This window comes from Pseudonocardia terrae (assembly GCF_021343995.1).
In the GTDB taxonomy this organism is placed as follows: Bacteria; Actinomycetota; Actinomycetes; order Mycobacteriales; family Pseudonocardiaceae; genus Pseudonocardia; species Pseudonocardia terrae.
Map to the genome: position 1 here is coordinate 57,094 of NZ_JAJTTE010000027.1, position 42,366 is coordinate 99,459.

The 42,366-nt window shown below is 72.2% G+C and carries 41 protein-coding genes and 2 tRNA genes (1 of these 43 only partly in view); 23 read left to right on the top strand and 20 right to left on the bottom strand.

Features of this window, described 5'->3' with window-relative positions; translation table 11 throughout:
• The 5 genes from sigM to LWC33_RS19070 all read left to right on the top strand — a co-directional run.
• Positions 1–221, top strand: the end of a protein-coding gene (gene sigM, locus LWC33_RS19050) for an RNA polymerase sigma factor SigM (RefSeq protein WP_233305758.1). Its footprint begins 334 nt before the window's first position; the window shows 221 of its 555 coding nt (coding positions 335–555); the start codon falls outside the window, past its left edge; it ends in the stop codon at positions 219–221.
• Positions 218–874 carry an RsmA family anti-sigma factor gene (locus LWC33_RS19055; RefSeq protein ID WP_233305759.1) on the top strand — a complete coding sequence of 219 codons (657 nt, stop codon included), beginning with the start codon at positions 218–220 and terminating at the stop codon, positions 872–874. The genes sigM and LWC33_RS19055 overlap by 4 nt, the downstream gene beginning before the upstream one ends.
• Positions 875–975: 101 nt before the next feature.
• On the top strand, positions 976–1,977 hold the full coding sequence (gene trxB, locus LWC33_RS19060) for a thioredoxin-disulfide reductase (protein WP_233305760.1): 1,002 nt from the start codon (positions 976–978) through the stop codon (positions 1,975–1,977).
• A gap of 62 nt (positions 1,978–2,039) precedes the next feature.
• On the top strand, positions 2,040–2,366 hold the full coding sequence (gene trxA, locus LWC33_RS19065) for a thioredoxin (RefSeq protein ID WP_233305761.1): 327 nt from the start codon (positions 2,040–2,042) through the stop codon (positions 2,364–2,366).
• A gap of 284 nt (positions 2,367–2,650) precedes the next feature.
• Entirely contained in the window at positions 2,651–3,808 is a 1,158-nt protein-coding gene (locus LWC33_RS19070) for an N-acetylmuramoyl-L-alanine amidase (RefSeq protein WP_233305762.1), read from the top strand.
• 106 nt (positions 3,809–3,914) lie between these two features.
• Here LWC33_RS19070 and LWC33_RS19075 read toward each other — a convergent pair whose 3' ends face one another.
• Positions 3,915–4,592: a GNAT family N-acetyltransferase gene (locus tag LWC33_RS19075; RefSeq protein ID WP_233305793.1), complete on the bottom strand. Its 678-nt coding sequence runs from the start codon at positions 4,590–4,592 to the stop codon at positions 3,915–3,917.
• Positions 4,593–4,874: 282 nt separating this feature from the next.
• Between LWC33_RS19075 and LWC33_RS19080 the strand changes: the two genes are divergently transcribed.
• Both LWC33_RS19080 and LWC33_RS19085 read left to right on the top strand, forming a co-directional pair.
• Positions 4,875–6,218: an aminotransferase-like domain-containing protein gene (locus LWC33_RS19080; protein ID WP_233305763.1), complete on the top strand. Its 1,344-nt coding sequence runs from the start codon at positions 4,875–4,877 to the stop codon at positions 6,216–6,218.
• 1,420 nt (positions 6,219–7,638) lie between these two features.
• Positions 7,639–8,586, top strand: coding sequence for a D-alanine--D-alanine ligase family protein (locus LWC33_RS19085; protein ID WP_233305764.1), 948 nt, complete (start codon positions 7,639–7,641; stop codon positions 8,584–8,586).
• 44 nt (positions 8,587–8,630) lie between these two features.
• On the opposite strand, the gene LWC33_RS19090 is transcribed toward LWC33_RS19085, so the two are convergent.
• The 8 genes from LWC33_RS19090 to rpmH form a co-directional block, all read right to left on the bottom strand.
• Complete coding sequence (locus LWC33_RS19090; protein WP_233305765.1) at positions 8,631–9,614, bottom strand: ParB/RepB/Spo0J family partition protein; 984 nt, start codon at positions 9,612–9,614, stop codon at positions 8,631–8,633.
• Entirely contained in the window at positions 9,615–10,511 is an 897-nt protein-coding gene (locus tag LWC33_RS19095; RefSeq protein WP_233305766.1) for a ParA family protein, read from the bottom strand. It lies immediately after the preceding gene.
• A 43-nt stretch (positions 10,512–10,554) separates the two neighbouring features.
• Positions 10,555–11,217, bottom strand: coding sequence for a 16S rRNA (guanine(527)-N(7))-methyltransferase RsmG (rsmG, locus tag LWC33_RS19100; RefSeq protein ID WP_233305767.1), 663 nt, complete (start codon positions 11,215–11,217; stop codon positions 10,555–10,557).
• Between the two features lie 111 nt (positions 11,218–11,328).
• Entirely contained in the window at positions 11,329–11,820 is a 492-nt protein-coding gene (locus LWC33_RS19105) for a Jag family protein (RefSeq protein ID WP_233305768.1), read from the bottom strand.
• Between the two features lie 136 nt (positions 11,821–11,956).
• Positions 11,957–13,087 (bottom strand): membrane protein insertase YidC, encoded by a 1,131-nt coding sequence (gene yidC / locus LWC33_RS19110; protein WP_233305769.1) that lies wholly within the window; start codon positions 13,085–13,087, stop codon positions 11,957–11,959.
• Positions 13,081–13,413 carry a membrane protein insertion efficiency factor YidD gene (gene yidD / locus LWC33_RS19115; protein ID WP_233305770.1) on the bottom strand — a complete coding sequence of 111 codons (333 nt, stop codon included), beginning with the start codon at positions 13,411–13,413 and terminating at the stop codon, positions 13,081–13,083. Before yidD ends, yidC begins: the two co-directional genes overlap by 7 nt.
• Positions 13,410–13,787 (bottom strand): ribonuclease P protein component, encoded by a 378-nt coding sequence (gene rnpA, locus LWC33_RS19120; protein ID WP_233305771.1) that lies wholly within the window; start codon positions 13,785–13,787, stop codon positions 13,410–13,412. The genes yidD and rnpA overlap by 4 nt, the downstream gene beginning before the upstream one ends.
• Before the next feature lie 16 nt (positions 13,788–13,803).
• Positions 13,804–13,941, bottom strand: a complete 138-nt coding sequence (gene rpmH / locus LWC33_RS19125) for a 50S ribosomal protein L34 (protein WP_037042106.1) — start codon at positions 13,939–13,941, stop codon at positions 13,804–13,806.
• Positions 13,942–14,544: 603 nt separating this feature from the next.
• Here rpmH and dnaA point away from each other — a divergent pair.
• The 13 genes from dnaA (at position 14,545) to LWC33_RS19190 (ending at position 30,150) form a co-directional block, all read left to right on the top strand.
• A complete protein-coding gene (dnaA, locus tag LWC33_RS19130; RefSeq protein ID WP_372476638.1) occupies positions 14,545–16,203 on the top strand; it encodes a chromosomal replication initiator protein DnaA in 1,659 nt (552 codons plus the stop codon).
• Between the two features lie 1,277 nt (positions 16,204–17,480).
• Positions 17,481–18,635 carry a DNA polymerase III subunit beta gene (dnaN, locus tag LWC33_RS19135; RefSeq protein ID WP_233305772.1) on the top strand — a complete coding sequence of 385 codons (1,155 nt, stop codon included), beginning with the start codon at positions 17,481–17,483 and terminating at the stop codon, positions 18,633–18,635.
• 129 nt (positions 18,636–18,764) lie between these two features.
• Complete coding sequence (gene gnd, locus LWC33_RS19140) at positions 18,765–19,712, top strand: phosphogluconate dehydrogenase (NAD(+)-dependent, decarboxylating) (RefSeq protein WP_372476639.1); 948 nt, start codon at positions 18,765–18,767, stop codon at positions 19,710–19,712.
• A 14-nt stretch (positions 19,713–19,726) separates the two neighbouring features.
• Entirely contained in the window at positions 19,727–20,896 is a 1,170-nt protein-coding gene (gene recF, locus LWC33_RS19145; RefSeq protein ID WP_233305773.1) for a DNA replication/repair protein RecF, read from the top strand.
• Between the two features lie 60 nt (positions 20,897–20,956).
• A complete protein-coding gene (locus tag LWC33_RS36130; RefSeq protein ID WP_308190966.1) occupies positions 20,957–21,640 on the top strand; it encodes a DciA family protein in 684 nt (227 codons plus the stop codon).
• A 456-nt stretch (positions 21,641–22,096) separates the two neighbouring features.
• A complete protein-coding gene (gene gyrB / locus LWC33_RS19155; RefSeq protein ID WP_233305774.1) occupies positions 22,097–24,079 on the top strand; it encodes a DNA topoisomerase (ATP-hydrolyzing) subunit B in 1,983 nt (660 codons plus the stop codon).
• Positions 24,080–24,130: 51 nt separating this feature from the next.
• Complete coding sequence (gyrA, locus tag LWC33_RS19160; RefSeq protein ID WP_233305775.1) at positions 24,131–26,653, top strand: DNA gyrase subunit A; 2,523 nt, start codon at positions 24,131–24,133, stop codon at positions 26,651–26,653.
• A gap of 328 nt (positions 26,654–26,981) precedes the next feature.
• Complete coding sequence (locus tag LWC33_RS19165; protein ID WP_443719816.1) at positions 26,982–27,716, top strand: DUF3566 domain-containing protein; 735 nt, start codon at positions 26,982–26,984, stop codon at positions 27,714–27,716.
• A gap of 119 nt (positions 27,717–27,835) precedes the next feature.
• A tRNA-Ile gene (locus LWC33_RS19170) sits at positions 27,836–27,909 on the top strand.
• A 33-nt stretch (positions 27,910–27,942) separates the two neighbouring features.
• On the top strand, positions 27,943–28,050 hold the full coding sequence (locus LWC33_RS36135) for a DLW-39 family protein (RefSeq protein WP_233305776.1): 108 nt from the start codon (positions 27,943–27,945) through the stop codon (positions 28,048–28,050).
• A gap of 41 nt (positions 28,051–28,091) precedes the next feature.
• Positions 28,092–28,167, top strand: a tRNA-Ala gene (locus tag LWC33_RS19180).
• 82 nt (positions 28,168–28,249) lie between these two features.
• Positions 28,250–28,453: a hypothetical protein gene (locus LWC33_RS19185; protein ID WP_233305777.1), complete on the top strand. Its 204-nt coding sequence runs from the start codon at positions 28,250–28,252 to the stop codon at positions 28,451–28,453.
• A 566-nt stretch (positions 28,454–29,019) separates the two neighbouring features.
• On the top strand, positions 29,020–30,150 hold the full coding sequence (locus LWC33_RS19190; protein WP_233305778.1) for a tellurite resistance/C4-dicarboxylate transporter family protein: 1,131 nt from the start codon (positions 29,020–29,022) through the stop codon (positions 30,148–30,150).
• A 414-nt stretch (positions 30,151–30,564) separates the two neighbouring features.
• Here the strand turns inward: LWC33_RS19190 and LWC33_RS19195 are convergent, their stop codons facing one another.
• From LWC33_RS19195 to LWC33_RS19210, 6 genes are all read right to left on the bottom strand, one after another.
• Positions 30,565–31,923, bottom strand: coding sequence for a dipeptidase (locus tag LWC33_RS19195; protein WP_308190967.1), 1,359 nt, complete (start codon positions 31,921–31,923; stop codon positions 30,565–30,567).
• A gap of 9 nt (positions 31,924–31,932) precedes the next feature.
• Entirely contained in the window at positions 31,933–32,058 is a 126-nt protein-coding gene (locus tag LWC33_RS35270) for a hypothetical protein (RefSeq protein ID WP_255692235.1), read from the bottom strand.
• Positions 32,055–33,068, bottom strand: a complete 1,014-nt coding sequence (locus tag LWC33_RS19200; protein WP_255692274.1) for an APC family permease — start codon at positions 33,066–33,068, stop codon at positions 32,055–32,057. Before LWC33_RS19200 ends, LWC33_RS35270 begins: the two co-directional genes overlap by 4 nt.
• Positions 32,987–33,412 carry an amino acid permease gene (locus LWC33_RS35275; protein WP_255692236.1) on the bottom strand — a complete coding sequence of 142 codons (426 nt, stop codon included), beginning with the start codon at positions 33,410–33,412 and terminating at the stop codon, positions 32,987–32,989. The genes LWC33_RS19200 and LWC33_RS35275 overlap by 82 nt, the downstream gene beginning before the upstream one ends.
• A 98-nt stretch (positions 33,413–33,510) precedes the next feature.
• Positions 33,511–34,527 carry an FUSC family protein gene (locus LWC33_RS19205; protein ID WP_233305779.1) on the bottom strand — a complete coding sequence of 339 codons (1,017 nt, stop codon included), beginning with the start codon at positions 34,525–34,527 and terminating at the stop codon, positions 33,511–33,513.
• A gap of 78 nt (positions 34,528–34,605) precedes the next feature.
• Positions 34,606–35,052 carry a hypothetical protein gene (locus LWC33_RS19210; RefSeq protein ID WP_233305780.1) on the bottom strand — a complete coding sequence of 149 codons (447 nt, stop codon included), beginning with the start codon at positions 35,050–35,052 and terminating at the stop codon, positions 34,606–34,608.
• Positions 35,053–35,165: 113 nt separating this feature from the next.
• On the opposite strand from LWC33_RS19210, the gene LWC33_RS19215 reads away from it, so the two are divergent.
• On the top strand, positions 35,166–35,822 hold the full coding sequence (locus LWC33_RS19215) for a winged helix-turn-helix domain-containing protein (RefSeq protein ID WP_233305781.1): 657 nt from the start codon (positions 35,166–35,168) through the stop codon (positions 35,820–35,822).
• Between the two features lie 146 nt (positions 35,823–35,968).
• On the opposite strand, the gene LWC33_RS19220 is transcribed toward LWC33_RS19215, so the two are convergent.
• The 4 genes from LWC33_RS19220 to LWC33_RS19235 form a co-directional block, all read right to left on the bottom strand.
• Positions 35,969–36,274 (bottom strand): DUF8691 family protein, encoded by a 306-nt coding sequence (locus LWC33_RS19220; RefSeq protein ID WP_504937543.1) that lies wholly within the window; start codon positions 36,272–36,274, stop codon positions 35,969–35,971.
• Positions 36,275–36,723: 449 nt separating this feature from the next.
• On the bottom strand, positions 36,724–38,958 hold the full coding sequence (gene katG, locus LWC33_RS19225) for a catalase/peroxidase HPI (protein ID WP_233305783.1): 2,235 nt from the start codon (positions 38,956–38,958) through the stop codon (positions 36,724–36,726).
• Between the two features lie 80 nt (positions 38,959–39,038).
• Positions 39,039–39,473 (bottom strand): Fur family transcriptional regulator, encoded by a 435-nt coding sequence (locus LWC33_RS19230; protein WP_233305784.1) that lies wholly within the window; start codon positions 39,471–39,473, stop codon positions 39,039–39,041.
• Positions 39,474–39,612: 139 nt separating this feature from the next.
• Positions 39,613–40,896 carry a serine hydrolase domain-containing protein gene (locus LWC33_RS19235; RefSeq protein ID WP_233305785.1) on the bottom strand — a complete coding sequence of 428 codons (1,284 nt, stop codon included), beginning with the start codon at positions 40,894–40,896 and terminating at the stop codon, positions 39,613–39,615.
• A 221-nt stretch (positions 40,897–41,117) separates the two neighbouring features.
• On the opposite strand from LWC33_RS19235, the gene LWC33_RS19240 reads away from it, so the two are divergent.
• A complete protein-coding gene (locus LWC33_RS19240) occupies positions 41,118–41,351 on the top strand; it encodes a hypothetical protein (protein ID WP_233305786.1) in 234 nt (77 codons plus the stop codon).
• A gap of 4 nt (positions 41,352–41,355) precedes the next feature.
• Here LWC33_RS19240 and LWC33_RS19245 read toward each other — a convergent pair whose 3' ends face one another.
• Complete coding sequence (locus LWC33_RS19245) at positions 41,356–42,018, bottom strand: maleylpyruvate isomerase family mycothiol-dependent enzyme (RefSeq protein WP_233305787.1); 663 nt, start codon at positions 42,016–42,018, stop codon at positions 41,356–41,358.
• 103 nt (positions 42,019–42,121) lie between these two features.
• Here LWC33_RS19245 and LWC33_RS19250 point away from each other — a divergent pair.
• The coding region (locus tag LWC33_RS19250) for a maleylpyruvate isomerase N-terminal domain-containing protein (RefSeq protein WP_233305788.1) at positions 42,122–42,366 on the top strand (245 nt) is incomplete at its 3' end.

Genomic DNA, 42,366 nt, shown 5'->3' on the forward strand with positions numbered 1-42,366 from the left:
CCGCCGAGGGGGCCACCACACGGCTCGCCGTGCTCGACGCACTGGCGAATGTGCCGGTCGACCAGCGCGTCCCCGTTGTTCTCGTCGATGTGATGGGATATCCCGTGGCCGAGGCCGCGGCCATCCTGCAGGTGCCGGTGGGCACCGTGAAGAGCCGGTGCGCCCGCGGCCGGGTCCGGCTCGCCGGGCTGCTCGGGCACCTGCGCGAGGAGGGCGCATGAACGGCCCGGGGGAGTACGCGGGCAGCGGGGGCTGGCTCACACGCCTCGCGGAGGCCGACGCCGGTCTGCCCGACGAGGAGGCGGCCGCCCGGGTCGTCGCGGCGGCCGGACCGGGGACCGGACGGGTACTGGCCGCGCTCGTGGCGACCCGGGCCGAGCTCGCGGCCGTCGCGCCGGTCCGGATGCCGACCGCCGTCGCGGCACGGCTGGCCGCGGGGTTCGACGCGATCGATCGCGAGAACGAGCCGGTTAATCGTCAGCCCAACGATACTGATGACCTGCACGTTCGGCGACGCCGGCGGCCTCTGCTGCTGACCGCCGCCGCGGCTGCGCTGGTCGCGGCGGCCTTCGTCGGGCCGTCGACGGGGCCGGCCGGGGACGCGGTCGACCCCGCCTCCGCCGCCGCTCGGGTGCTCGCGGAGGGCACCCTCGACGTCGGAGAGCTGCGGGAGCCGGGGACGCTCGCCGCGTGTCTGGCGCAGGCCGGCGCCGCCCCCGCCCACGGCCCGCTCCTCGCGGGGCGCCCGGTCGTCGTCGCGGGACGGCGAGGGACGTTGCTCGTGCTGGGCACGGGCGCGCTCGGCCGGGTCCGGTCGGTCGTCCCCGCCGAGGGTTGCGACGCCGTGCTGGCCGACCTCACCACTGGCGGGTGACCGGAGCCACAGCACCACCCCGCGCTGCTCCGCAGGGGGAATGCCCGCTCCTAGGATCGTGTTGACGGGGTCGAGCCAGTCGAGCGGGAAGAGAGGCATCGGTGAGCACCGAGCAGAAGATCCACGAGCTGATCGTCGTCGGCTCCGGACCGGCCGGGTACACCGCGGCGGTCTACGCCGCGCGCGCCCAGCTCGCGCCCCTGGTGTTCGAGGGAACCCAGTTCGGCGGCGCCCTGATGACCACGACCGAGGTCGAGAACTTCCCCGGCTTCACCGACGGCATCATGGGCCCGGAGCTGATGGAGCAGATGCGCGGCCAGGCCAAGCGCTTCGGCGCCGACCTGCGGGCCGAGGACGTCGAGTCCGTGAAGCTCGAGGGCCCGGTGAAGGAGGTCACCGCCAACGGCGTGACCTACCGCTCGCGCGCGGTCATCCTCGCCATGGGGGCCGCGGCCCGCTACCTCGGCGTGCCCGGCGAGCAGGAGCTGCTCGGCCGCGGCGTGTCGGCCTGTGCCACCTGTGACGGGTTCTTCTTCCGGGACAAGCCGATCGCCGTCATCGGCGGCGGGGACTCCGCGATGGAGGAGGCCACCTTCCTGACCCGCTTCGGATCGAGCGTGACGGTCGTGCACCGCCGCGACGAGTTCCGCGCCTCGAAGATCATGCTGGAGCGCGCGCAGAACGACCCGAAGATGCGGTGGGAGCTGAACAAGGCCGTCACCGAGGTCGTCGGCGAGAACGGCGTGTCCGCGCTCAGGCTCAAGGACACGGTGACCGGCGAGGAGTCCACCCTCGAGGTCAGCGGCATGTTCGTGGCGATCGGGCACGACCCGCGCAGCGAGCTGGTCCGGGGCCAGGTGGAGCTCGACGACGAGGGCTACGTCAAGACGAAGGCCCCGTCGACCTACACCGACATCCCGGGCGTGTTCGCCTGCGGTGACCTGGTCGACCACACCTACCGGCAGGCCATCACCGCCGCCGGGTCGGGCTGCTCCGCGGCCATCGACGCCGAGCGCTGGCTGGCCGAGGAGCCGATCGACCCCGAGATGGCCGGCAGCGGCTACGGCAGCGACTCCGAGGACGTCGCGGCCGCGGTCCACTGATCGTCCCTCCCTTTCCTGGCACCCTTCCACCTGGCGCAGTACCGAACGAGGAGAGCATCGCGATGGGCAACAACACCGTGGACGTCACCGACGCCACGTTCGAGCAGGACGTCCTCAAGAGCGGCAAGACCGTGCTGGTCGACTTCTGGGCGACCTGGTGCGGGCCGTGCAAGATGGTCGCCCCGGTGCTCGACGAGATCGCCGGTGAGCACAAGGACAACCTGACCGTCGCGAAGCTCGACATCGACGCGAACGGCAAGACGGCGCAGCAGTACCAGGTCATGTCGATCCCGACCATGATCCTGTTCAAGGACGGCCAGCCGGTGAAGACCATCGTCGGCGCCAAGCCGAAGGCCGCCCTGCTGAGCGACCTGTCCGACTACCTGTAGGGCGCTCCGCAACCGATCCGATACGGCCTGTCGCCGATCGCCCGGTACGTCCGGCGATCGGCCGACGGGCCGTTCGGCCGTTCAGCGCCTTTCCCGCCCGCTGACTGCGTGGACACGCCCGTGCACGCCCCGCTGTCCCCCGGACGTGGCGGCGCAGGGCAGAATGGTCGACGGCCGAGAACCGGGCCGGACATGCCGGAGAGCGCCGTGAGCCGGCGTGCGGGCCCGGACCATCGAGACGCGCGCGCCGTCGGTCGGCGCGACGGAGATCGAGCGAGGGGTGCATGCAGCTGCTCCGCCGCGGGGACCGCGGCCCGGCGGTCGTCGAGATCAGGACCACGCTGCGGCGGTTCGGTCTCCTGGCCGCCGCCCCGGGCCCCGATTCGGACGACGTCTTCGACGTGGCCGTCGAGCGGGCCGTCCAGGCGTTCCAGCAGCGCCGGGGGCTGATCACCGACGGGATCGTCGGTCCGGACACCTACCGCGCGCTGCGTGAGGCCGGCTGGAAGCTCGGCGACCGGATGCTGGCGCTGATGGTGTCGGCGCCCATGAGCGGCGACGACGTCGGGCAGCTGCAGACCCGCCTCCTCGAGCTCGGCTACGACCCCGGCCGCCCCTCCGGCGTGTTCGACGAGCGCACCGAGCAGGCCCTCCGCGGCTTCCAGCGCGACTACGGGCTCGCCGCCGACGGCGTGTGCGGCCCCGGCACCCTGCGTGCGCTGCGTCAGCTCGGCCGCAAGGTCGTCGGCGGGCGCCCCGGCCTGCTTCGCGAGCAGGAGCTGCTCCGCCGCGCGGGTCCGCGGATGCGCGGTAAGCGGATCGTCATCGACCCCGGCCACGGCGGCCTCGACCGCGGTGTCCAGGTCGCGGGGGTGTGCGAGGCCGACCTGATGTGGGACCTCGCCCGCCGGCTCGTGGGCCGGATGTCCGCGACCGGCATGGAGGCGCTGCTCTCCCGCCGCGAAGACACCTGCCCCGCCGAGGCCGAGCGCGCCGCGTTCGCCAACGAGGCGAACGCCGACCTCGTCCTGTCCCTCCACGCCGACGCGAACCGCAGCATGTACGCCCAGGGCCTCGCCACGTTCCACTTCGGCAACGGCTCGGGCGTCACCTCCACGGTGGGGGAGGCGCTCGCCGGGCTCATCCAGCGCGAGCTGCTCACCCGCACCGCGATGCTCGACTGCGGCAGCCAGGCCCGCACGTGGGAGATGCTGCGGCTGACCCGGATGCCGGCCGTCCGCGTGGAGCTCGGGTACCTCACGCACATCGGCGACCGCACCAAGCTGCTCGACCCCGGCTTCCGCGACGTGGTGGCCGAGGGGATCCTCGTGGCCGTCAAGCGGCTGTACCTGCTCGGTCAGAACGACCAGCCGACCGGCACGTTCACGTTCTCCGACGTGCTGGCCCACGAGATCAACCGGAACCAGGCCCAGGCCATCTGAGGCCGGGAGAATCGATCTGAGGGCCGGGAACGGCCGAATTGCGGTTCCCCGGTCCCTGAGTCACACCGATGTCATTCGCCCGCTCAGCGGCCCGTACAGCGCGCCCTCAGATCGCGCGTACGCCCGCGCCGGCCGGAGTGGGTACCCGGTACCCGGGCTGCCCGACGGGCGCCGCGGCCTGCATCGGGATCGTGACCGTGCCGAGGAGTTGCTCGAGCGCGTGCTCGACGTCCTCCTTCCACGTGATCCCCGAGCGGAGTTCCATCCGCAGCCGGGGCCAGCGCGGGTGCGGCCGGACCGTCTTGAAGCCGACGCTGCGCAGGAAGTCGGCCGGGATGATGCAGCCGGGCTCGGAACCGGGCCGCGCCTCGCCGAAGGCCTCGACGGCCTTCACCCCGCGGCGGGTGAGGTCCTTGACCACGGACTGGGCCAGCATCCGCCCGAGGCCCTCGCCGGCGTACTCCGGCATCACCTGGAGGGTCGTGAGGAGCACGGCGTCGGCGCTCACCGGGCCGGTCGGCATCTCGGTGGCGCGGGGGACCGCGGAGGGCGGTGCGTACATGACGTAGCCGGCAGGCGCCCCGCGGACGTAGACGATCTTCCCGCACGAGCCCCACTCGAGCAGGATCTCCGAGACCCAGGCCTCCTTCTCGAGCTCGGTGGTGCCGAACTCCTCGGCCTGCTTGGCGAGGTGCGGTGCGAGCTCCCAGAAGACGCAGGAGCGACAACGCTTGGGGAGGTCCCCCAGGTTGTCGAGGTTGACCGCGGCGACGTGCCAGGACAACGTGCTACCTCCGGCGGCCGACCCGATCGGGTTCCGCGTGGTCGAGAACCCCCGTGTGATCACGAAGGCCGTTCGATGGTAGGTCGGTCGGGGCCCCTGCGACACCCCGGCTGCTGCGACCGGTGTCTCAGCCTCGCCGAAGGGCAGACCGTACACCCGTCCCGGTTACACTCAGGTGCCACTTTCGCTCCCCGAGGCTGCGCGCGCGTGGCCGCCGGGCGGCGATCGGCGCCGATGTTCGCTCCGCGAGCTCCGCTCATCCGTCGACCTGGAGGATCCACCGTGACGATCCCGCCGTCCCCGCAGCAGCCCGACGTCTCCGTCGAGCGGGCGGCGGCAGCCGCGCCGGCCCCTCCCACCGAGCGGTTCGCAGCACGCACCTCCGGCATGGTCGCCTCCGAGATCCGGGCGCTCTTCGCCGTCGCCAGCCGGCCCGAGGTCGTCTCGCTCGCCGGCGGCATGCCCAACCTCGCCGCGCTGCCGCTCGAGGAGCTGTCCGCCGAGATCGGCGACCTCGTGGCCCGCGAGGGGCAGGTCGCACTGCAGTACGGCTCCGCCCAGGGCGTGCCCGCGCTGCGTGCGCAGATCTGCGACGTCATGCGGGAGGAGGGGATCGAGGCCGACCCGAACGACGTCGTCGTGACCGTCGGTTCGCAGATGGCCCTCGACCTCGTCACCCGGCTGTTCTGCGACCCGGGCGACGTGGTGCTCGCCGAGGGGCCGTCCTACGTCGGCGCGCTGGGCAGCTTCGCCGCGTACCAGGCCCGCGTGATCCACGTGGCGATGGACGAGCACGGGCTCGTCCCGGAGCTGCTGGAGGAGGCGCTGCGCACGCTCGCGGCCCGGGGCGTCACCCCGAAGTTCCTCTACACGATCCCGAACTTCCACAACCCCGGCGGCGTGACCCTGGCCGTTGAGCGCCGGCAGCGGGTACTGGACCTCTGCGCGGAGCACGGCGTGGGCGTCGTCGAGGACAACCCGTACGGGCTGCTGGGCTTCAGCGGCACCCGCTACCCGGCGCTGCGCTCGCTGGACCGCTCGGTCATCTACCTCGGTTCGTTCTCCAAGACCTTCGCCTCTGGTCTGCGGGTCGGGTGGGCGCTCGTGCCACCGGCGGTGCGGGACCGGCTGGTGCTGGCCGCCGAGTCCGCCACGCTGTGCCCGCCGAGCTTCACGCAGATGATCGTGTCGCGGTACCTGGAGAAGCACGACTGGCGGGCCCAGGTGAAGGCCTACACGGAGCAGTACCGCGAGCGGCGGGACGCGATGCTGGCCGCGCTGGAGACCTACCTGCCCGAAGGCTGCACCTGGACCGTGCCCGACGGCGGCTTCTACGTGTGGGTCACCCTGCCCGAGGGCGTCGACGCGAAGGCGATGCTGCCGCGTGCCGTCACGGCCCGGGTGGCGTACGCGTCGGGCACCGGGTTCTACGCCGACGGCCTCGGCAGCCGGCAGCTGCGTCTCTCGTACTGCTACCCGACGCCGGAGCGCATCACGGAGGGCGTCCGCCGGCTCGCCGGGGTCATCGAGACCGAGCTCGAGGTGCGCCGCACCTTCGGCCTCCCCGCCGCGCCCGCGCCCGAGCTGCGCCGGGGCGCCCACACCCCGAGCCCTGACACGGCCTGAGTCCTCCGGTCGAACGCCCCGCGGATCTGCTCCGCGGGGCGTTCGTCGTTCGGCGCTGTTTCACGTGAAACGTGGCCTGCGCGAGTTCAGGAGTCCCTGCCTGAGGCCCACATTCGCTGCTGCGGCGCGTCCAGATGAGGGGCGAGTGGCCGGAGTCCGGCCTCGGCCATCGAGCCGCTCGTGATAGCCACGTCTGGACCGGGCGGGTCGGAACCCGGCCGGTGGCGTCCACCATCAGCGACCGCGACGATGGCCGGCCGACCGGTCATGATGATCGCCGTCCGGGGACTCTTCCGGCCGCCACCGGGCGAGTGGGGCCGAAGCGGTGAGCGCCGTCCGCAGACACCCGTCGGTGACGGCGCTGTGCCGGAAGCACCGCCCATCTCCGGCCCGGCTGTAGTCCGCGGTTCGCGGCCCGCAGCGTCGATCACTGCCGCCGGCCGGGCACGGTCGAGATGGCTGCCCGCAGCGTCGACCATGTCCTCGGCCCAGGTATGGCCGGAGCCGCTGCCCGCGGTACCGATCGCTGCCGCCGACCAGGCATGGCCCGGGCCGCCGCCCACAGGGTCGGTCGTTGTCGCGAGCCAGGCATGGCGCGAGCCGGGGCAGGCTGGGCTCACAGCCGCATGCCCGTCGCTCTCCATAGTCCAGCCGGTCGTGATCATCGTTCGTGGACAGGAGCGGCCGGAAACCGACCGTCGTCGTCCACGACCAGGGATCTCCGTCATGGTCTTACCCCTGCGTCAGGAGTGATCGCCGAGTGGGACATGCTGCGGCCTTCCATGACCGAGACGGGCCGAAGTGGTGCTCTCGGACAGCTGAAGCGGGCAGTGCTGTGCCGGCCTTCGCGGATCCTCGGCTCCGGCGTCCCGGCCGTCGCCACGCCGGAGCTGGGGCGGTCATCCGAGCAGCATCTCCCAGAGCGTGCTGGAGCGCCTCGACCCGGTCGTGGTCGGGGCTCCGCCAGGCTCACGCCCAGCTGCACTCACCACCCACCCCACCACCGTCCGCAGCCCGGCCGTTCGTGATCAGTGACGGTGGGCAAAGACGGTCGAGAACCGACCCTCGCCGGCTCTGCTCGGCGATCTCCGCATGAGCGGCCATGAGGCGATCTGGGGCGATCCCGCCCTGGACGCCGCTCAGGCCGCTGACCGGCACCCAGAAGGGCGATGAGGCGTGCGCCGGGCCGTAGGCCGGCCGACACACCACCGCGACGGCGGACCGGTTGCTGGCGAGAGTTCGTCTCTCGTCCAGCGCCGTGGAGACACTCCGGATCAGCGCCGGTACCCACTCCCCTCGGGAAGAGTCAGAGTCGGCGCGGAGATGAAGCCGAGGGGCTGCGACCCGCTCCCGCCCGTTTCACGTGAATCAGGACGGGTCGGACGCCGGGCCGGAGAGCGCCGTGGCGCAGAATGCCCCGGTGAGCGATCGAAGCGTGGCCGTGCTGGCGGGTGGGTTGTCCCACGAGCGTGAGGTGTCCCTGCGATCCGGGCGCCGACTGGCGGGCGCGCTGCGCGCCAGCGGGCTGGAGGTCCGCGAGTGGGACGCCGACGCCTCTCTGATCGAGCGGCTGCGCACCGAGCGCCCCGAGGCCGCGATCGTCGCGCTGCACGGGGGAGAGGGCGAGAACGGCGCGGTGCAGGCCGTCCTGGAGTTGCTCGGCGTGCCCTTCGTCGGCACGGTGTCGTCCGCGTGCCGGCGTGCCTGGGACAAGCCGACCGCCAAGGCCGAGCTCGCCCGCTCCGGTCTGGACACCCCGGACTGGGTGGCGCTCCCGCACACGACGTTCCGCGAGCTGGGCGCCCAGGCGGTGCTCGACGCCATGGTGGAGCGGTTGGGTCTGCCGCTCATGCTCAAGCCCGATCAGGGCGGCTCGGCCCTCGGCGCCCAGGTGGTGCGCTCCGCGGCCGAGCTGCCCTCGGCGATGGTCAGCTGCCTCGCCTACGCCGACACCGTCCTCGCCGAACGCTTCGTCACCGGCACCGAGGTCGCCGTCTCGGTGGTGCACGACGGCGCCGAGCCGCGGGCGCTGCCGCCGGTGGAGGTCGACGTGCCGGGCGGCGTCTACGACTACACCGCCCGCTACACGCAGGGCGCCGCGAGCTTCCATTGCCCGGCCCGGCTGCCCGAGGACGTCCTGGACCGCCTCCGCGAGACCGCGCTGCAGGCGCACGCGCTGCTCGGGCTCCGGGACATCTCCCGCATGGACGCGGTCGTCGACGAGGAGGGGCGCGTCCAGATCCTCGAGGTGAACGTGTCGCCCGGGCTGACCGACACCTCGCTCCTGCCGACCGCCGTCGCAGCCGAGGGGAGCGACCTCGGCGCGGTCTTCGCCGCCCTCGTGGAGCGCGCCGTCGAGCGGAGCTGACGTTTCACGTGGAACGCCGTGGAGCGCGCTCCACGTGAAACCCCTCAGCTGCGCTCGATCAGCCCGGCGATCCGCTCCAGGTCCTCCGCCGACCCGAACTCCACGACGAGCCTGCCCTTCCGGGCGCCCATCTCCACCTTGACCGTGGTGTCGAAGCGGTCGGAGAGGCGGGTGGCCAGCTCGCTCATGCCCGGCGTCGGGGTGGGGCGGGAGCGCGCCTGGCGCTGCTTGCCCGGCTTCTCGTTGCGCGCGAGCACGACCGCCTCCTCGGTCGCGCGCACCGACAAGCCCTCGGCGACGATGCGCGCGGCGAGCTCCTCCTGGGCCTCGGCATCGTCGAGCCCGAGGAGTGCCCGGGCGTGCCCCGCGGACAGCACACCGGCCGCGACCCGGCGCTGCACGGCCACAGGGAGGCGCAGCAGCCGGATCATGTTGGTGACGACGGGGCGGCTGCGGCCGATGCGGTCCGCCAGCTCCGTCTGGGTCACGCCGAACTCCGCGAGCAGCTGCTCGTACGCGGCCGCCTCCTCGAGCGGGTTCAGCTGGACGCGGTGGATGTTCTCCAGCAGCGCGTCGCGCAGCATCTCGTCGTTGCCGGTCCGGCGCACGATCGCCGGCAGCACCTCGAGGCCGGCCTGCTGCGACGCCCGCCAGCGCCGCTCGCCCATGACGAGCTCGTAGACACCCGGGCCCGTCTCGCGCACCACGATGGGCTGCAGGAGCCCGAACTCGCGGATCGAGTGGGCCAGCTCGGCGAGGTGCTCCTCGTCGAACTGGCTGCGCGGCTGCTTCGGGTTGGGCCGGATCGCGGCGACCGGGACCTCGCGGTAGACCGCGCCGGCCTCGGCGACCGACCCGACGGCCGAGCCGTGCTGTGCGACCGCGTCCGTCGGGTCGCCACGCTCCCACGCCTCCGGCACCCGCGACGACGGCGTCGGGGGAGAGGGGCGGGTCGGCTGCTCGCCCGGAGGCGCCGTGGGGATCAGCGCGGCCAGGCCGCGGCCCAGCCCGCCCTTGCGCTCGGCCATCTACGCCCCGTTCGTCTCCGGCCCGCCCATTCGCGAGCCGTACAGCGCGATCTCCCGGGCCGCGTCGACGTAGCTCATCGCGCCGCGCGAACCGGGGTCGTAGGCGAGCACCGTCTGGCTGTAGCCCGGGGCCTCGGAGACCTTCACGCTCCGCGGGATGACCGTCCGCAGCACGGTGCCGCCGAAGTGCTGGCGTACCTCCGAGGTGACCTGGTCGGCGAGCTTGGTGCGGCCGTCGTACATGGTCAGCAGGATCGTCGAGACGTGCAGCGCGGTGTTGAGGTGCGACCGCACGAGGTCGATGTTGCTCAGCAGCTGGCCGAGCCCCTCCAGCGCGTAGTACTCGCACTGGATCGGGATCAGCACCTCGGCGGCCGCGACGAGTGCGTTGACCGTGAGGAGGCCCAGCGAGGGCGGGCAGTCGATCAGCACGTAGTCGACGGCGAGTTCCTCGAGCACCTCGTCGGACAGCGCCTGCCGCAGCCGGGACTCGCGGGCCACCATGCTGACCAGCTCGATCTCGGCACCCGCCAGGTCGATCGTGGCCGGCACGCACAGCAGGTTGTCCGACGCCGTGCTCACCGCCGCGGCCTCGACGATCCCGATCTCGCCCAGCAGGGCCTCGTAGATCGACGGCGTGCCGGCTCGGTGCTCGACGCCGAGCGCCGTGCTCGCGTTGCCCTGCGGGTCGAGGTCCACGACGAGCACCCGCAAGCCGTGCATCGCCAGCGCGGCCGCGATGTTGACGGTGCTCGTGGTCTTCCCGACGCCGCCCTTCTGGTTGGCGACGGTGAGGATCCGCCGGTGCGCCGGCTTCGGCATCGAGTGCCGGTCGGGATGCCGCAGGCGGGCGGCACGTTCCGCCTCCTCGGCGATGGGGGTCCAGCCGATGCTCATCGTGCGGGGCCTTCCTGACGACGTGTCACGTGCGACGGCGGGATCACGAGCGCCTCCTCCGTGGCCTGCCGGTGGGCCGGCTCTCCCGTTCCACCGAGACGACGGTGCTCGGCGGATCGACGACGCCGACGCCGCACCGCTCGATCGTCGGCGGACCACCGCCGAGCCTGCGGACCTCCGCGACGTCCCGGCTGATCTCGTCCGGCGCCGACGCGCCCTTGACGGCGAGCAACCTGCCGCCGATCCGCAGCAGGGGGAGTGACCAGCCGGCGAGCCGGGCGAGCGGCGCGACGGCGCGAGCGGTCACCACGTCCGCCCCCTCCCATCGACGCCGGATCGCATTCTCCTCGGCCCGCCCGCGCTCCACGGTGAGCGACAGGCCCAGATCGTCGATGATCTCGCCGAGCCACTCCACCCGCCGGGCGAGCGGCTCCACGAGCACGATCCGAAGATCCGGGCGAGCCAACGCCAACGGTATCCCGGGAAGGCCCGCTCCCGAACCCACGTCCACGACCTTCGCGCCGTCCGGCACGAGTTCCGCGACGACGGCACAGTTCAGGACGTGCCGATCCCAGAGGCGATCGGTCTCGCGCGGGCCGATGAGGCCACGGTCGACACCGGACGTCGCGAGGTGGTCGACGTACCGGGCGGCGCGGTCGAGGCGGTCGCCGAAGACCTTCTCCGCCACGGCGGGGGGATGTTCCACGTGAAACCGTCCAGATCTTCCAGGGGGCCGGACACGGCCGCGCCCTCCGGTCCGATGCGGACACGGAGGGCGCGGGCGGGTGCTGGGGTGGGGGTCCCGGGGGACCCGGCCTCACTTGTCGCGGAAGACGACGACCTGCCGGCGCGGCTCCTCGCCCTCGCTCTCGCTGGAGACGCCCTTCACCGCGGCGACGGCGTCGTGCACGACCTTGCGCTCGAAGGGGGTCATCGGACGCAGCCGCACCGACTGGCCCGACTCCTTGACCTCCTTCGCGGTGCGGGTGCCGAGCTCGGTCAGCTCGTCCCGACGGCTCTGCCGCCACCCGGCGATGTCGAGCATCAGCCGGCTGCGGTTGCCCGACGCCTGCTGCACGGCGAGCCGGGTCAGCTCCTGCAGCGACTCCAGCGCCTGGCCCCGGTCGCCGACGAGCTTCTCGAGGTCCTCACCGCCGTCGATGCTGACGATCGCGCGGCCGGCCTCGACGTCGAGGTCGATGTCGCCGTCGTAGTCGAGGATGTCGAGCAGGCGCTCGAGGTAGTCGCCCGCGATGTCGCCCTCTTTGATCAGCTGGTCCTCGGACCCGCTCTCCGCGGTCTTCGGCACGTGTGTCTCCTCTCCACGTTGCGCTCGTCCGGTCCGCCGGGGCGGGTCGGACGAGGTGAGCGGGCGGCGTCGCCCGGCCGCCCGCTCGAAGGTCCATCGAGGTCGGTGGCGCGTCGCAGCGCCCACCGACCTGGTGTCACCGCCGCTTCTTGCCCTTCCGGGCCTGCGTGCGGTTGCCGCCGCCACCGGGGCGCCCGCCCTGGCCGGCCGGCCGGTTCGCCGGCTTGCCGCCCACGGGCTTCGCTCCCGGCTTCGGCTTGTTGACGGGCTTCGCCCCCGGCTTCTTCGCGGGCGCGGACGGGCTCTCCCCGTCGACGCTGCCGTTGGAGTCGGCGTCGACCTCGTCGGCCGGCGCGGAGCCGTTGGTGGTCCCGTCGGTGAGGCCGTTCGTGGAGCCGCGGACGTCGCGCTGCGGCTTCTGGCCCGGCTTCGGGGCCAGCGAGTTGCGCTGCGCGGTCGCCTGCTCCTTCTTCTCGGCCTCCTCGGCGTCGATCTTCTTGTAGACGATGTACTGCTGGCCCAGCGTCCACAGGTTGTTCGACACCCAGTAGAAGAGGATCGCCAGCGGCAGGAACGGGCCACCGACGACGACGCCGATCGGGAACACGTAGAGCATCAGCTTCTGCATGATCGCGGTCTGCGAGTTCGCCATCGTGGCCGGGTTCGCGGCCTGCCGGGCGACCGAGTGCCGCGCGGTGATGTGCGTGAAGATGCCCGCGAGGATCATCAGCGGGATCATCACGATCAGCTGGCTGGTGAGGTTGCCGCCCAGGTCCGCGAGGCTCGTCGTGGAGTACTGGGTGTTGACCACCGAGGCGCCGAGCTTGGCGCCGAAGAAGTCGGAGTCGACGAACGAGCGGACCTCGTCCGCGCCGAAGAAGTAGTTCTCGGTCTGGCCCGGCTTGAACTCGCGCAGGACGTGGAACAGGCCGATGAAGACCGGGACCTGCACCAGCACGGGGAGACAGCCGCCGAGCGGGTTGGCCCCGTTCTCCGACTGGAGCTTCTGCATCTCCTGCGAGAGCTTCTGCTTGTCGTTGGCGTACTTCTTCCGGAGCTTCTGCATCTCCGGCGCCATCTCCTGCATCTTCCGCATGGAGCGGACCTGCCCGACGAAGGGCTTGTACAGGATGGCGCGCAGGGTGAAGACCAGGAAGATCACCGCGAGGACCCAGGAGATGCCCGAGTTCGCGCCGAACACGAAGCCGAACGCCTGGTGCCAGACCCACATGATGAACGACACGGGGTAGTAGATGAAGTTCAGCACGGCGCTTGCTCCTCGCACTTCTCAGTGCAGTCGGCGGCTCGACGGTCGTCGGGGCGGGCGGGGCGATCGGGTTCCGGAGTTCCCGCGGGCTCCGGGTCCCGGGGTGGGACCGGATCCACCCCGCCAGGGTGCCACGGGTGGCAGCGCAGCAGCCGTCGCACGGCCAGCCACGTGCCGCGCGCCGCGCCGTGCACCTGCACGGCCTCGAGCGCGTAGGCACTGCAGCTCGGGTAGAAGCGGCAGGTCGGGGGCAGCGCGGGGGAGATCCAGCGCTGGTAGACGCGCACCGCGCCGATCAGCACGCGGGCGACGGGGGAGGGGCTCACCGGGCGGGCTCCCGCCCGCGCAGTTTCCTCGACGCGGAGCGCAGCGCGGAGTCCAGGTCCGCGCCGAGCTCGGCGGAGGTCGCCGCGGCTGCCGGTGGGAGCGCCCGCACGACGAGGAACGACCCGGTCGGCAGGGTGCCGATCCGGGCCGCGACGAGATGACGCAGCCGCCGGGCGACCCGGTGGCGGACCACCGCGTTCCCGACGGCCTTGCTCACGACGAACCCGGCCCGCGGCGAAGCCTGCGAGGCCGGGTCGGTGGTGGACGCCATGTCCAGGTGCACGACGAGCCGGGAGCGGCCCGCACGGCGACCGTGGCGGATCGTCGAGGCGAAATCGTCCCGACGGGTCAGCCGGGCGCCGGCGGGCAGCACTCCGACGGCGCGGCGGTCAGGCCGAGAGCTGCGAGCGGCCCTTGCGGCGGCGCGCAGAGATGATCGCGCGCCCGGCGCGCGTGCGCATCCGAAGCCGGAAACCGTGCGTCTTGGCCCGGCGGCGGTTGTTCGGCTGAAAGGTGCGCTTGCTCACGGTCGACTCTCCCGGTCGACGGCGCCGCGGGGTGCCGGGCCGTCGGTAGCTTCTGATCTCGGTCGTGCGCGGCGGCAGCATCTGCTGTGTCGGGGCACGCGGACGTGCCGGCGACGGGACCGCGCCTGCAGACCAGGGTACGCAGCCGCTTCCGAGCGGTGCAAACCACCCCCGCGACGCACCGGGCGGCGTCGCCGCACCGTGTCGACCCGCCGCTGCGCGGTGACGGCCCGGTGCCGGCCGAGTGGCCACGCAGTGACGACGAGTGTGCGCAGCGTCATCCTCGCAGGCCACACCCGTGCCCTCGGACGAGCCCGTACAGGCTCGCGACCTGCGCGTCTTGTGACCTCGGGCCGGTCGTTGTTAGCGTGCGGGCTTCGCAGTTCCATCCGGGGGGATCGGGGCTTCTCCGACTGTCACCACGACGGACGCTGCGGGCGCGCGCCCGACGGGAGGGTGGTCGCGGCCCGCCGTGCTCCGCTGCGTACGGTCTACGCACATGTGTGGATAAGTCTGGGGATGCCCGGCCCACGCCGACGAGACGACGAACGAGGTCGTGCCCACCGCTCCCCAGCAGGTCGGCACGCGGAGAGGGGCCGAGCGGTGGCCGAACCCGGTGACCTCGCCCAGGTATGGAGCCTGGTCATCGCCGACCTCGCCGGACCCGCGACGGATCCGGGTTCGCCCGGGCTGTCCGCGCAGCAGCGCGCCTTCCTGCGGCTGACCCGTCCGCTCGGGCTCCTCGACGGCACGGCGCTGCTCGCCGCGCCGAGCGAGTTCGCGAAGGACGCGATCGAGCGCATCCTCCGGCGGCCGATCAGCGATGCCATCGGCCGCCACATGGGCGTGCAGGTGAACCTGGCGGTGGTGGTCGACGCCAACGCCGCGTCCGGCGGGACGGACGTCCCGGACCCGCCTTCGCGCGTGCGGCCCGGTGCCCCGTCCCTCGGTGAGATCGCCGACGGCCGCGGCCCGGTCGCCCCGGCGCCCCTGCCCGGCCTCGTGCCTCCGCCGCCGAACGGGTCCGAGGACGTCGTGCACGACGCGCCCACCCCGCCGTCGGGCATCCCGGTGGACCCCACCGCGGCCGCGGCCCTGCCCGAGCCCGCCGGCGTCGACGGTGCCGGTCCGCCGGCCCCCGGCGAGGCCGGGCCGCTCACCGGCCGCCCCGAGGTGTGGCCGACCTACTCGGCCCCGCAGGCGGGCGACCCGGTGGCGCCGCGCTCGCAGACGCGGCTGAACGAGAAGTACACCTTCGACACCTTCGTCATCGGGGCGTCGAACCGCTTCTCGCACGCGGCGGCCGTCGCGGTGGCCGAGGCGCCGGCGCGCGCGTACAACCCGCTCTTCATCTGGGGCGAGTCCGGGCTGGGCAAGACCCACCTGCTGCACGCGGTGGGGCACTACGCCCAGCGGCTCTTCCCCGGGATGCGGGTGCGGTACGTGAGCACCGAGGAGTTCACGAACGACTTCATCAACTCGCTGCGCGACGACCGCAAGGTCGCCTTCCAGCGTCGCTACCGGGACGTCGACGTGCTGCTGGTCGACGACATCCAGTTCCTGGAGGGGAAGGAAGGGACCCAGGAGGAGTTCTTCCACACCTTCAACACCCTCCACAACGCGAACAAGCAGATCGTCGTCTCCTCGGACCGCCCGCCGAAGCGCCTCGAGACCCTCGAGGACCGCATGCGCACGCGGTTCGAATGGGGCCTGATCACGGACATCCAGCCGCCCGAGCTGGAGACGCGGATCGCGATCCTCCGGAAGAAGGCCGCGCAGGACCGGCTCGCCGTGCCCGGCGACGTCCTGGAGTTCATCGCCGAGCGCATCGAGCGCAACATCCGCGAGCTCGAGGGCGCGCTGATCCGCGTGACGGCGTTCGCGTCGCTCAACCGGCAGCCGGTGGACACGCAGCTCGCCGAGATCGTGCTGCGCGACCTCATTCCCGACTCGGCCGCCTCCGAGATCACCGCGCCGACGATCATGGCGGTCACCGCCGAGTTCTTCGACGTGACGATGGAGGAGCTCTGCGGGCCGGGGAAGACGAAGGCGCTCGCCCAGGCCCGCCAGATCTCCATGTATCTGTGCCGCGAGCTCACCGACCTCTCGCTGCCGCGCATCGGGCAGACCTTCGGCGGCCGCGACCACACCACGGTCATGCACGCGGACAAGAAGATCCGCAACGAGATCTCGCTGCGTCGTAAGACCTTCGAGCAGGTGCAGGAGCTCACCGCCCGCATCAAGCAGCGCGCCCGGCACTGAGGGCGCCCGCCTCGCCGTCGGGAGCGCCGTCTCGGACGGTCCGAGGCTCGCCGGCGCGGCTCCGGGGCACCCGCTGGGACGGTGCCGGCGGCGGTGATCGCCGTCCGGGACCGCTCGACGCCACGGCCGGCCGATCTCCGTCCCAGCCGACGATCACGGCCATCACGCCGCCACATCTCCCGACTCGCGGCGCCGGAACTCCCGACTCGCGGCGTCGGAGATCTCGGCTTCCGGAGGGCCCGGAGCAGCGAAGATCGCGAGTTGTCCCCAGCCATCCCCAGGCTCCACAGCCCGGAAGACCGGTCGACGGGCCGGGACGCGCGGTCTCGTACCGTCACCGCCGGCACCGGACCACCTGCACCCACACGGCTCATCGCGCACGGCCCTCAGCGGCCGCCTCAGCGCCTCTCCGCAGCACGCGCAGTGACCACGACGGAGATCCACTTGAGGTCCGCGGACGGATCCGCGTCCCGAATGCGATCTCCATCCGGTAGAGATCGGAATCGCCCGCGTGTCGCTGCCGGCTTCACCGCTCGTCGTCCGCTAGTGGGCGTTCAGCGCACAGTCGGCCCACAGCCGGCTTCACATCGTCACGGAAACGGTCACGGTCCGTTGCGGAGCGTGTGCAGGGCGGGATTTCCGAGGGTGCCGCCCGTCGCCACCGGGTTGCCGCGACGACGCCGACCGGTCGCACAGCGTGGACGCACGGCCACGCTTCACCCACATCTGGGGACAACTCTGTGGATTGTCGTGCCGGAGCCCGTGGACGGACGGCCCGAGAACAGTGGACAACTCCGCACCGGGACGGGGATGGGCGTCGGACAACCCCGCGAGAACGCCGGCCATCCACGGCCCGCCGGATCCGTCCCGACTCGGTCCCGAGGCTCGGTCCCCAGGACGCCGCACCGAGTGACCTGCGGCGACGGCGTCTATCCACACTGTGCACAGCACCTGTCTCTGCTTCTGGAGTTCTCTGTTCGACGAACTACAAGAGAAAGAAGGGGGTGGATGGCGCACACGGACGGGGCACACCGCGGTCCCCGCTCACCGCTCGCCGGACGGCGACCGGGCGACGTGACACCCGGACGCGGGAGGCTCTACGGTGGGTCGGCCGATCCCGGACCGCCGGGCCGTCGGCGGGATCCCCGGGGGAGCCGTCCGCGGCAGAACCGACGGGACCCGTCGGGGACCCTCTTCGTCCGGGCTCCCCACAGCCCGTCCCGTGTGCCCGCCTCCCGGTCACACCCAGTGACCACAGGTGAAAGGTCTCCCTCGCCATGAAGTTCCGGGTCGAACGCGACGTCCTCGCCGACGCTGCCGCCTGGGTGGCACGTAGCCTGCCCGCGCGGCCGCCGGTTCCGGTCCTGGGCGGTGTCCTGATCGACGCCGTCTCGGGGGAGGGCGGCGACCGGCTGACGGTCTCCGGGTTCGACTACGAGACCTCGGCCCGCGTGGAGCTCGACGCGACGATCGGCGACCCGGGCCAGGTGCTCGTCTCCGGCCGGCTGCTCGCGGACATCACCCGCGCGCTGCCCAACAAGCCGGTCGACCTCGTGGTCGACGGCGCCCGCGCCACGATCAACTGCGGGAACAGCCGGTTCTCGCTGCCGATCATGCCGGTCGAGGACTACCCGCAGCTGCCGGCGATGCCGCAGCGTGCCGGCACGGTCGACGCCGCGGAGCTGGCCGGTGCGGTCGCCCAGGTCGCCGTGGCGGCGGGCCGGGACGACACGCTGCCGATGCTCACCGGCGTCCGGCTGGAGATCGAGGGCTCGCGGCTGACCCTCGCCGCGACGGACCGGTTCCGCCTCGCGGTCCGCGAGCTCGACTGGCAGCCCGAGGACGCCGGCGTGTCCACCGCCGTGCTGATCCCGGCGAAGACCCTCTCGGACGTGGCGAAGACGCTGGCCGGCGCCGGCACCGTCGAGATCGCGCTCTCCGCGGGCGACGGCATGCTCGGCATGACCGGGGGCGGCCGCCGCGCCACCACCCGCCTGCTCGACGCCGAGTTCCCGCGGTTCCGCCAGCTCATCCCGGCCGAGCACACCACGGCGGCCGAGCTCGGCGTCGCCGCGCTGGTCGAGGCGATCAAGCGCGTCTCCCTGGTCGCGGACCGCGTCGCGCAGATCCGGCTGGAGTTCGGCGAGGAGGGGCTGCGGCTCGCGGCGGGCGGCGAGGACGTCGGGAGCGCCGAGGAGGAGCTGCCCTGCGCGCTCGACGGCTCCGCGCTGACCATCGCGTTCAACCCCGGCTACCTGCTCGACGCGCTGGGTGCGCTGCACACGGAGAAGGCGCAGCTCACGTTCACCACGCCGAACCGGCCCGCCCTGGTGCGTCCCGTCGTCCCGCCGGCCGACGGTGAGGACGCGGGGGATGCGCCCGCCGACCCCGGGTACCTCCACCTGCTGATGCCGGTCCGGCTGCCCGGCTGAGCGGAGCTCGCGGGTCGAGTTCAGCGCCGATCACTGCGCTCCGACTGATCGTCACGCCGCCGGATGCGGCACGATGGGGCCGGCGCCGGCCGGCGCGAGGACCCACGAGCGAGCTGTAGGGAGCGGGACGTGCAACTCGGACTGATCGGCCTGGGCCGCATGGGCGGGAACATGCGGGACCGGGTGCGCGCGGCGGGCCACGAGGTCGTCGGGTACGACCCGCGGCCCGAGGTGACCGACGTGCCCACGCTCGAGGACCTCGCGAAGGCGCTGGCCGCGCCGCGCGTCGTCTGGGTGATGGTGCCCTCCGGCGAGCCGACCCGCTCCACGGTCCGCGCGCTGGCCGACATCCTCGAGCCCGGCGACCTGGTGATCGACGGCGGCAACTCCCGCTACACCGACGACGCCCCGAACGCAGAGCTGTTGCACGCCAAGGGGATCGGCTACGTCGACTGCGGCGTGTCCGGCGGCATCTGGGGCAAGGACAACGGCTACGGCCTGATGGCGGGCGGCGCGAAGGAGCACATCGAGCTCGCCCTGCCGATCTTCGACGCGCTGCGCCCGGAGGGCCCGCGCGAGGAGGGCTTCGCGCACGCGGGCCCGGTCGGTGCCGGGCACTTCGCGAAGATGGTGCACAACGGCATCGAGTACGGCCTGATGCAGGCCTACGCCGAGGGCTTCGAGCTGATGGAGGCCTCGCCGCTGGTCGAGGACGTGCCCGGGGTGATCCAGGCGTGGTCGCGCGGCACCGTCGTGCGCTCCTGGCTGCTGGACCTGCTGGTCAACGCGCTGCGCGAGGACCCGCACCTGGCGGGGCTCGAGGGCTACGTCGACGACTCCGGTGAGGGCCGGTGGACGATCGAGGAGGCCATCCAGCACGCCGTGCCGCTGCCGGTGATCTCCGCGGCGCTGTTCGCACGCTTCGCCTCCCGCCAGGACGAGTCGCCTGCGATGAAGGCGGTCGCGGCGCTGCGCAACCAGTTCGGCGGGCACGCGGTGAAGAAGGCCGCCGGCCCGGCCGGCGCGCCCGGCGACGTCGCCGGCCCCAGCTCGGGCACCGGCTCCACCCACGGTTGAGGTAGACCTACGAGGTGCATCTCCGTCGGCTCGCCGTCGAGGACTTCCGCTCCTGGGAACGCGCGGAGCTCCTCCTGGAACCGGGCGTCACGGTCCTGGTCGGGTCGAACGGCGTCGGCAAGACCAACCTCGTCGAGGCGATCGGGTACCTGGCCACGCTCGGCTCGCACCGGGTCGCCACGGACGCGCCGCTGATCCGTCGCGGCGCCCAGCGCGCGATCGTCCGCGGCCAGGTCGTGCACCAGGGCCGCGAGCTGAACGTCGAGCTGGAGATCACCGCGGGCAAGGCCAACCGGGCGCGGGTCAACCGCGCGCCGGTGGCCCGCCCGCGCGAGATCCTCGGCATCCTGCGCAGCGTCCTGTTCGCGCCGGAGGACCTCGCCCTGGTCCGCGGCGACCCGGGGGAGCGCCGGCGGTTCCTCGACGAACTGCTCGTGGCCCGCTTCCCGCGCTACGCGGGCGTGCGCAGCGACTACGAGCGGGTGCTGCGGCAGCGGTCCGCGCTGCTCAAGACCGCGCGGAACCGCCAGGCCGACCTCTCCACCCTCGAGGTCTGGGACGGTCACCTGGCCCGGCACGGCGCGGCGCTGCTCGCCGGCCGGCTCGACCTGGTCGAGGGCATCGCACCGCACGCCGAGAAGGCGTTCGCCGAGGTGGCGCCGTCGTCGGACCCGTTGACGCTGGTCTACCGGTGCTCGATCCCGGGCGAGTTGCCGGGGACCGCGGCATCGACGGTCGGCTCCGCAGGCTCCGCCTCCGCAGAGCTCGAGGCGCTCCTGCTCGACGAGCTCGCCCGGGTCCGCCGGCAGGAGATCGAGCGCGGGGTGTGCCTGGTCGGCCCGCACCGCGACGACCTGCTGCTCAACCTCGGCGAGGGCCCGGCCAAGGGCTACGCGAGCCACGGCGAGTCCTGGGCGATCGCGCTCGCGCTGCGGCTCGCCTCCTACCGCCTGCTCAAGGCCGACGACGTCGAGCCCGTCCTCATCCTCGACGACGTGTTCGCCGAGCTGGACGCGCAGCGGCGGCGTGCGTTGTCCGCGGTCGCCGCAGAAGCGGAACAGGTCGTCGTCACCGCGGCGGTCGAGGAGGACGTTCCACCGGAGCTGCTGGGGACACGCTATGCGGTGGGCGGTGGATCGGCGGTCCGGGTCGAACCGGACACACGATCACCGAACACCACCTGACGTGCGACGGAACGGAAGGCGTCGAGCGTCCCCTGGACGGGCGCTCCTGGGGACAAGGTTGTGGATACTGTGGATAACTCCCGCTCCTCTCGTGACTCCAGTCACAACACACCGCCCGCCGCGGCCGATCGACCGTCGATCACGCCGGTAGCCCACAACCCTGTCCACACCCCTGGGGACGAGACCGCTCGTACCGCTCGTCGTGACGGAGAGGAACCGGTCGGCGACGGTGGGCGGCGCGGGGCCGACCTCGCCCGCGACGCGCTCGCCGCCGCCCGGGAGGCCAACGCCCAGAAGCGGAAGGAGCGGCAGGCGGAGCAGCGCGGCGCGCGCCCGAAGGGCTACGGCCGCGGACGCCGCCGGCGCTGGTCGGGGCCGGGGCCGGACAACCGGGACCCGCAGCCGTTCGGCCGGGTGGTGTCGCGGGTGGCGATGGACCGTGGCTGGTCCTCGCGGCTGACCGACGCGACGGTGCTGGGGCGCTGGCCCACGCTCGTCGGGCCGGACATCGCCGACCACTGCACGCCCGTCTCGCTGCGGGACGGCGAACTGACCCTCCAGGCCGAGTCGACCGCCTGGGCCACGCAGCTGCGCACGCTGCAGCGTCAGTTGCTGCAGCGGCTCGCCGGGGCGGTGGGGCCGGACGTCGTGCGCCGGATCCGCGTCGTCGGCCCGAGCGGGCCGAGCTGGCGACACGGGCCTCGCCACGTCCGCGGCCGGGGCCCCCGGGACACGTACGGCTGACACCGCCGGGGCTGTCGGACCTGGACGGCCGTCCGGGCGTCGGGGGCGGAACCCCCGACTGTCGGCACCCCTACGGTTGAACCGTCCCGGCGCACCGTCGCGGCCTGCGCGAACGCCGCACCGGTTCGCCAGGATGGAGACGAGGTGCCGTGCGGACGTCCCGGCGGTGACGGGCGGGGTGCGACCGTTCGCGTCCGCCAGGGGCCCGCTCAGCGCCACATGACGCCGCGGGAGGGCCGTCCGACCCCCGTTTCCGCGGTCCGGACCCGATTCGGCTCACGATCGTGCCGCTGTGACGATCCTGGACGTGTCCTAGCCGCATTCCTGTCGGCCCGGACCGGTAGAATCATCAGTAGTGCCGAGCGGGCCCCCCGTACCCCGCCCGGTCCTCGCCGGTACCGGCGCGCGTCCCGCGTGTCCCCGGGCCGGCTCTCGTGGCGAGGAGACCAACAGCCCGTGGCGGAGAAGAAGAGCGGCTACAGCGCGTCGTCGATCACGGTCCTCGAGGGCCTGGAGGCCGTCCGCAAACGCCCCGGCATGTACATCGGCTCCACCGGCGAGCGCGGTCTGCACCACCTCATCTGGGAGGTCGTGGACAACGCGGTCGACGAGGCGATGGCCGGGTACGCGACGCGCGTCGAGGTGACCCTGACCGCCGACGGCGGCGTCCGCGTCGTGGACGACGGCCGCGGCATCCCGGTCGACATGCACCCGGTGGAGAAGAAGCCGGCCGTCGAGGTCGTGCTCACCGTGCTGCACGCGGGCGGCAAGTTCGACGGGAAGTCCTACGCGGTGTCCGGCGGCCTGCACGGCGTCGGCGTCTCCGTCGTGAACGCGCTGTCGAGCCGGCTGGACGTCGAGATCAACGTCGACGGCCACGTCTGGACCCAGCGCTACGACCACTCCGTGCCCGGCGTCCTGCACAAGGGCGAGGCCACCAGGCGCACGGGCACGTCGATCACCTTCTGGGCCGACCCGACGATCTTCGAGACCACGACCTACAACCTCGAGACCATCCAGCGCCGGCTGCAGGAGATGGCGTTCCTCAACAAGGGGCTGACCATCGTCCTGCGCGACGAGCGCAACGGCGACGGGGAGGACGGCGCCGAGGAGCCCGACGCCGAGGGCTTCGTGGCCAAGGTCAAGGAGCAGACCTTCCACTACCCGGGCGGGCTCGAGGACTTCGTCGCCCACCTCAACCGGAGCAAGGACCCGATCCACCGCAAGGTCATCGGGTACACCGGCGAGGGCCCGGGGCACCAGGTCGAGGTCGCGATGCAGTGGAACTCGGGCTACTCCGAGTCCGTCTACACCTTCGCGAACACGATCAATACGCACGAGGGCGGCACCCACGAGGAGGGCTTCCGCTCGGCGCTGACCACCACGGTCAACCGCTACGCGCGCGACAAGAAGCTGCTCAAGGAGAAGGACCCGGCGCTGTCCGGGGACGACATCCGCGAGGGCCTGGCCGCGATCGTCTCGGTGAAGGTCGCCGAGCCGCAGTTCGAGGGCCAGACCAAGACGAAGCTCGGCAACACCGAGGTCAAGTCGTTCGTCCAGAAGATCAGCAACGAGTGGCTGACGGACTGGTTCGAGCGCAACCCGGCCGAGGCCAAGATCATCGTCAACAAGGCCGTCTCGTCGGCGCAGGCGCGGCTGGCCGCCCGTCGGGCGCGCGAGCTGGTCCGGCGCAAGAGCGCGGGCGACATCGGCGGGCTGCCGGGCAAGCTGGCGGACTGCCGCTCCACGGACCCGACCAAGTCCGAGGTCTACATCGTGGAGGGAGACTCGGCGGGCGGCTCGGCCAAGTCCGGCCGCGACTCGATGTACCAGGCGATCCTGCCGATCCGAGGCAAGATCATCAACGTCGAGAAGGCCCGGATCGACCGCGTCCTCAAGAACACCGAGGTCCAGTCCATCATCACGGCGCTGGGCACCGGCATCCACGAGGAGTTCGACCTCGCGAAGCTGCGCTACCACAAGATCGTGCTGATGGCCGACGCGGACGTCGACGGCCAGCACATCCGCACGCTGCTGCTCACGCTGCTGTTCCGGTTCATGCGGCCGCTCGTCGAGGCCGGCCACGTGTTCCTCGCGAACCCCCCGCTCTACAAGATCAAGTGGGGTGGCCGCGGGGCCGAGCCCGAGTTCGCCTACTCCGACGCGGAGCGCGACGGGCTGATCGCGGCCGGCCGCGAGGCGGGCAAGAAGCTGCCCAAGGACGAGGGCGTGCAGCGCTACAAGGGCCTCGGCGAGATGAACGCCAAGGAGCTGTGGGAGACGACGATGGACCCGGCCCACCGCATGCTCTCGCGCGTCACGCTCGACGACGCCGCCACGGCCGACGAGCTGTTCTCCGTCCTGATGGGCGAGGACGTGGAGTCCCGGCGCTCCTTCATCACCCGCAACGCGAAGGACGTGCGCTTCCTGGACGTCTAGATCACACGTTTGTTCTGGACGTCCGTACACGACGCACGTGAGAGAAGGACGATGACCGACACCCTGGACCCCACGCTCCCACCCACCGGGCCCGCCGAGGGCGGCGCGGGCGGTGGCGACCGGATCGAACCGGTCGACATCCAGCAGGAGATGCAGCGCTCCTACATCGACTACGCGATGAGCGTCATCGTCGGGCGCGCGCTGCCGCTCGTCGAGGACGGCCTCAAGCCGGTGCACCGGCGCGTCCTGTACTCGATGGGGGAGAACGGCTTCCGGCCGGAACGCTCCTACGTCAAGTGCGCCCGCGTCGTCGGCGAGGTGATGGGTAACTACCACCCGCACGGCGACTCGGCGATCTACGACGCGCTCGTCCGGCTCGCCCAGCCGTGGTCCATGCGCTACCCGCTGATCGACGGGCAGGGCAACTTCGGCTCCCGGGGCAACGACCCCGCCGCCGCCATGCGGTACACGGAGTGCCGGCTCACCCCGCTCGCCATGGCGATGCTCCAGGACATCGAGGAAGACACCGTCGACTTCCTCGACAACTACGACGGGAAGACGCAGGAGCCCGTCGTCCTGCCGTCGCGGGTGCCCAACCTGCTGATCAACGGTTCGGTCGGCATCGCCGTCGGGATGGCCACCAACATCCCACCGCACAACCTGCGCGAGGTCGGCGAGGGCGTCATCTGGGCGCTGGACCACCACGAGGCCTCGGACGAGGAGCTCCTCGACGCGCTCATGGAGCGCATCAAGGGCCCGGACTTCCCGACCGCCGGCCTCATCGTCGGGCGGGACGGCATCGAGTCGGCCTACCGCACCGGCCGCGGCTCGGTGCGGATGCGCTCGGTCGTCGAGGTGGAGGAGGACGCCAAGGGGCGGACCATCCTCGTCGTCACGGAGCTGCCGTACCAGGTCAACCCGGACAACCTCGTCGAGTCCATCGCGAGCATGATCCGCGACGGCAAGATGACCGGGATCTCCGAGATCAACGACGAGTCCTCGGACCGCGTCGGCATGCGGATCGTGTTCACGCTCAAGCGCGACGCCGTGGCCAAGGTCGTGCTGAACAACCTCTACAAGCACAGCCAGCTGCAGACCGGCTTCGGCGTGAACATGCTGGCCATCGTCGACGGGGTGCCGCGCACGCTGCGGCTGGACCAGGTCATCCGGAACTACATCCGGCATCAGATCGAGGTCATCGTCCGGCGCACCCGCTACCGGCTGCGCAAGGCCGAGGAGCGGGCCCACATCCTGCGTGGTCTGGTCAAGGCGCTCGACGCGCTCGACGAGGTCATCGCGCTGATCCGGGCGTCGGAGACGGTCGACGTCGCGCGGCAGGGCCTCATCGAGCTGCTCGAGATCGACGAGATCCAGGCCCAGGCCATCCTCGACATGCAGCTCCGCCGGCTGGCCGCGCTCGAGCGCCAGAAGATCATCGACGAGCTGGCCGAGATCGAGGAGACCATCCGCGACCTGCAGGACATCCTCGACCGGCCCGAGCGGCAGCGGCAGATCGTCAAGGACGAGCTGACCGAGATCGTCGAGAAGCACGGCGACGAGCGGCGCACCCGGCTCGTCGCCGACGACGGCGACGTCACCAACGAGGACCTCATCGCCGTCGAGGACGTGGTCGTCACGATCACCGAGACCGGCTACGCGAAGCGCACCAAGACCGACCTGTACCGGGCGCAGAAGCGCGGCGGCAAGGGCGTGCAGGGCGCCACGCTGAAGCAGGACGACATCGTCGCCCACTTCTTCGTGTGCTCCACGCACGACTGGATGCTGTTCTTCACGAACAAGGGCCGCGTGTACCGGCTCAAGGCCTACGAGCTGCCCGAGGCGAACCGCAACGCCCGCGGCCAGCACGTCGCCAACCTGCTGGCCTTCCAGCCGGACGAGCACATCGCCCAGGTCATGCAGATCAAGGACTACCAGGCCGCGCCGTACCTCGTCCTCGCGACGCGGAACGGCCTGGTCAAGAAGTCCCGGCTCGAGGACTTCGACTCGAACCGCTCCGGCGGCCTGATCGGCATCAACCTGCGGGACGAGGACGAGCTGATCGGCGCGGTGCTCTGCGCCGCGGACGACGACCTGCTGCTCGTCTCGGCGGAGGGCCAGTCGATCCGGTTCACCGCCAGCGACGAGGTGCTGCGCCCGATGGGCCGGGCCACCTCCGGCGTGCTGGGCATGCGCTTCAACGACGGGGACCGGCTGCTGTCGATCGGCGTCGTCCAGCCCGACCGCTTCGTCCTGGTCGCCACCGCGGGCGGGTACGCGAAGCGCACCCCGATCGAGGACTACCCGGTCCAGGGTCGTGGCGGCAAGGGAGTGTTGACCCTCCAGTACGACCGCAGGCGTGGCACGCTGGTCGGCGCACTCATCGTCGGGATCGACGACGAGCTGTACGCGATCACGTCGACCGGCGGCGTCATCCGGACCTCGGCCCGCGAGGTGCGGAAGGCCGGCCGGCAGACGAAGGGGGTCCGCCTCATGAACCTCGGCGAGAACGCCACGCTGCTGGCGGTCGCGCGCAACGCGGAGGACGATGCGGACGCCCCCGAGGTGACCGGCTGAGGCCGGCCCACCCGGTGACGCCGCTGACCGGCAGGTTGTCCTGCACGCCGACCGACGAGGAGTGCTCCACCTCGTGAGCGAGAACGAAGAGCCGGCAACGCCGCCGGGCGCCAAGGACGAGGGGCGCGTGGCCACGGACAGCCCCGACTCGCCCCAGCTGCCCGCCGACGGCGCCGCGACGCCGGCCGAGACCCACACGGCCGAGGACCGGACCACGCCCGCGGCCGCCGAGGCGGGGTCGGGGAACGGGTCCGTGTCGCCCGTGTCATCGACGACGTCCGTGACCTCGGTCAACGGGTCGGCCAACGGGTCCGCGGGGTCCGTGTCGGTGGGGACCGACGGTGCGTCGGCCCGGCCGGTGCCGAGCCCGCGGCCCGAGGGTGCATCGAGCCCGGCGGGGTCGGAGGGCGCGGAGGCGGGGGAGACCCATGAGGTCCACCCCGGCACCGTGCCCACGCCTCCGCCGTGGCGGCGTGCGCAGGGCGAGGAGGGCGCCGAGCCGGTGCGAACGCCCCGCCCGGCGGCGCAGCGCTCACCGGCGGTGGACTCGCTGCTCAGCGAGGCACCCACGGCCTACATCGACCGGAGCCGCTCCCCGGGCGCAGACGCGACCGCGGACGCCTCGGCCGGGACCGCGAATCTTCCGGGCGGTACCCGGGCCGAGGTCCACGCCGAGGTGCCGAACGTCGCCGGTCGCGCCCCGCGGCAGGCGTTGCTGCAGGTCAAGCGGTTCGACCCGTGGTCGGTGCTCAAGCTGGCGCTGGTCCTGGCCGTGGTGCTGTTCTTCATCTGGCTCGTCGCCGTCGGCGTGCTCTACGGCGTGCTCGACGGGATGGGCGTCTGGGACCGGCTCAACGGCACCTACGCCGACCTGGTCTCCGGCGGCGGCCAGAGCGGCGGCGGCTCGCTCATCAGCGCCGGCAGCGTCTTCGGCTTCGCCGCGATCATCGGCGCGATCAACAGCCTGCTGTTCGCGGTGGCCCTCACCGTGGGTGCGTTCGTCTACAACGTCTCCGCCGACCTCGTCGGTGGGATCGAGGTCACGCTCTCCGAGCGCGACTGAGATCCGTGCCGTGGCGCCCCGTCGACGGGCCGCCGACCTGCGGATTCACCTCCCGCCCCGGTTCGAGGGGCCGGTGCGGGAGGCCTGCAGGGGGTCATGTATCGTCGTTCCTGCCGCAGGGGCCTATAGCTCAGTTGGTTAGAGCGCATCGCTGATAACGATGAGGTCGCTGGTTCAAATCCAGCTAGGCCCACTCCTCCCGGCACCGGCACCGAAGGTGATCGACGTGAAGAAGATCCTCGCTCTCCTCGCCGCAGCCGGCGCCGCGATCCTGGTCCTCCTCAAGGTCAAGAACCGTCCCGGCGAGGACCCCTGGCACGAAGCCACGAAGTGAACGCCTGCACCTCGGGCCGCGCGCGGTAGCGTGGGCCCCACGGGGACGTAGCTCAATTGGCAGAGCACCGCCTTTGCAAGGCGGGGGTTAGGGGTTCGATTCCCCTCGTCTCCACCACCTCTGACCAGCGCTAACGCTGGTCGCAAGATCGCTCGACCACTGTGATGGCAATGACAGTGGCAATGGCTACCGTCGCTGGGTGGCCAAGAACCCGCCGAAGCCCCGCACCGAGGGGATGATCCGGCGCCGCGGCAACTCCTTCCAGGCGATCCTCTTCGCGGAGCACCGGATGGACGGGCCACACGAGTGCTGGGAGGTCCGGCAGGTCACCTGGTGTGCTTCGTGGGCGCATCGGGAGTCGGTGTCGGGAGCCGGGAGTCGCGGGATGTCTGCGCCGGCCTGACGCCTTGTTCACCGACGCCGCGGTCATGCGCTCCCCGCCTCTGGGCTCGACCGGAGACAACGCCGAGTCGCTCAGCTCGTCCGAGTCATCCGAGAAGGCGTTTGGCTGCGCGTGCCACGCGCGGCACCTGGCTGCTGAGCAGGACACCAGCCACGGCGAAGTCGGTGGGCGGGTAGGAATGAAATCGAACGTTCACCGCCTCGGGTTCGGCCGTCGGTCAACGCTTCCGCTATCCGGGCACGATGCTCACCCGGGATCTGAGGGCACGTGACGCGCAGGTACGGCACGACGACCTCCTTCCACCTTGGGGCGCATCAGGACCGCCCCGCGGCGCCGCCGACCCGCGTACTACGCCTGAGCTCGCCGCCGCGGCGGTGACCAGTCGATGATAGGCGTGGTAGATCCTCGCGATCGCGAGAGCGCCACGACCGAAGACGAGCGCGGCGAGCCCGGTAAGGACTGCGGTGTCCAGCACGACCGGGGCCGGCGCTGCCACTGCCTGCCCCCCGTACGGTCCAACTCGTGACGACAGCGATGGTCGCCGACGCGCGCAGGAGGCAAGTGACATGAACACGACCTCTGGGCGGCGCGTCTGTGCCCGGCGCAAGGCGGCCTCGTTGGCCTCGTTCTTCCCGGGCTACTTCGCCCTGGTGATGGCGACCGGGATCATCGCGATCGGCTGCCGGCTCGTCGGGATCCCCGTGCTCGACCTGCTGCTCTACGCCATCGCAGGCGTCGGCTACGTCGTCATTGCCGGCTGCACCCTTGCCCGCCTGTTCGGCTACCCGCGGCTGCTCCTGGCCGATCTGACCGACCATGCCAAGGGCTTCGCCTTCACCACCGCGGTCGCCGCCAGCGAAGTTCTCGGCTCGGCGAGCGCGATCCTGCTCGGCTGGTGGACTCCGGCGCTCGTGCTGTGGTGGATCGGCCTTGCGCTGTGGGCCGTGCTGCTCTATACGACGTTGATCGCGGTCGTGCTGCGGGTGGACAAGCCCGATTTCGGAGCCGGCATCAACGGGACCTGGTTCCTGCTCACCGTCGCCACCGAATCCCTGGTGGTGCTGGGGGCGCTGCTGCTGCCCCGCCTGGGTGGCGAGCCGCTGGCGTTCGCCTGCCTGGCGTTCTTCTGCCTCGGCATCGTGCTCTACCTGATCGTCATGACGATGGTGTTCCTGCGCTGGACCTTCGCCCGGATCGGCCCGAACGAGGAGGACCCACCCACCTGGATCGCTGCCGGCGCGGTGGCGATCATCGTGCTCGCCGGGTCGAACCTGCTGCTGGCGCGCACGGCCGACCCGCGAATCGACCGGCTGGCTCCGGTCCTCGAGCTGCTCGTCGTGCTCGCCTGGGCCACCGCCACCTTCTGGTTCCCGCTCATGGTCGCCATCGGCGTGTGGCGCCACGTCGTCAACAGGATCCCGCTGCGCTACCACCCCTCGTACTGGGCGCTGGTGTTCCCGCTGGGCATGTACGCCGTCGCCACCTTCCGCATGCGGCTGGCGATCGGGCTCGACCTGCTCGGCTGGCTGCCCGCCGTCGTGCTCACGCTCGCCCTGGTCGGCTGGGCTGCGACGTTCACCGGCCTCACTCACCGCGGCGTGCTACTGATCGTCCACGTCTTCACGGGTGGTGAGGCAGGCCACGGTGAGGATGAGGATCCAGACAGGAAGCTGGGCCCGGGGAGCCCTGGGGACTGAGGAATTTCGCGCCGCCGAGCGACATGGATCAGGCCGGGCGGAGAGCGCTTCTCGGTGAGATGTGATCGGCCCAGCGGCCGACGTCAGGCCGTTGGATATCAGGTCTCGGGGGGCGTGGACGCAAGGTGGGTGAAGCGCTCCGCCAGGGCCATGCGAGCCGCCAGGGCGGCTGTCGCCAGCAACCATGTCACCTGCAGCCAGGTCGGCCCCCATAGCACCAGCGCGCCCGAGGCCATGATCGCGAGTCGGAAAGAGGCCCGCTGTGTGTCCTCGCCCATCCAGCCACCGTGCCAGCACGACGCGGCGGGCGCGATCCGCCACGTCGCGGAACGACCCCCTGCGGTCGGCGCCTCTCGAGCCCGCGACCATGGGTCGTGGCCCTCGATCATCGACTCGGCAGGGGACGCGCGGGCGCTACGTCCTCGGGGTTCTCCGGGCGTATTCCTGCATGAACGTGGCTTCGACCCGGGCCATGTTCTCGATCTCGGAGGGGTCGACGCTTCCGGTCGGGGCGTGGATGAGGCAGCGGGGTTCCTCGACGCCGATGAGCATGATCTCGGCGTCGGGGAAGGTGTCCTGGAAGACGTTGCAGAGCGGGATGGAGCCGCCCTGGCCCTGGTAGGTGACGTCGCGGCCGTAGACGTCCTTCATCGCGGCGGTCATGGCGTCGAAGCCGGGGCCGGTGAGGGAGCCGGTGAAGGGCTGGCCCTCGGCCTCGGGCCGCACCTCGATCCGGACGTTCCACGGCGCGACGTCGTGGAGATGCCGGGTGAGCGCGTCGCGTGCCTCGACCGCGTCCGTCCCGGGCGGGACGCGCAGGTTGAGCCGGGCCCGGGCGGAGGGTTGGATCGCCGCGGAGGAGCCGACGACCCGCGGGCAGTCGATGCCGAGGACGGTGACGGCGGGGCGGGCCCAGACGAGGTCGGACACGCGGCCGTCGCCGAGGAGGTCGACCCCGTCGAGGACGGTGGCGTCGGTGCGGAACCGGTCGGCGGGATAGTCGGCGCCCTGCCAGGTCTGGGTGGCGTCCAGCCCCCGGACGGTGGTGTTGCCGTGCTCGTCGCGGAGCGTGGCGAGGATGTGGACGAGCGCGGCGAGGGCGTCGGGTGCCGCGCCGCCGAACATGCCGGAGTGCATGGAACTGGCCAGGGTCTGCACCTCGACGACGACGTTGGCGAGGCCGCGCAGGCTGGTGGTGAGGCTGGGGACGCCGACGGCGAAGTTCCCCGCGTCGCAGACGAGGATGGTGTCGGGGCGCAACAGGTCGGCGTTGTCGGGCACGAACGCCTCGAGGCCTCCGGTGCCCTGCTCCTCGGAGTCCTCGCCGACGATCTTCAGGTTGACCGGGTAGTCGCCGTTGAACGCGCGCAGCGCCGTGAGGTGCATGGCGATGTTGCCCTTGCAGTCGGCGGCGCCGCGGCCGTACCAGCGGCCGTCGACCTCGGTGAGCTGCCAGACCGGGGTGCGCCAGGCGGCGTCGTCGAGGGGCGGTTGGACGTCGTGGTGGAAGTAGAGCAGCACGGTCGGAGCGCCGGGCGGACCGTCGGCGTGGCCGCAGACGGCCTTGCTGCCGTCCGGGGTCGGGTGGGTGGCCACGTCGCGGAAACCGAGTTCGCGGAACGCCTGGGCGGTCCACTCGGCCATGCGCTCGCACTCCTCCGGCGGGAACTGGGCGGCGTCGTGCACGGAGCGGAAGGCCACCATCTCGGCGAGGTCGTCGTGGGCGCGCGGCATCAGGGCGCGGATGGCCGACTGCAGGGCGGTGTCGGGCACGGCGGACTCCTACCGGGTGTCGGGTGCGGATGTGCTGGTGGTGGTCGGGGTGGCGGCGCGGGCGTGGCGGGGCCAGAGCAGCGCGACGAGTCCGCAGACGACCAGGACGAGGACGGCGAGCACCACCATGGTCACGGCGAGGCCGCGGGTGAAGGCGGCGACGGCGGCGTGGGTGACGACGTCGGCGAGGCCGGCAGGGAGGGAGGCGATCGCCTGCTCGAAGGAGGAGGAGTTGACCAGGGCCTGGTGGGCGCGGTCGATCTGCTCGGGAGAGAGCCCCGAGGCGGCGAAGGCGTCGGCGGCCTCCGCGGTGGTGCGTCCGCGCGTGATCGCGGAGAGGACGGCGACGCCGAGCGCGCCGCCGACCATGCTGGACATCTTGAACACCCCGGCGGCGGTGCCCGCGAGGTCCGCCGGCACCTCGCCCACGGCGGTGTCGGAGATCGGCGTGGACGGCAGGCCTTGTTGGTCTTCTGGAAGTACGGGGGCAGGTAGCCGCCGTCCTTCGCGACCAGCAGCAGGCTCCGCGACGGCCCGGACAGCCAGGTCATGAACCCGGCGAGGGAGGCGACGACGATGGCGAGGCCGACGATCGGGACCAGCCAGCCGAGGCCGAAATTGGAGAACACGGCTTCGAAGGCCTGCATGACGCCGGCGGTGAGGCTGATCTGGTCGGCCGGGACCACCCAGGAGATCGTCAGCGGCGGCAGGATCAGCACGACGAGCACGAGCGCGACCGCCAGGAACATCGCCTTCGGGAACTGCTTGGCCGGTTTCTCCAGCTCGTTGACGTGCACGGCGTTCATCTCCATGCCGGAGTAGGCGCCGAAGTTGCTGACGATCAGCACGATGCTGGCGATGCCGGTCCAGGCGGGCAGCAGGTTGTCCGCGGCCATGGGCGCGGCCGACGGGTTGCCCTGGGCCAGGTAGACGATGCCGCGGACGACCAGCAGCGCCCCGGGGATCAGTGTTCCGACGAGGACGCCGCTGGAGGCGAGCTTGGCGATCACGCCGATGCCGCCGCGCAGCGCGAGGAGCACTCCGAGCCAGTACACCGCGATGATCACCACCGCGGTGAAGACCCCGCTGGAGGCGAGATCGGGGTCGATGACGTAGGCGAGCGTGCTGGCGACGAACGAGAGCAGGGCGGGTTATAGAAGATCGTCATGGCGAACTGGTGCCAGGCGGCGGCGAAGCCCATGTTCGGGGACATCCCTTCGGTCACCCACCGATAGACGCCGCCCGACCAGCCGGACGCGAGCTCGGCGGAGACCAGCGCGGTCGGGATCAGGAACACGATCGCCGGGAGCACGTAGAGGAACACACAGGCCAGCCCGTAGACGGCCATGGTCGGCGCCGGGCGCAGGCTGGCCACCGAGGACACGGTCATCAGGGCCAGCGCGGTCCACGAGATCGTGCCCGCGGAGATCCGGCGTTTCGCCGGGGCGGCCGCCCGCGCCTCGCCGGCGCCGAGAGCATCGCTGGTCATCGGTGGTCCCTCCTCGGTACGCGACCGCTCGGCGCGCGGGCGGCCGACGGCACCGTCCGCGAACGTCGCGAGACAGCAGGACGGACCGACTCAAACGGTCATCCGTGGCCGCGCTCGTCCTCCACAGCGGGCGAGAAGACGCGGTGCCTGCGGGTGGACCGCTCGTACAGCACGGGCGCCACCACCCCGAACACGACGGCGACGGCGACGCCGAGCACGGTCTCGCCGAGGCGTTCCCAGAACCGCCCCGCCGCCGCGGACGGGTCCGAGCCGAGCAACAGCAGGAAGACCAGGAAGGTGGTGAAGGCGGGCATGACGTACCAGCGGCTGCCCACTGTCGCCGTCGCGGCGACGAGTGCCACGGCAGTCGCGACCGTGAGCAGCCACAGCGGCGCGTGCGCGCTCACCAGCGCGACGGCGGCGAGCGCCCCCGCCACCACCGAGACCGGTCGCCCGATCGCGCGCAGCTCGAGCTGCGCCTGTCCGGGCCGCATGACCAGCAGCGCCGCCGCGGTGGGCCAGCCGACGTGGTCGAGGTGCAGGGCGAAGCCGAGGGCGGCGCAGAGCCCTGCGGCCAGGGCGAGCCACAGGCCGTACGCGAGGTTCGGTGGCGGCGGATCGACGCGCCGACGTGGCGCCGTCTCGGGCCAGAACAGCGACACCAGCCAGCCGTACACCGACCCGGCGACGAACAGCAGGGCCAGCGGTGCGGCCGTCGCCAGGCCCGGATAGCTCAGCCCGACGCCGATCAGAGGGACGGCGAGCAGCAGCAGGATCCTCGCCCTCGGCCGTCGGGTGGCGAGGAAGGACGCGCCGAACGCGCAGGTCATCAGGGCAGGCACGGCGAGCCAGGGCGACACGGCGATCAGGCCGCCGACCAGCACGGAGAGACCCATCAACGTCCCGATGGCGACGACCAGGAGGCGGCCGCGCCGCCGCGGGACGAGGGGAACCGCCGCGGCGGGGACCACGCCGAGCGCCAGTGCCACACCGGCGTCGGGGTCATGGGGGAGGACGACACACGCGGGCAGGGCCAGCAGCGCACCACGTAGTGCCGCCGACCAGTGCCAGACCACCCAGGCCGGCGCTCGGTGATCCGCGGGCAGGCCGGTCACGGGACGACCGCCGCACCGACGGGGGTCGTGAGAGCACGGAGCACCGGGGCACGGTCCCAGCAGGCACGCGCAGGGGGATCACGCGTAGCGAGTGAGGTGCCCGGCGAGGACGTTCACGGCGCAACGAAGTGCCGCAGGTCTCACCCGTTGCGGAGGAGGAAACGGACGTTCGGCCCGTGACAGCGTCCCCGCGGGTGTCGCTACCGTCGATCGTCCGACGGTGGAGGTTGGGGGGACCATGACCACTCGCGCACGGGGCAGGAGGACACGCTCGCGCACGGGGCCGCCCTGATGCGGCCCCTTCCGCCACGCCCCGGAGCCGAGCCCGCCGGGCGGCACCACCACGCACCCGGCGAGCAGGCGCTGCTCGCCGAGCTCCTGGACATCCTCGGAGTGCTCGCCGGCCCCGTCCTGCTGGTCCTCGACGACCTTCACGAGATCGCCGCATCGCGGTCGCTGCACGTCGTCGAGATGCTGCTGCGCCATCAACCCGAGTTCCTGCACCTCGTACTGGCCGCCCGGCACGACCCTCCGCTCGGGCTGGCGAGGATGCGGCTGGACGACCGCGTCACCGTGATCGCTCCGGCGACCTCCGCTTCGACGTCGACTCCGCGGCGGTCCTGCTCAGCAGGGCCGGGGTGGAACTGGACCGACACCGCGTCGAGATGCTCGTCGCGCGCACCGAGGGCTGGGCCGCGGGCCTGCGACTGGCGGCCCTGTCCCTGCACGGCGCCCCCTCGCCCGAGCAGTTCTTCGAGCACTTCCTCGGTCAGGACCAGGCGGTCGCCGACTACCTCATCGGCGAGGTCCTCGGGGGGCTGCCGGCCGACCTCCTCGACTTCCTCCGGATCCTCGCGGTGTGCTCGCCGATGCCGACCGAGCTCGCCGCGCGGCTGTCCGGCAGGAGTGACACTGCCGCACTGCTGGAACGCCTCGAACGAGAGACCGCCCTGGTGACCGGGGACGGGCCGGGGCGCTGGTCCTACCGCATCCACGCCCTGCTGAGGGCCTACCTGGCCCTCGCCCGGGACGTGGTCGCCTGGTGCCGCGCGCACCTGGAGTGCGACGGAGATGTCGCCGTACTGCGAGCGCGGAGCCTCCTGCGTCAGGACCGGGCGGATCAGTCTCGGGCGGCCGTCCTCCCCGTCCTCGACGACGAGCTGGTGACGGTCCTGCCGGCCAGCAGGGTCCACGCGTGGCTCGTCCGGGCCGCGGCCGCCACCACACCCGCCGGCACATCCTCGCCCGGGAGAGCCTCGCCGAGGCGCTCGCGGCGGCCGGGCCGCACGGTCTGATCCGGCCCTTCCGCTACGCCGATCCCGCGTTGCCGACCGTCCTCATCCGACAGCGGGGCAGCTTCGGGCCCGCGGAACAGTTCCTCGATCTGGTCCTCGACGGCCTGGGCAACCTGGACACCGCGGCCTACGGCACCCCGGGCGATCTACCGCAAGCTCGACGTGAACAGCCGGCGCGCCGCGATCATCGCGGCGGAGGAGGCCCGGCTCCTCTGATCTGAGAGCTCCTCACGGACCGGTGGCCTCCTCGTCGTCGCGCTCGTGCACTGCTGCATCGACACGACCCGCAGTCCGAGGTCCTGCAGGCGCGCCAGCACGCCGTGCACCTGCGCGTCGTCGACGAGCGTGCCGTAGAGGACGGTCTCGGTGGGCACCTCGACCGCGGTCAGCTCCTCGAGCGCCTGCTGCGCGCGCAGCGACAGGCGTCCGGCCACTCGGAACTCATATCTCATCCCCGACACGGCCGACCTCCCACCGCCGTCGGTGCGAGCCCCCGAGCATCAGTGACCCTGCTCCACCCACCCGGCCCGTGGCGTCACCCCACGCAGATGACGCGACGACGGATCGACGAGGGACGGCTGCAATGGCGCCGCCGGCAGCCGGCCGCACCACCGCTCACCAGCCCCGACGCTGAGGAGCCCGCTCGACGGACGAACCGGGAGGGGAGTCCACGGCTGCAGCCCACACGATCACGGAGGTCGAGCGGTCCGCGGACGGCCTGGTCGTGACCTGCACGATCTCCGGTGAGTTCCCGGGCAGCCCGTTCGCCGGTCTCCAGTTCCACCTCGAGGAGTTCGCCGCCCGGAGCGCTGCTCGCCACCTCGTCGACACACCGGTCGCCGACGCCGACGCCCCGGCCCACCGCGGGTGCGGCGGACCGGGGCGTCGGCGGGTGGAGGGATCAGCGCAGGTCGAACCGGTCCAGGTTCATGACCTTGTCCCACGCCTTGACGAAGTCACGGACGAACTTCTCCTTGGCGTCGTCGGCGCCGTACACCTCGACGATGCCGCGCAGGATCGAGTTCGAGCCGAAGACCAGGTCGGCCGCGGTGGCCGTGCGGACGACGGTGCCGTTCGCGTCCCGCGCCTCGAAGACGTTCGCGGAGTCCTGCGACGTGCTCCACTCGACCCCGAGGTCGAGCAGGTTGCGGAAGAAGTCCTGCGACAGGACGCCCGGCTTGTCGGTGAAGACACCGTGCTGCGTGCCGCCGGTGTTCGCGCCCAGCACCCGCAGGCCGCCGATCAGGACGGTCAGCTCCTTGGCGGAGAGCTCGAGGTTGTAGGCCCGGTCGACGAGCAGCGTCTCCGGCTCCAGCTTCACGTCCGGGGAGATCCAGTTGCGGAACCCGTCGGCGCGCGGCTCGAGGTAGGCGAACGTCTCGACGTCCGTCTGCTCCTGCGAGGCGTCCGTGCGGCCGGGCGCGAACGGCACGGTGACGGTCACCCCCGCGTCCGCGGCGGCCTTCTCGACGGCCGCGGCGCCGGCCAGCACGATCGTGTCGGCGATCGAGACGGGCTTGCCGAAGGCCTGACGCACCTCGTCCAGCTTGGCGATGACCTCCTGCGTGCCGGCGTTGACCGCCCAGCTCGCCTGCGGCTCGAGCCGCAGCCGGCCGCCGTTCGCGCCGCCGCGCTTGTCGGTGGTGCGGAAGGACGCCGCGGACGACCAGGCGGTGTGCACGAGCTGCGAGACCGTCAGGCCGGAGGCGAGGATCTGCTTCTTGAGCTCGGCGGCGTCGGACTCCGACAGCAGCTCGTGCTCGACCGCCGGGATCGGGTCCTGCCAGAGCTGGACCTCCTGCGGCACCCACGGGCCGATGTAGCGCGAGACCGGACCCATGTCGCGGTGCAGGAGCTTGAACCAGCCGCGGCGGTAGGCGTCTTCGAACTGCTCGGGGTTGTCGCGGAACCGCTCGGCGATCTTGCGGTACTCCGGGTCGACTCGCAGCGCGATGTCGGCCGTCGTCATCATGGGCGGGTTCTTCTTGCCCGGGATGTGCGCGTCGGGCACGATCTCCTGGCCCTCGGCCTGCTTGGGCTTCCACTGCTTGGCGCCCGCGGGGCTCCGGGTGAGCTCCCAGTCGTAGCCGAGCAGCGTGTCCCAGTAGCTGTTGTCCCACTGGGTGGGCGTCGGGGTCCAGGCGCCCTCGAGGCCGCTGGTCACGGTGTCGGCGCCCTTGCCGGTGCCGTTCTGGTTCCTCCAGCCGAGGCCGCCGGAGAACACCGGGCAGCCCTCCGGCTCAGGGCCGACGAGGTCCGGGTCGCCGGCGCCGTGCGCCTTGCCGAAGGTGTGGCCGCCGCCGATGAGCGCGATGGTCTCCTCGTCGTTCATCGCCATCCGGGCGAACGTCAGGCGGATGTCGTGAGCCGTCGCGGCCGGGTCCCCCTCGCCCTTCGCGCCCTCCGGGTTGACGTAGATGAGGCCCATCGTGACGGCGCCGAGCGCGCCCTCGAGCTCGAGCGGGGTGTCGCCGCTGTAGCGCTCGTCGCCGAGCCAGGTGTCCTCCGGACCCCAGAAGACCTCGTCGGGCTGCCACACGTCCTCGCGGCCGAAGGCGAAACCGAAGGTCTCGAAGCCCATGTCCTCGTGGGCCACGTTGCCGGCGAGCACCAGCAGGTCGGCCCAGGAGAGGCTGCGGCCGTACTTCTGCTTGACCGGCAGCAGCAGGCGGCGGGCCTTGTCGAGGTTGCCGTTGTCCGGCCAGCTGTTCAGCGGGGCGAAGCGCTGGGCGCCCTCACCGGCGCCACCGCGGCCGTCGACCTGGCGGTAGGTACCGGCGGCGTGCCAGGACATGCGGATGAACAGCGGGCCGTAGTGGCCCCAGTCCGCCGGCCACCAGTCCTGCGAGGTGCGCATGACCTGGACGATGTCGGCCTTGACGGCCTCGAAGTCCAGCTGGGAGACGGCCTTGCGGTAGTCGAAGTCGTCGTCGCCCAGCGGGTCGGACTCGCGCGAGGTCCGGGTCAGGACGGACAGGTCGACCTGGTTCGGCCACCAGTCGCGGTTGCTCCGCGGCCGGTGCCCGGTGTGGGAGGCGGGGCTCGCCAGGGCCGGGTTCTCGCTCTCGCTGCGGCTCGCGGTGGCGTCGGTGCCCTGCGGGCTCGCGGAGGTGTCGCGGGGCTTCGGGTCGGTCACGTCAGGTCCTTCCTCACGGGGACGCCGGTCCGGGGGACCGGCCTGTGGTGGGTGCGGTCTGGTCGATGGAGGGCGCGCGCTCAGCGGCCCGCGGACGGGGTTCGGCAGGCGGGGCAGAGGCCCCAGTAGACGACCTCGGCCTCGTGGATCTCGAAGCCGGCGTCGTCGGCGGCGGTCAGGCAGGGCATCTGCCCGACGGCGCAGTCGACGTCGCTCACCGTGCCGCAGGAGCGGCACACGAGGTGGTGGTGGTTGTCGCCCACCCGCGCCTCGTAGCGCGCGACCGAGCCCGCCGGCTGGAAGCGGCGGACCAGGCCGGCGTCGGTCAGGACGCGCAGCACGTCGTACACGGCCTGGTGCGACACCGACCCGAGTCGCTCCCGGGTCGCCGCGATCAGGGTCTCGGTGTCGGAGTGCGGGTGCTCGTGCACCGCCGACAGCACGGCCCTGCGCGGCGCGGTGACGCGCAGCGCGGCACCACGAAGGGAACGCTCGATCTCCTCGCGGCTCTGCACGCCGCCGATCCCACCACGAAGAGCTGACTGGATCAAGTCCAGAACAGTGGACACGCGGAGACGAGTGCGTGACGCACGACCGAACCGACGTCGCGCGGGAGCGCCGGGCGAGAATGCGGCATGCGTGGCGGGGAAGCCGTCACCGCGTGGGGGGCGGCGGTGCCGAGGGTGACGCCTGCGGCGGCAGCGAGTAGATCTGCCCCGCCACGGCGTTGAGCACGGCGTTCGCCGTCTGCTTGCCGTCCAGCCCCACGGTCAGGTTGCTCCAGATCACGAGGGTGACGTCGTTGCCCGGGTCGAAGCCGACGACGAGGTTGTAGCCGGGCATCTCACCGAGGTGGAAGTACATGGTGGCGCCCGGGGCGAAGGTCTGGCGTTCGATGCCGTACCCGTACTGCGACGCGGTCGCCGGCTCGCCCGGGGCGGGTTGCGGGCTGTCGAGCCACTGGCGCTGGAGATCGGCGTCGAACACCCGACCGCCGACCAACGCCCGGATCCAGGTCGCGAGGTCGTCGGCGGTGGAGATCGCGCCCCCTGCGGCCCAGGCGTAGGTCGGGTTCTGGTGGGTGTAGTCGGTCGGCTGCAGGGTCCCCGCCCTGGCAGCGGCCTGTACGTCCGGTGGGTACGTGCTGTCCACCATGGCGTAGGCCGTGCCGCCGTACATGTAGCCGTGCGAGTACGGGTCGGGGATCGAGGTGTCCGTGCTCGCCGGCAGCGACGTCTGCGTCAGGCCGAGCGGACCGAACAGCCGGTCCCGGAAGGCCTGGGCGAGGGGCCGGCCGTCGACCTTCTCGACGATCAGCCCGAGGAGGGTGTAGTTGGTGTTGCTGTAGTCGTAGCCGGTGCCGGGCGGGAACTCGGGCGGGTGCCGGAAGCCGATGTCCAGGGTCTCCTGCGGCGTCCAGACCTTGCCGGGGTCCGCGTCGAGGGTCGCCGAGAACCCGGGGTCGTTCGTGAAGCCGTAGAGGCCACTTCGCATGGTCAGGAGCTGGGCCACGGTGATGTCGTCGCCGCCGGGCACGCCCGGGACGTACTTCGACACCGGGTCGTCGAAGCGCAGCTTGCCCTCCTGGGCCAGCTGCACGATCACGGCGGAGGTCATCGTCTTGGTGACCGAGGCGATCCGGACGTGCGTGGCCGCGTCCGGCGGCACGTCGGTGCCCCGCTGCGTGGTGCCGACGGCCGTCGTGAACCCGCCCTGCGGGGTGCGGACCTCGACGACGGCGCCGGGGATCATGAGCTCCTGGACGGTCTTCTCCACGGCCGTCCGCAGCGCGGCGGGGTCGATCGTCCTCACCACCGAGGGGGTGGTCGCCGTCGTGGCTGCGGCGGCCGAGACGGTCCTCGTCGGCGAAGCAGTGGCGGTACAGCCGGCGAGCAGCAGGACCAGAGCCGCGCAGGAGGCGGCGAGACCGGGACGCATGGTGTGCTCCGACGCATCGACGGGCCGGCTTGCGTGGTGCGTGCACGAACGCCCGACCGACGGTGCGGCGGGCCTGTTGCTCCGATTCCTCCCATGCTGTGGCACGGGCGATCCCGCCGCAGCCGCCGTCCGGACGAGCCACGATGGGTGCGTTCACGCCGACCGCGCGTGGTGGGTCGGCGGGCGGGCGGGATGATGGAGGTCGGGGAGAGGAGGGGAGCGTGACCGAGGAGGAGCTGGTCGTCGAGTTCGCGCTCGCCCGGCTGGACAACCCCGGCGTGGACCTCGAGGAGGTCGCGGCGCTGGTGGTGCGCCGGGTCGGGCCGGAACGCATGCTCCAGTTCGCCTCGCAGAACCTCGCGACCCGCGGCGAGCTGCGCGGGCCGCTGTTCGAGTCGGCGGTCGAGCACGTCCTGCGGGTGGTCCTGACGCTGCGCGACGGCGCCGGCGACTGAGGCGCTACGCGTCGGTGAGGTCGTGCTCCGGCAGCGGGCCGAGGGACGCGAAGGCCGAACGGTAGGGGCCGACGTCGCCCCGCTCGGTCCAGCGCGCCAGCTGCGCGGCGGAGCGGCGGGTCATCAGCAGGCGCGCCAGGTCGAAGTCCGAGGCGCGGATCCGCACCGGGGCCTCGTCGACGGTGCCCGCGGGCGTCCACCGCCACGTGTCGCCGACGAGGGCGACCGAGGGTCCGTCGGGCAGCCGGCCGGCCAGCCGCGCGGCGAAGCGGTCCCGGATCGCCCACAGGCCGGGGGTGTCGCGGGCGCCCGGGGCGTGCAGGGCGCCGCGCAGGTCCTGCTCGTGGATGATCACGTCGCCGAGCGGGCGGGCACCGTGCGCCCGCATCCACCCGCGCAACGGCTCGGCGATCTCCTGCCACTCGGCCACCAGCCGGGCCACCGTGTGCCCGCGCCGCTTCTCCACCTGGGCGGCGGTCCAGGTCTCGTTGTGGTCGTCGGGCTCGTCGCCCGCGACGACGTCCGCCCCCAGCCCGACCATGTGCGAGAACAGGTCGCGCACCGTCCAGTCCGGGCACGCCGGCACCCGCACGTCCGGATCGGGCGCGTCCGCGACGAGCGCCACGACCCGTTGCTGCGCCTGCGTCCACTCCTCGATCGGGTCCACGTCCGCGAGCCAACCACCCGGAGGAGGTGCGCGCGAGAGGGATGTCGAGAACCGCGGACCGGCTCCGACCACCTCCGACAGGCCCACCACCACGGAGGCTCCGATGGACTTCGACCGGCACTGCACCGAGATCGTCACCCAGACCGACCTGCTCGTCCGCGACGCCGGCGACGCCGACCTGCGCGCGCCGGTGCCCTCCTGCCCGGGGTGGACCCTCGGCGCGCTCGTGCGGCACGTCGACGGCGGCCACCGCTGGGCCGAGGCGATCGTGCGGACCCGGGCCACGGAGCTCCCCGACGACACGATCGTCCGCGACGTCCTCGGCGACGACGGCGGGATGCTGCCGGC

Coding starts and splice junctions, on each gene's coding strand:
- LWC33_RS19055 (WP_233305759.1), top strand. CDS start 218: ATGAACGGCCCGGGGGAGTACGCGGGCAGCGGGGGCTGGCTCACACGC.
- trxA (WP_233305761.1), top strand. CDS start 2,040: ATGGGCAACAACACCGTGGACGTCACCGACGCCACGTTCGAGCAGGAC.
- LWC33_RS19070 (WP_233305762.1), top strand. CDS start 2,651: ATGCAGCTGCTCCGCCGCGGGGACCGCGGCCCGGCGGTCGTCGAGATC.
- LWC33_RS19090 (WP_233305765.1), bottom strand. CDS start 9,614: ATGGCCGAGCGCAAGGGCGGGCTGGGCCGCGGCCTGGCCGCGCTGATC.
- LWC33_RS19095 (WP_233305766.1), bottom strand. CDS start 10,511: ATGAGCATCGGCTGGACCCCCATCGCCGAGGAGGCGGAACGTGCCGCC.
- dnaN (WP_233305772.1), top strand. CDS start 17,481: ATGAAGTTCCGGGTCGAACGCGACGTCCTCGCCGACGCTGCCGCCTGG.
- gyrA (WP_233305775.1), top strand. CDS start 24,131: ATGACCGACACCCTGGACCCCACGCTCCCACCCACCGGGCCCGCCGAG.
- LWC33_RS19190 (WP_233305778.1), top strand. CDS start 29,020: ATGAACACGACCTCTGGGCGGCGCGTCTGTGCCCGGCGCAAGGCGGCC.
- LWC33_RS35275 (WP_255692236.1), bottom strand. CDS start 33,412: ATGACCAGCGATGCTCTCGGCGCCGGCGAGGCGCGGGCGGCCGCCCCG.
- LWC33_RS19220 (WP_504937543.1), bottom strand. CDS start 36,274: ATGAGATATGAGTTCCGAGTGGCCGGACGCCTGTCGCTGCGCGCGCAG.
- LWC33_RS19235 (WP_233305785.1), bottom strand. CDS start 40,896: ATGCGTCCCGGTCTCGCCGCCTCCTGCGCGGCTCTGGTCCTGCTGCTC.